Source organism: Streptomyces sp. NPDC050856, from assembly GCF_040653855.1.
Lineage (GTDB): Bacteria > Actinomycetota > Actinomycetes > Streptomycetales > Streptomycetaceae > Streptomyces.
This window is the reverse complement of the sequence record NZ_JBFAGV010000026.1, coordinates 1-56,297: the sequence shown is the minus strand read 5'-3', so window position 1 is coordinate 56,297 and position 56,297 is coordinate 1. Positions and strand designations below refer to the sequence as shown.

General features: G+C 72.2%; 53 protein-coding genes and 1 pseudogene (1 of these 54 running past the window's edge). 18 read left to right on the top strand and 36 right to left on the bottom strand.

What is annotated here, in order from left to right; genetic code table 11:
• The 7 genes from AB0H53_RS22005 to AB0H53_RS21975 all read right to left on the bottom strand — a co-directional run.
• Window positions 1-148, bottom strand: partial view of a GAF domain-containing SpoIIE family protein phosphatase gene (locus AB0H53_RS22005; RefSeq protein ID WP_362115830.1) — the 5' end (the start) only. It extends 1,139 nt beyond the left edge of the window; 148 of the gene's 1,287 nt are visible here — the first part of the coding sequence; its start codon is at window positions 146-148; the stop codon falls past the left edge of the window.
• A 294-nt stretch (window positions 149-442) separates the two neighbouring features.
• Window positions 443-1,066, bottom strand: coding sequence for a TetR/AcrR family transcriptional regulator (locus AB0H53_RS22000; protein ID WP_362115919.1), 624 nt, complete (start codon window positions 1,064-1,066; stop codon window positions 443-445).
• 153 nt (window positions 1,067-1,219) lie between these two features.
• Window positions 1,220-2,566 carry a dicarboxylate/amino acid:cation symporter gene (locus AB0H53_RS21995; RefSeq protein WP_362115827.1) on the bottom strand — a complete coding sequence of 449 codons (1,347 nt, stop codon included), beginning with the start codon at window positions 2,564-2,566 and terminating at the stop codon, window positions 1,220-1,222.
• A 477-nt stretch (window positions 2,567-3,043) separates the two neighbouring features.
• Window positions 3,044-3,298 (bottom strand): DUF4229 domain-containing protein, encoded by a 255-nt coding sequence (locus AB0H53_RS21990; protein WP_362115916.1) that lies wholly within the window; start codon window positions 3,296-3,298, stop codon window positions 3,044-3,046.
• A 317-nt stretch (window positions 3,299-3,615) separates the two neighbouring features.
• On the bottom strand, window positions 3,616-4,779 hold the full coding sequence (gene mqnE, locus AB0H53_RS21985; protein WP_362115824.1) for an aminofutalosine synthase MqnE: 1,164 nt from the start codon (window positions 4,777-4,779) through the stop codon (window positions 3,616-3,618).
• 89 nt (window positions 4,780-4,868) lie between these two features.
• The gene (locus tag AB0H53_RS21980; RefSeq protein WP_362115821.1) at window positions 4,869-5,324 is read right to left on the bottom strand and encodes an Lrp/AsnC family transcriptional regulator; all 456 of its coding nucleotides are present in this window, start codon (window positions 5,322-5,324) and stop codon (window positions 4,869-4,871) included.
• Window positions 5,325-5,504: 180 nt separating this feature from the next.
• Entirely contained in the window at window positions 5,505-6,194 is a 690-nt protein-coding gene (locus AB0H53_RS21975; RefSeq protein ID WP_362115818.1) for a UbiX family flavin prenyltransferase, read from the bottom strand.
• 97 nt (window positions 6,195-6,291) lie between these two features.
• Between AB0H53_RS21975 and AB0H53_RS21970 the strand changes: the two genes are divergently transcribed.
• Window positions 6,292-6,912 (top strand): rhomboid family intramembrane serine protease, encoded by a 621-nt coding sequence (locus AB0H53_RS21970; RefSeq protein WP_362115815.1) that lies wholly within the window; start codon window positions 6,292-6,294, stop codon window positions 6,910-6,912.
• Here the strand turns inward: AB0H53_RS21970 and mqnP are convergent.
• From mqnP to AB0H53_RS21955, 3 genes are read right to left on the bottom strand one after another with little or no spacing between them, the layout of a single operon-like run.
• Window positions 6,902-7,822, bottom strand: coding sequence for a menaquinone biosynthesis prenyltransferase MqnP (mqnP, locus tag AB0H53_RS21965; RefSeq protein WP_362115913.1), 921 nt, complete (start codon window positions 7,820-7,822; stop codon window positions 6,902-6,904). The genes AB0H53_RS21970 and mqnP overlap by 11 nt on opposite strands.
• A complete protein-coding gene (locus AB0H53_RS21960; protein ID WP_362115812.1) occupies window positions 7,822-8,310 on the bottom strand; it encodes a hypothetical protein in 489 nt (162 codons plus the stop codon). The genes mqnP and AB0H53_RS21960 overlap by 1 nt, the downstream gene beginning before the upstream one ends.
• Window positions 8,307-9,758, bottom strand: coding sequence for a menaquinone biosynthesis decarboxylase (locus AB0H53_RS21955; RefSeq protein WP_362115809.1), 1,452 nt, complete (start codon window positions 9,756-9,758; stop codon window positions 8,307-8,309). The genes AB0H53_RS21960 and AB0H53_RS21955 overlap by 4 nt, the downstream gene beginning before the upstream one ends.
• 89 nt (window positions 9,759-9,847) lie before the next feature.
• On the opposite strand from AB0H53_RS21955, the gene AB0H53_RS21950 reads away from it, so the two are divergent.
• Window positions 9,848-10,240: a PLD nuclease N-terminal domain-containing protein gene (locus AB0H53_RS21950; protein ID WP_362115806.1), complete on the top strand. Its 393-nt coding sequence runs from the start codon at window positions 9,848-9,850 to the stop codon at window positions 10,238-10,240.
• Between the two features lie 232 nt (window positions 10,241-10,472).
• On the opposite strand, the gene ccsB is transcribed toward AB0H53_RS21950, so the two are convergent.
• From ccsB to hemL, 7 genes are all read right to left on the bottom strand, one after another.
• A complete protein-coding gene (gene ccsB / locus AB0H53_RS21945; RefSeq protein ID WP_362115803.1) occupies window positions 10,473-11,561 on the bottom strand; it encodes a c-type cytochrome biogenesis protein CcsB in 1,089 nt (362 codons plus the stop codon).
• Window positions 11,558-13,291 carry a cytochrome c biogenesis protein ResB gene (locus AB0H53_RS21940; protein WP_362115800.1) on the bottom strand — a complete coding sequence of 578 codons (1,734 nt, stop codon included), beginning with the start codon at window positions 13,289-13,291 and terminating at the stop codon, window positions 11,558-11,560. The genes ccsB and AB0H53_RS21940 overlap by 4 nt, the downstream gene beginning before the upstream one ends.
• A gap of 5 nt (window positions 13,292-13,296) precedes the next feature.
• Window positions 13,297-14,034: a cytochrome c biogenesis protein CcdA gene (locus tag AB0H53_RS21935; RefSeq protein WP_362115797.1), complete on the bottom strand. Its 738-nt coding sequence runs from the start codon at window positions 14,032-14,034 to the stop codon at window positions 13,297-13,299.
• A complete protein-coding gene (locus AB0H53_RS21930) occupies window positions 14,035-14,697 on the bottom strand; it encodes a TlpA disulfide reductase family protein (protein WP_362115794.1) in 663 nt (220 codons plus the stop codon). It lies immediately after the preceding gene.
• Window positions 14,698-14,764: 67 nt separating this feature from the next.
• A complete protein-coding gene (locus AB0H53_RS21925; protein ID WP_362115792.1) occupies window positions 14,765-15,997 on the bottom strand; it encodes a hypothetical protein in 1,233 nt (410 codons plus the stop codon).
• Window positions 15,998-16,118: 121 nt separating this feature from the next.
• Window positions 16,119-16,847, bottom strand: a complete 729-nt coding sequence (locus AB0H53_RS21920) for a histidine phosphatase family protein (protein WP_362115790.1) — start codon at window positions 16,845-16,847, stop codon at window positions 16,119-16,121.
• Entirely contained in the window at window positions 16,844-18,160 is a 1,317-nt protein-coding gene (gene hemL / locus AB0H53_RS21915; RefSeq protein WP_362115787.1) for a glutamate-1-semialdehyde 2,1-aminomutase, read from the bottom strand. Before hemL ends, AB0H53_RS21920 begins: the two co-directional genes overlap by 4 nt.
• 321 nt (window positions 18,161-18,481) lie before the next feature.
• Between hemL and AB0H53_RS21910 the strand changes: the two genes are divergently transcribed.
• The 3 genes from AB0H53_RS21910 to AB0H53_RS21900 all read left to right on the top strand — a co-directional run bounded on the left by AB0H53_RS21910 (window position 18,482) and on the right by AB0H53_RS21900 (window position 20,655).
• On the top strand, window positions 18,482-19,048 hold the full coding sequence (locus AB0H53_RS21910) for a hypothetical protein (RefSeq protein ID WP_362115785.1): 567 nt from the start codon (window positions 18,482-18,484) through the stop codon (window positions 19,046-19,048).
• Between the two features lie 200 nt (window positions 19,049-19,248).
• Window positions 19,249-19,773, top strand: a complete 525-nt coding sequence (locus AB0H53_RS21905; protein ID WP_362115782.1) for a GNAT family N-acetyltransferase — start codon at window positions 19,249-19,251, stop codon at window positions 19,771-19,773.
• A gap of 144 nt (window positions 19,774-19,917) precedes the next feature.
• A complete protein-coding gene (locus AB0H53_RS21900; RefSeq protein WP_362115779.1) occupies window positions 19,918-20,655 on the top strand; it encodes a Mut7-C RNAse domain-containing protein in 738 nt (245 codons plus the stop codon).
• A 129-nt stretch (window positions 20,656-20,784) separates the two neighbouring features.
• Here AB0H53_RS21900 and AB0H53_RS21895 read toward each other — a convergent pair whose 3' ends face one another.
• A complete protein-coding gene (locus tag AB0H53_RS21895; RefSeq protein ID WP_362115910.1) occupies window positions 20,785-21,306 on the bottom strand; it encodes a TetR family transcriptional regulator in 522 nt (173 codons plus the stop codon).
• A gap of 218 nt (window positions 21,307-21,524) precedes the next feature.
• Between AB0H53_RS21895 and AB0H53_RS21890 the strand changes: the two genes are divergently transcribed.
• Window positions 21,525-22,976: an FAD-dependent oxidoreductase gene (locus tag AB0H53_RS21890; RefSeq protein WP_362115776.1), complete on the top strand. Its 1,452-nt coding sequence runs from the start codon at window positions 21,525-21,527 to the stop codon at window positions 22,974-22,976.
• Window positions 22,977-22,993: 17 nt separating this feature from the next.
• Here the strand turns inward: AB0H53_RS21890 and AB0H53_RS21885 are convergent.
• Window positions 22,994-23,698, bottom strand: a pseudogene (locus tag AB0H53_RS21885) (AAA family ATPase); the annotation flags it as partial.
• A 227-nt stretch (window positions 23,699-23,925) separates the two neighbouring features.
• Between AB0H53_RS21885 and AB0H53_RS21880 the strand changes: the two are divergent.
• Complete coding sequence (locus AB0H53_RS21880; protein WP_362115773.1) at window positions 23,926-24,276, top strand: YnfA family protein; 351 nt, start codon at window positions 23,926-23,928, stop codon at window positions 24,274-24,276.
• A gap of 105 nt (window positions 24,277-24,381) precedes the next feature.
• Window positions 24,382-25,182: an SDR family NAD(P)-dependent oxidoreductase gene (locus AB0H53_RS21875; protein WP_362115770.1), complete on the top strand. Its 801-nt coding sequence runs from the start codon at window positions 24,382-24,384 to the stop codon at window positions 25,180-25,182.
• A gap of 213 nt (window positions 25,183-25,395) precedes the next feature.
• Here the strand turns inward: AB0H53_RS21875 and AB0H53_RS21870 are convergent, their stop codons facing one another.
• Window positions 25,396-26,589 (bottom strand): RtcB family protein, encoded by a 1,194-nt coding sequence (locus tag AB0H53_RS21870; RefSeq protein ID WP_362115767.1) that lies wholly within the window; start codon window positions 26,587-26,589, stop codon window positions 25,396-25,398.
• Window positions 26,590-26,784: 195 nt separating this feature from the next.
• Here AB0H53_RS21870 and AB0H53_RS21865 point away from each other — a divergent pair, with 195 nt between their 5' ends.
• The 3 genes from AB0H53_RS21865 to AB0H53_RS21855 all read left to right on the top strand — a co-directional run bounded on the left by AB0H53_RS21865 (window position 26,785) and on the right by AB0H53_RS21855 (window position 30,083).
• A complete protein-coding gene (locus tag AB0H53_RS21865) occupies window positions 26,785-27,714 on the top strand; it encodes a DUF3558 domain-containing protein (protein ID WP_362115765.1) in 930 nt (309 codons plus the stop codon).
• Window positions 27,715-27,872: 158 nt separating this feature from the next.
• The gene (locus tag AB0H53_RS21860) at window positions 27,873-28,598 is read left to right on the top strand and encodes a DUF3558 family protein (protein ID WP_362115762.1); all 726 of its coding nucleotides are present in this window, start codon (window positions 27,873-27,875) and stop codon (window positions 28,596-28,598) included.
• Window positions 28,599-28,709: 111 nt separating this feature from the next.
• On the top strand, window positions 28,710-30,083 hold the full coding sequence (locus AB0H53_RS21855) for a DUF2637 domain-containing protein (protein WP_362115759.1): 1,374 nt from the start codon (window positions 28,710-28,712) through the stop codon (window positions 30,081-30,083).
• Window positions 30,084-30,447: 364 nt separating this feature from the next.
• Here AB0H53_RS21855 and lysS read toward each other — a convergent pair whose 3' ends face one another.
• The gene (gene lysS / locus AB0H53_RS21850; protein ID WP_362115756.1) at window positions 30,448-32,190 is read right to left on the bottom strand and encodes a lysine--tRNA ligase; all 1,743 of its coding nucleotides are present in this window, start codon (window positions 32,188-32,190) and stop codon (window positions 30,448-30,450) included.
• A gap of 171 nt (window positions 32,191-32,361) precedes the next feature.
• Between lysS and argS the strand changes: the two genes are divergently transcribed.
• Window positions 32,362-34,119, top strand: coding sequence for an arginine--tRNA ligase (gene argS, locus AB0H53_RS21845; protein ID WP_362115753.1), 1,758 nt, complete (start codon window positions 32,362-32,364; stop codon window positions 34,117-34,119).
• Between the two features lie 77 nt (window positions 34,120-34,196).
• Here the strand turns inward: argS and AB0H53_RS21840 are convergent, their stop codons facing one another.
• The gene (locus AB0H53_RS21840; protein WP_362115751.1) at window positions 34,197-35,699 is read right to left on the bottom strand and encodes a helix-turn-helix transcriptional regulator; all 1,503 of its coding nucleotides are present in this window, start codon (window positions 35,697-35,699) and stop codon (window positions 34,197-34,199) included.
• A 298-nt stretch (window positions 35,700-35,997) separates the two neighbouring features.
• Here AB0H53_RS21840 and AB0H53_RS21835 point away from each other — a divergent pair, with 298 nt between their 5' ends.
• The 3 genes from AB0H53_RS21835 to AB0H53_RS21825 all read left to right on the top strand — a co-directional run bounded on the left by AB0H53_RS21835 (window position 35,998) and on the right by AB0H53_RS21825 (window position 38,809).
• Window positions 35,998-36,786, top strand: coding sequence for a DUF4232 domain-containing protein (locus AB0H53_RS21835; protein ID WP_362115748.1), 789 nt, complete (start codon window positions 35,998-36,000; stop codon window positions 36,784-36,786).
• A gap of 279 nt (window positions 36,787-37,065) precedes the next feature.
• On the top strand, window positions 37,066-37,950 hold the full coding sequence (locus tag AB0H53_RS21830; protein WP_362115745.1) for an NAD(P)-binding domain-containing protein: 885 nt from the start codon (window positions 37,066-37,068) through the stop codon (window positions 37,948-37,950).
• 61 nt (window positions 37,951-38,011) lie between these two features.
• Window positions 38,012-38,809: a DUF4253 domain-containing protein gene (locus AB0H53_RS21825; protein WP_362115742.1), complete on the top strand. Its 798-nt coding sequence runs from the start codon at window positions 38,012-38,014 to the stop codon at window positions 38,807-38,809.
• 106 nt (window positions 38,810-38,915) lie between these two features.
• Here the strand turns inward: AB0H53_RS21825 and hemB are convergent, their stop codons facing one another.
• The 6 genes from hemB to AB0H53_RS21795 all read right to left on the bottom strand — a co-directional run bounded on the left by hemB (window position 38,916) and on the right by AB0H53_RS21795 (window position 45,385).
• The gene (hemB, locus tag AB0H53_RS21820) at window positions 38,916-39,911 is read right to left on the bottom strand and encodes a porphobilinogen synthase (RefSeq protein WP_362115739.1); all 996 of its coding nucleotides are present in this window, start codon (window positions 39,909-39,911) and stop codon (window positions 38,916-38,918) included.
• A 136-nt stretch (window positions 39,912-40,047) separates the two neighbouring features.
• Window positions 40,048-41,715, bottom strand: coding sequence for a bifunctional uroporphyrinogen-III C-methyltransferase/uroporphyrinogen-III synthase (locus AB0H53_RS21815; protein WP_362115736.1), 1,668 nt, complete (start codon window positions 41,713-41,715; stop codon window positions 40,048-40,050).
• Window positions 41,712-42,680 carry a hydroxymethylbilane synthase gene (hemC, locus tag AB0H53_RS21810; RefSeq protein WP_362115907.1) on the bottom strand — a complete coding sequence of 323 codons (969 nt, stop codon included), beginning with the start codon at window positions 42,678-42,680 and terminating at the stop codon, window positions 41,712-41,714. Before hemC ends, AB0H53_RS21815 begins: the two co-directional genes overlap by 4 nt.
• A 20-nt stretch (window positions 42,681-42,700) precedes the next feature.
• On the bottom strand, window positions 42,701-44,056 hold the full coding sequence (locus AB0H53_RS21805; RefSeq protein ID WP_362115733.1) for a glutamyl-tRNA reductase: 1,356 nt from the start codon (window positions 44,054-44,056) through the stop codon (window positions 42,701-42,703).
• Window positions 44,053-44,841: a redox-sensing transcriptional repressor Rex gene (locus AB0H53_RS21800; protein ID WP_362115730.1), complete on the bottom strand. Its 789-nt coding sequence runs from the start codon at window positions 44,839-44,841 to the stop codon at window positions 44,053-44,055. The genes AB0H53_RS21805 and AB0H53_RS21800 overlap by 4 nt, the downstream gene beginning before the upstream one ends.
• Window positions 44,842-45,115: 274 nt before the next feature.
• Window positions 45,116-45,385 (bottom strand): glutaredoxin family protein, encoded by a 270-nt coding sequence (locus AB0H53_RS21795; protein WP_362115727.1) that lies wholly within the window; start codon window positions 45,383-45,385, stop codon window positions 45,116-45,118.
• Between the two features lie 114 nt (window positions 45,386-45,499).
• Here AB0H53_RS21795 and AB0H53_RS21790 point away from each other — a divergent pair, with 114 nt between their 5' ends.
• The 3 genes from AB0H53_RS21790 to AB0H53_RS21780 all read left to right on the top strand — a co-directional run bounded on the left by AB0H53_RS21790 (window position 45,500) and on the right by AB0H53_RS21780 (window position 49,231).
• Complete coding sequence (locus AB0H53_RS21790; protein WP_362115724.1) at window positions 45,500-46,426, top strand: HAD-IB family hydrolase; 927 nt, start codon at window positions 45,500-45,502, stop codon at window positions 46,424-46,426.
• A gap of 592 nt (window positions 46,427-47,018) precedes the next feature.
• A complete protein-coding gene (locus AB0H53_RS21785) occupies window positions 47,019-47,798 on the top strand; it encodes an ECF subfamily RNA polymerase sigma factor, BldN family (RefSeq protein ID WP_362115721.1) in 780 nt (259 codons plus the stop codon).
• 227 nt (window positions 47,799-48,025) lie between these two features.
• Complete coding sequence (locus tag AB0H53_RS21780) at window positions 48,026-49,231, top strand: DUF5667 domain-containing protein (RefSeq protein WP_362115718.1); 1,206 nt, start codon at window positions 48,026-48,028, stop codon at window positions 49,229-49,231.
• A gap of 108 nt (window positions 49,232-49,339) precedes the next feature.
• Here AB0H53_RS21780 and AB0H53_RS21775 read toward each other — a convergent pair whose 3' ends face one another.
• From AB0H53_RS21775 to AB0H53_RS21740, 8 genes are all read right to left on the bottom strand, one after another.
• Window positions 49,340-50,413, bottom strand: a complete 1,074-nt coding sequence (locus AB0H53_RS21775) for a lysophospholipid acyltransferase family protein (protein WP_362115715.1) — start codon at window positions 50,411-50,413, stop codon at window positions 49,340-49,342.
• A gap of 15 nt (window positions 50,414-50,428) precedes the next feature.
• The gene (locus AB0H53_RS21770) at window positions 50,429-51,505 is read right to left on the bottom strand and encodes an NAD-dependent epimerase/dehydratase family protein (protein WP_362115712.1); all 1,077 of its coding nucleotides are present in this window, start codon (window positions 51,503-51,505) and stop codon (window positions 50,429-50,431) included.
• Window positions 51,506-51,662: 157 nt separating this feature from the next.
• Entirely contained in the window at window positions 51,663-51,761 is a 99-nt protein-coding gene (locus tag AB0H53_RS21765; RefSeq protein ID WP_003948845.1) for an AURKAIP1/COX24 domain-containing protein, read from the bottom strand.
• A 121-nt stretch (window positions 51,762-51,882) separates the two neighbouring features.
• Complete coding sequence (locus tag AB0H53_RS21760) at window positions 51,883-52,095, bottom strand: helix-turn-helix domain-containing protein (protein WP_362115709.1); 213 nt, start codon at window positions 52,093-52,095, stop codon at window positions 51,883-51,885.
• Between the two features lie 128 nt (window positions 52,096-52,223).
• Complete coding sequence (locus tag AB0H53_RS21755; RefSeq protein ID WP_362115706.1) at window positions 52,224-53,039, bottom strand: phosphatase; 816 nt, start codon at window positions 53,037-53,039, stop codon at window positions 52,224-52,226.
• Between the two features lie 101 nt (window positions 53,040-53,140).
• A complete protein-coding gene (locus AB0H53_RS21750) occupies window positions 53,141-54,319 on the bottom strand; it encodes an acetoin utilization protein AcuC (RefSeq protein WP_362115703.1) in 1,179 nt (392 codons plus the stop codon).
• Window positions 54,288-55,472, bottom strand: coding sequence for an MFS transporter (locus AB0H53_RS21745; protein WP_362115700.1), 1,185 nt, complete (start codon window positions 55,470-55,472; stop codon window positions 54,288-54,290). The genes AB0H53_RS21750 and AB0H53_RS21745 overlap by 32 nt, the downstream gene beginning before the upstream one ends.
• Before the next feature lie 55 nt (window positions 55,473-55,527).
• Window positions 55,528-56,172 carry an HAD family hydrolase gene (locus tag AB0H53_RS21740; protein ID WP_362115697.1) on the bottom strand — a complete coding sequence of 215 codons (645 nt, stop codon included), beginning with the start codon at window positions 56,170-56,172 and terminating at the stop codon, window positions 55,528-55,530.
• Window positions 56,173-56,297: the final 125 nt, after the last annotated feature.

Sequence of the window (56,297 nt, the reverse complement as noted above, 5' to 3'; positions counted from 1 at the left end):
CGCCCAGCCGGGGGACGGCGATCCGGCAGACCCGGCGCAGGCCCTTGATGAGGTCCAGCGTGCTGGTCAGCGCGGAGGTGGCCTCGGCCAGCAGGGTCAGGCGGTCCAGGGCCTGCTGGAGGACCTCGTCCACATCGAATTCTTCCACCCCGCCACTGTTGCCACCGGGGCCCGCGACCGCACGTCGGCGGCGGTCGGGTCGCCCGGGTGCACCGCACCCGGTGGCGCAGGTGGATGACGTCCTCGCCCCCGCCGGCGATCGGGACGGGGCCCGCCGGCTCGGCCGGGGCGGCCTTGCCGCGCTGTCGGAGTGTCGACCGGACCCGGACCCCGTGCTCATCGGCCGTGCGCCAGGATTCCTCTCGCGGGCCGGCGGCCGCCCGGCGGGTGGGACGGCGGCGGACGTCGTCGCCCACCGGGCCGTGGCCGCGGCGGGTGTTCCTCACCGGGCGGGTGACCAGCGGCGCCCGTCCATGAGGTTGCCGAGTCCGGCCCAGGCGAAGTTCATCAGCGTCGCCGCCGCCTCATTCGCGGACACACCGGGTGTCTCGTTCGCCCATCCGGCCAGCGACTCCGCCGCCCCCACCAGCGCGTGGGCGAGCCCGGCCACATCCCGGTCGGCGAAGGGGATCTCCCGGTGGGCCTCGCGTGCGGCCGCGGCGATCAGCTCGGTCACGAAGGCCACGATCTCCGACCGCATCGCCGTGACCTCGGCGGCGAACGGCTCCCCGTGCGTGCGGGCCTGCCGGTGCAGGATGGCCCAGCCGTCCGGGTGCTCGCCCGTGTGCGTGAAGAACGCCGTGAGCCCGGCCCACAGCTGCCGGTCGGCCGACCGCCCCGGCTCCCCCTCGACACCGTCGCGTACCGCCGCGACCAGCGCGACGGCCTCCCGGCGGATGCAGGCGACGAAGAGCTCCTCCTTGGAGCTCAGATACAGGTAGACCAACGGTTTGGAGACACCCGCCAGTTCGGCGATCTCGTCCATGGACGCCGCCCGGTAGCCCCGCTGCCCGAAGGTGCGTACGGCGGCGTCCAGCATCTGCCGCTCGCGCACCTCCCGCGGCATCCGCTTCGCCCTCGTCCCCGTGCTCTTCACGGCCACCGCCTCCTGCCTCCCGATAGCCGACAAGCGTAGGGCTCCGGTCAAACACGTGTGCCCCCGGCGGGAAGCCGGGGGCACGGAAACGGACAGGCGGAGCCCGGGAGGGGCGGCGACGGATCAGGCCGCGACGGGCACCGACACCTTCCGCTCGGCGTCACGCGCCTCGTACTCGTCCACCGGGGACGACGAGGCGGAGTTGTACGCCTCGTGGTCGAGGATCTTCTCGCGGGCGGCGACGACAACCGGGACCAGGGCCTGGCCGGCGACGTTCGTGGCGGTCCGCATCATGTCCAGGATCGGGTCGATCGCCATGAGCAGGCCCACGCCCTCCAGCGGCAGGCCGAGCGTGGAGAGGGTCAGGGTGAGCATGACCGTCGCGCCGGTCAGGCCGGCCGTGGCCGCCGAGCCGATCACCGACACGAACGCGATCAGCAGGTAGTCGCCGACGCCGAGCTGTACGTCGAAGATCTGGGCGATGAAGATGGCGGCGAGGGCCGGGTAGATCGCGGCGCACCCGTCCATCTTCGTGGTGGCGCCGAAGGGAACGGCGAAGGAGGCGTACTCCTTCGGCACTCCGAGCCGCTCGGTGACCTTCTGGGTGACCGGCATGGTGCCGACCGAGGAGCGGGAGACGAACGCGAGCTGGATGGCGGGCCAGGCGCCCTTGTAGAACTGGACCGGGCTGACCTTGGCGACGGTCGCCAGCAACAGCGGGTAGACCCCGAACAGCACCAGCGCGCAGCCGATGTAGACGTCGGCGGTGAAGGTCGCGTACTTGCCGATCAGGTCCCAGCCGTAGTCGGCGATGGCGTAGCCGATGAGTCCGACGGTGCCCAGCGGGGCGAGACGGATGACCCACCACAGAGCCTTCTGGAGCAGTTCCAGGACCGATTCGCTCAGGGTCAGGATCGGCTGGGCCTTGTCGCCCAGCTTCAGCGCGGCGACACCGGCGACGGCGGCCATGAAGACGATCTGGAGGACGTTCAGCTCGGTGAAGGGCGTGATGACGTCCTCCGGCACGATGCCGGTGAGGAAGTCCAGCCAGGAGCCCGCGTGTTCGGGCTTCTTGCCGTCCTTGGGGGTCAGGCCGGTGCCGGCGCCCGGGTTGGTGATCAGGCCGATCGCGAGGCCGATGGCGACCGCGATCAGCGAGGTGATCATGAACCACAGCAGGGTGCGGGAGGCCAGCCGGGCAGCGTTGTTGACCTTCCGCAGGTTGGTGATGGACACCAGGATCGCGAAGAAGACCAGCGGGGCGACGGCGAGCTTCAGGAGCTGGACGAAGATGTGCCCGATCTTGTCGAGCGTGGTGTAGAGCCACTGCACGTCATGACTGCGGGCGATCCAGCCGAGGACGACGCCGAGGACGAGACCGGCGACGATCTGGGCCCAGAAGGGGACCTTGGGTATGCGGTTGGCGCGCTTGGCCGGGGAAGGCTCGGACGCGGACGGCACGGACGACACGGACACACTCCAGTGAGGACGTATCAGCGGAATACGGGACAGGGGTGCGGCGCCTTCGTGCTGAGGCGGCGCCGCTGCATGGTGCCGAGGTCAGACTTCGCGGCAACAGACCGCGGACATACAGCGGCAGAGATCGACGTGCAGGCGCGCCACGAGCGGGCTGCTCATGGCGTGACTCAGATGCGCTGCTGTCGTCATGGCCGCCACGTTAACACTTGTACTTTGAGAACCTCAAAGGCGTTCTTTGGGTCGAATCAAAGGTGAAACACGCCAAAAACGCCAACACCCCAGCCCGGAGCGGGACTCCGGAGCTAGGGTGAAAGGTTGGTGTGAGCCACGACACTGGGCGGCCCGGCGCGGGCGCACCGGCGGGGCGAGGGTGCGGGCCGGCCTCCCCCGCGTGCCGCCGGGTGCCGGCGCGGCGCGTTCACCGCACGGCGGGTGTCACGGACAGCGGGTGTCACCGGACAGCGGGTGTCACCGGACGGCGCCGTCCTCCTGGGACCGGTTGGCCTCCAGGCGCGCCTTGGCGTGGTCGACCTTCTCGACGAGCTGCGCGGACATCGCGTCGCGCTGCCCGCGCAGCAGGACGAAGCTGAGCGGCGCCGAGATCACGATGGACAGCAGCAGGACCCACAGCAGGTTGGAGTCGCCGAGCCCGCGCGGGAGCACACCGGCGTACACCAGGCCCCAGATCACGAAGAAGCAGCCGGCGAAGACACCGAGGCGCATCAGGGTGTACCGGATCGTGGCGCTCGTCCTGGCAGCAGCGGACACGGCGGGCCCTCTTCCTTCTCGTCCGTACGACAAATCCTGCCCGACCAGTGAAGCACGTGACGAATGGATCAGTTCACGGGGTCGGCGCCGCCCGGTCCGGTGCCCGCGCGGTGACCCGCGGGCCCGCGCCCGCGCCCGCGCCCCGGCGCACCGGCTCCACGGTGCCGGGGGCTCGCCGCGGTCCTCGGAGGTGGCGCGCCGCACGCTCGCCCACGGCCACCGGGCGGCCCGTCCGGGCCGGGCCGGACCCGGACGGCAGCCGGGTCCCCGGGTCAGACCCGCATCGGCTGCGGCGACTCCCGGCGGTCGGCCTCCGGGCCCGGGTACTCGCGGATGATCTCGTACCGGGTGTTGCGCTCCACCGGCCGGAAGCCGGCGTCCCGGATCAGTTCCAGCAGGTCCTCACGGCTCAGCTTGTTCGGCGTGCCGTAGTTGTCCGCGTCGTGCGTGATCTTGTACTCCACGACCGAGCCGTCCATGTCGTCGGCACCGTGCTGGAGCGCCAGTTGGGCGGTCTGCACACCGTGCATCACCCAGAAGACCTTGACGTGCGGGACGTTGTCGAACAGCAGCCGGGAGACGGCGAAGGTCTTCAGCGCCTCGGCGCCGGTCGCCATGGTGGTGCGGGCCTGGAGGCGGTTGCGGATCTTGCCGTCCCGCATGTCCACGAAGTCGTGCTGGTAGCGCAGCGGGATGAAGACCTGGAAACCACCGGTCTCGTCCTGGAGCTCACGCAGCCGCAGCACGTGGTCCACCCGGTGGCGGGGCTCCTCGATGTGCCCGTACAGCATGGTGCACGGGGTCTTGAGACCCTTCTCGTGCGCGAGGCGGTGGATGCGCGACCAGTCCTCCCAGTGGGTGCGGTGGTCGACGATGTGCTGCCGGACCTCCCAGTCGAAGATCTCCGCGCCGCCGCCGGTCAGCGACTCCAGACCGGCCCCGATCAACTCGTCCAGGATGTCGGACGCGGACATGCCGGAGATCGTCTCGAAGTGGTGGATCTCGGTGGCCGTGAACGCCTTCAGCGAGACGTTCGGCAGCGCCTTCTTCAGCTCGCTCAGCGAACGCGGGTAGTAGCGCCACGGCAGGTTGGGGTGGAGCCCGTTGACGATGTGCAGCTCGGTGAGGTTGTCGTTCTCCATCGCCTTGGCGAGGCGGACGGCCTCCTCGATGCGCATGGTGTACGCGTCCTTCTCGCCCGGCTTGCGCTGGAAGGAGCAGTACGCGCACGACGCGGTGCACACGTTGGTCATGTTGAGGTGCCGGTTGACGTTGAAGTGGACGACGTCGCCGTTCTTGCGCGTCCGCACCTCGTGGGCCAGGCCGCCGAGCCACGCCAGGTCGTCCGACTCGTAGAGGGCGATGCCGTCCTCGCGGGTCAGCCGCTCACCGGCCCGGACCTTCTCCTCCAGCTCGCGCTTGAGCCCCGCGTCCATCCGGCCGCCTCCCATACGTGTGTCAATCGGGCTCCACCACCGTACTCCCCCCTGCTCGACGGCCGGGGGGAGCCCCACGGCGCTCCGGGTCAGGACTCCTCGGGCAGGTCGCCGACCCGGTTCTCCCACTTGGTGGAGAGCACGATCGTGGTCCGGGTACGGGAGACGCCCTTGGTGCCGGACAGCCGGCGGATCGTCTTCTCCAGGCCGTCCACGTCGTTGGCCCGCACCTTGAGCATGAAGGAGTCGTCTCCGGCGATGAACCAGCAGTCCTCGATCTCGGCGAGGTCCTTCAGCCGGCGCGCCACGTCCTCGTGGTCGGCGGCGTCGGAGAGGGAGATGCCGATCAGCGCTGTGACACCCAGGCCCAGTGAGGCGGCGTCGACGGTCGCCCGGTAGCCGGTGATGACGCCCGCCGCCTCCAGGCGGTTGATGCGGTCGGTGACGGAGGGCCCGGAGAGCCCGACGAGCCGGCCGAGCTCGGCGTACGAGGCCCTGCCGTTCTCCCGCAGAGCCTGGATGAGCTGCCTGTCCACGGCGTCCATATGCCTGAAGCCTTCCGTAATCCAGCAATACCGCGAGTTTTAGTATAGAAATTAAGGCAGGCAGGGCCAATACCCTGCGATTCTTGGTCATTCAGGGACGATCTTCCCGGAGACGGGGCTCAACCGCCCGCGCCACGCCAGGGAGGGCGCGCACCGGTCGCGTCGCGGGAGCCGCGCGCGTCAGTCGCCCTGCGAGGCGGCACCGCCACCCAGCTCCCCCTTCCACCGGCGGTACAGCCGGTGCGGCACTCCCGCCGCGTCCAGCACCCGGCCCGCGACGAAGTCCACCAGGTCCTGGATGTGCGTCGCCCCCGCGTAGAACGCCGGAGAGGCCGGCAACACCACCGCACCCGCTTCGTCCAGCGCCACCAGCTGCTTCAGCGTCTGGCCGCTCAGCGGGGTCTCCCGCACCGCGACCACCAGCGGGCGCCGTTCCTTGAGCGTGACGCTCGCCGCCCGCTGCAACAGGTCCTTCGACAGCCCCAGCGCCACCCCCGCCACGCAGGCCGTCGACGCGGGCACGATCAGCATCCCCTTGACCGGGTACGACCCCGAGGACGGTCCGGCGGCCAGGTCACCAGCCGCCCAGTGCCGTACCGCCGCCAGGCCGGCGTCGGTCACCTCGAACGCGCCGGGCCTGCCGTCCGCGCCCCGGGCCAGCCAGGCGCGCAGGTCGGCGCGCCAGTGCGCGTCCCGGAAGGCGATCCCGGTCTCGTCCAGCAGGGTCAGCCGCGACGCCCGGGACACCACCAGGTCGACGCTCTCACCGGCGGCGAGCAGCCCGCGCAGCACCGCGGCGGCGTACGGGGTTCCCGACGCCCCCGACACCCCGACGACCCACGGACGACGCTGCGCTTGTACCGGTTCCACGCCGCTGAGCCTATCCGGCCCGCCGGGTGCGGAACTGGGTAAGGTGCCCGGGACGTTTCCGGGGGGCGGAAGACGCACGAGGACAGCGGGGGCTGCGATGAGGGGAACGGCGGGTGGCGGCGCGGCCGGGCGGAGCGGCGCCCGGCGGGTCCGGGCCGCCGCGGGTCTGATGCTGGTGTGGGTGGCCCTGCTGTGGGCGCTGGAGGCCGTGGACCTGGCGAGCGGCCACGCCCTGGACGCGTACGGGATCACCCCGCGCGACCCGGTGGAGCTGCGCGACATCGTGCCGGCGGCCTTCCTGCACTTCGGCTTCGGGCACGTCGCGTCGAACAGCGTGCCGCTGCTGGTCTTCGGCTTCCTCGCCGCGCTGGGCGGAACACGCCGCTTCCTGGCCGTCGCCGCGCTGATCGTGGTCGCCGACGGACTGGGCGTCTGGCTGGTCTCCCCCGCGTACAGCAACACCGCGGGCGCCTCCGGCCTGGTCTTCGGCCTCTTCGGCTACCTGGTGGTCCGCGGCTGGGTGGACCTCAAGCCGCTGGACATCGCCGTCGGCCTGGCCATCGGCGCCGTCTGGGGCGGCACGGTCCTGCTGGGCATATCCCCGACGAGCACCGGGGTGAGCTGGCAGGGACACCTCTTCGGCCTGGTGGCGGGCGTGGCGGCGGCGTTCGTCTTCCGCCGCCGCCCCACCCGCGGGGCGGCGCCCCTCACACCGTGAGGCCGCGCGCCAGGAGGTCGGCCAGCGCGCACCCGAAGAGCGAGATGCCGATGAACCCGTTGGTGGTGAAGAACGCCCGGTTCAGCCGCGACAGGTCGTGCGGGCGCACGATGGTGTGCTCGTAGACGAACGCCACCGCGACGAGGGCGAGTCCGGCCCAGAAGAACGCCCCGGCCCCGGTGGCCAGCGCGTACCAGACCAGCAGCCCGGTGGTCACCACGTGGCAGCCCCGCGCGCCGTGCAGCGCGGCCGGCACCCCGAAGCGGGCCGGCACCGACAGCACCCCGTGGGCGCGGTCGGCTTGGACGTCCTGGCAGGCGAAGATCAGGTCGAAACCACCGATCCAGACCCCGACCGCCAGGCCCAGTATCACCGCGTCCCACGACCACGCGCCGGTCACCGCGATCCACGCCCCGACCGGGCCCATCGCCTGGGCCAGGCCGAGGATGGCGTGCGGGAAGTGGGTGAACCGCTTGCCGTACGGATAGACCACCATCGGTACGACGGCGATGGGCGCGAGCGCCAGGCACAGCGGGTTCAGCAGCGCCGCGGCGCCCAGGAAGGCGGCCAGGGCCACCAGCGCCCCGGTCCACGCCGAACGCACCGACACCGCGCCGGTGACCAGTTCGCGGCCGGCGGTGCGCGGGTTGCGGGCGTCGATCTCCCGGTCGATGATCCGGTTGCAGGCCATGGCGAACGTCCGCAGGCCGACCATCGCGACGGTGACCAGCAGCAGTTCGACCCAGTGGACGCTCCGGTCGGCCTGGAACATCGCGGTCAGGGACGCGATGTAGGCGAAGGGCAGCGCGAAGACCGAGTGCTCGATCATCACCAGCCGCAGGAAGGCCCGCACCCCACCGCGGCCCTTCGGCGCGGGCCCCGGCTCCACCACCCCGTCGGCGGTCGTCATCATGCGAGGCTCCCGAGGAACGCGTCGAGGTCGGCCAGCAGGTCGGCGGCGGACACCGGTCCCGTCTCCACGGTCAGCTCCGCCGGCTCGTCGCCGGGCGGGGTGAGGCGCGCCGCGAAGGTGTACGCGTCCCCGCCGGCCGGGCGGGCGTCGAGGCTCAGCACGCTGCCGCCGTCGACGCCGAACGGCTCCGGTGTGCCGCCGGGCGTCCGAGCCGCGGCCAGCTCGGCGCGCAGCCGCTCCGCGAAGCCGGCGGCCTCGGAGTCGCGCAGGCCGGGCAGCTCGAAGCCGTCGCCCCCGCCGTCGTCCTCGAAGAGGACCGCCCAGGTGTCCCCGGGCCCGGCGAACTCCTCGGGCGCGACGCCCGCCCGCTCCGCGGCCAGCCGGACGCCCGGGTCGGCCGGGTCGAGTTCGGGGCGCACCAGGGCCACGTAGGCGGTGCCGGTGCCGATGAAGAGGGCCGGGCCGCCCACGGCGACGGGGCTCACAGGCCGTACTCCTTCCAGCGCCGGTCCACCAGCGCCGCCGTCGCCGGGTCCGACTCGACCATGTCGGGCCAGCCGCCGTCCCGGGTGTAACCCTCCTCAAGCCACTTCCTGGTCGCGTCGATGCCCGCCTTGCCGCCCCAGAACTGCTGGTAGGAGGCATGGTCGAGGTGGTCGACGGGGCCCTCGACCACGGTGAGGTCGCGGGTGTAGTCGGTGTTGCCCAGGGCCCGCCAGGAGACCTCGTGCATGTTGCGGACGTCGCAGTCGGCGTCGACGATCACGATCAGCTTGGTCAGCGACATCATGTGCGCGCCCCAGATGGCGTGCATGACCTTCTGGGCGTGCTTCGGGTACTTCTTCTCGATGGAGACGATCGCGCAGTTGTGGAAGCCGCCGGACTCCGGCAGGTGGTAGTCCACGATGTCCGGGACGATGATCTTCAGCAGCGGCAGGAAGAAGCGTTCGGTCGCCCGCCCCAGCGGCCCGTCCTCGGTGGGCGGGCGGCCCACCACGATGGACTGGAGCACCGGGCGGCGGCGCATCGTCACACAGTCGATGGTCAGCGCCGGGAACGGCTCCTGCGGCGTGTAGAAGCCGGTGTGGTCGCCGAACGGCCCCTCCGGCAGCATCTCGCCGGGCTCCAGCCAGCCCTCCAGCACCACCTCCGCATGCGCCGGGACCTGGAGCGGCACCGTCTTGCAGTCGACCATCTCGATCCGCTTGCCCTGGAGGAAGCCCGCGAACAGGTACTCGTCGATGTCCTCCGGCAGCGGCGCCGTGGAGGCGTACGTGACGGCCGGCGGGGCGCCGAAGGCGATGGCGACCGGCAGCCGCTCACCCCGCCTGGCGGCCACCTGGTAGTGGTTGCGGCTGTCCTTGTGGATCTGCCAGTGCATACCGATGGTGCGCTTGTCGTGGCGCTGGAGGCGGTAGAGGCCGAGGTTGCGGATGCCGTTCTCGGGGTGCTTGGTGTGCGTCAGCCCGAGGTTGAAGAAGGAGCCGCCGTCCTTGGGCCAGGTGAACAGCGCCGGGAGCCGCTCCAGGTCCACCTCGTCCCCGCGCAGCACGACCTCCTGCACGGGCGCGTCCTTGACCTTCTTCGGCGGTACGTGGGTCATCGCGCCGAGCTTGCCGAACGCCTCCCGGACCCCGATGAAGCCGCTGGGCAGCTCCGGCCTGAGCAGTCCGCCGATCTTGTCGCTGATCTCGTCGTACGAGGTGAGGCCGAGCGCCTTGAGCAGCCGCCGGTCCGTCCCGAAGACGTTCATCGCCAGCGGCATCGCCGAGCCCTTGACGTTCTCGAAGAGGAGCGCGGGCCCGCCGGACTTCTGCACCCGGTCCACGATCTCCCCGACCTCCAGGTGGGGGTCGACTTCGGCCTTGATGCGCTTGAGGTCGCCTTCGCGGTCGAGGGCCCGGAGGAGCGAGCGGAGATCGTCGTAAGCCATGGGGCCAAGTATCCGCCACCGGCTACGCTGGACTCGTCACCGGGGCTGTCCGAACACGGCCCGCCAATGCTTCCAGGGGGCTGTCCCACATGCTCAGGGCACTGATGTACATCCTGCCGCTGGCGCTGACGATCTACGCGTTCATCGACTGCCTGAACACCCCCGAGGACGAGGCCAAGCACCTTCCCAAGGTGGCCTGGATCTTCATCATCCTGCTCTTCTGGATCGTCGGCCCGATCGTCTGGTTGGCCGCCGGGAAGACGCGCCGCGCCGCGGCCGGCGGCCGCACGCCGGGCGAGCGGAACCGCGACCGCCGGGCCGGCTGGGTGGCGCCGGACGACAACCCCGAGTTCCTGAAGTCCCTCAAGGACGAGACCGGGCGGGACGAGTCGCTGCTCAAGGACTGGGAGGCCGACCTGCGCCGCCGCGAGGAGGAGCTGAAGCGGCGCGAGCAGGACGGCGACAACCCCGACAAGGGCTGAGCGCACCCCCGCCGGTCCCGTCGCGGCACGAACCGCGCCGGCCGTACGGCGCACGCCCGCCGGTCCCCTCGCGGCACACGCGACGCCGCGCGCCCGGCCCGCCGCCCCGCACGGCCTCGCTTCGCCAAGTGCGCCGCCCGGCCACGGTCCGGGCCGTGGCGGGGCGGCGGCGCGGACGGCGGGGCGGGGCGGGCGAAGGGGCCTCACCGGCGCCCGGCCGCTCCGCCCCGGCTCACACGCCCGCGTACGAGTGCATGCTGCTGACGAAGATGTTCACGCCGTAGTAGTTCCAGAGGAAGCACGCGAAGGCCACCAGCGCGATGTAGGCGGCCCTGCGGCCCTTCCAGCCCGCCGTGGCCCGGGCGTGCAGGTACGCCGCGTAGGCGACCCAGGTGATGAACGACCACACCTCCTTGGCGTCCCAGCCCCAGTAGCGGCCCCAGGCGTCCCCGGCCCAGATGGCGCCCGCGATGATCGTGAACGTCCACAGCGGGAAGATCGCCGCGTTGACGCGGTACGCGAACTTGTCCAGGCTCGCGGCGGCCGGGAGCCGCTCCAGCACCGAGCGGGCGAAGGCGCTGGGCCTGCCGCCGCCCGCGAGCTTGTTCTCGTAGGAGTCCCGGAAGAGGTACAGCAGCGTGGCGACGGCGCCCAGGTAGAAGACCGCGCCGCAGAAGATGGCGGTGGAGACGTGGATCCACAGCCAGTACGAGTGCAGGGCGGGGACGAGCTGGTCGCTGTCGGTGTACAGCCAGGTGACCGCGATGCCCAGGTCCAGCAGGACCGTGGTGACCAGCGGCAGGCCCATCCACCGGACGTTCTTCCTGGCGACGAGGAAGCCCAGGTACGCGCCGACCGCCACGGTGGAGAAGGTGGTGGAGAACTCGTACATGTTGCCCCACGGGGCGCGCTGGACCGACAGCGCGCGGGCGACCACGCCGGCGGCCTCGACGAGGAAGGCCAGCGTGGTCAGCGAGATGGCGATCCGCCCGTACAGGTCGCCCTGTTCGTCGCCCGCCGCCGCGCCCGGGCCGTCCGGCACGTCGCGCGCGCCGGCCGCGGACCGGGTGATCACCTTGGGCCGGTCCAGGACGGTGGTGCCGGCGCCCCGCTGCTCGACCCGGACGCCGACGGAGGGCGAGGAGGCGGTCCCGCGGCCACCGGTCAGCGCGGCGGCCGTACGGCCGACCTTGCTGCGGCTGCCCAGCACCCACTCGGCGATGTGCGCGAGGAACGCCAGCGTGTAGACGGCCATCGCGGAGTAGATGAGCACATTGCTGCTCTGCGCCAGGCTCTCGTTGGATGCGGCGGCGAGATTCACTTCTCAGCCCCTTCGGCAGGAACTTCTTCAGGATCAGGCGCGGTCGGCGCCTGCGCGTGCAGGGTGACGGCCAGGTCGGCCAGCTCCTCGGGGAGCTTCGCCGACTCGCTGCGGCCCAGCCCCGCCATCTCCACCACGGTGACACCGTCCGCACCGCGCACGGCGCGAACCCACACCCGGCGGCGCTGGATGAACAGCGAGCCGACCAGGCCGGCGATGGCGATGACGGCCCCCGAGAGCGCGAGACCGTTGCCCGGCTGGTGGGAGATCTGGAAGCTGGCCCACTCCTTGATCTCCCTCTCGAAGGTGATCGAGCCCGCGCCGTCCGGCAGCGTCATGCTCTCGCCCGGCAGCAGCGTCTTCTTCAGCACGTTGCCCTGGGCGTCCTTGAACGGCGTCATCTTCCGGGTGTCCAGCTGGTACACGTTCTGCGGCACACCGGAGTCGACGCCGAGGCTGCCGTGGTAGGCGCCCACGTTCAGCACCGGGTGCACCAGGCCCGGGAACTGCGAGAACATCTGGCCGTTGCCCTTGCCCGCGTAGGTGGGGACGAAGAAGGCGGGGAAACCCAGCTGGTCCTTCTTGCCGTTCCTGTCGCGGTAGCCGTCCATCACCTTGATGACGCCGGTGGAGGTGACGTTGTTGTCGATCGGCAGCAGCGGCACGGGGCCCCGCTGGACGATGTCGCCCCTGCCGTCGCGGATGGTGACCACCGGGGCGTACCCGTGCGAGATCAGGTACACCTTGGAGCCGTCCACCTCCAGCGGCTCGTTGACCCGGATGACGCCCTTCTCCTCCCGGCCGCCGGCCGTGGAGTACTCGACGTGGGCCTCGAAGGTGCGGGGGGTGCCGCGCTGCGGGCCGCTGGTCTCGTAGGTACCGGTGAACTGGTCCAGGGTGAAGCTGAACGGCGCCAGGTCCTCCGTACGGAACAGGGAGCCGGACTTGAAGTCGTCGTACTGGGTGAGGGTGTTGGAGAAGCCGTCGCCCTCGACGACCAGCTTGCCGCCCTCGGACTTGAAGAGCTGGCCGGTGGCGAACGCCACCAGCATCACGATCAGCGCGACGTGGAAGAGCAGGTTGCCGACCTCGCGCAGGTAGCCCTTCTCGGCGGCGACGGCGTCACCGGCGGTGTGGGCGCGGAAGCGGCGCTTGCGCAGCATCGCGAGCGCCGCGTCACGGACCTGCTCCGGCGCGGCCTCGGTACGCCAGGTGGTGTAGGCGGGGAGGCGGGTGAGCCGCTTGGGCGCGGCGGGCGGCCGGCCGCGCAGCTGGCCGACGAACTGCCAGGTGCGCGGGACGATGCAGCCGATGAGCGAGACGAACAGCAGGATGTAGATCGCGGAGAACCACACCGAGCTGTAGACGTCGAACAGCTGGAGCCGGTCGTAGATCGGCGCCAGCGTCTCATGGGCCTCCTTGAAGGTGCGTACCTTCACCTCGTCCGCGCTGTTCTGCGGGATGAGCGAGCCGGGGATCGCGCCCAGGGAGAGCAGGAAGAGCAGGAGCAGGGCGATCCGCATGGAGGTCAGCTGGCGCCAGAACCAGCGGATCCAGCCGATCACCCCGAGGGTGGGGCCGGAGACCGGCCCCTCGCGGGAGCCGTCCCGGGCGTCCTCCCGGGGCTCCTCCTGGGGAGCGGTGGAGAGCTGGGCACCGGCCGCGCCGAGCTCCTGGCGCTCGGCGCGCTCGGCCGACTCGGCGGCGCGCGTGGTCTCGGTCTTGCTCATGTGACTCAGATCCCCACCTGGAAGCCGTTGGCCCAGCCCTGCATCTGCTGCACCAGGGCGTCCCACGCACCGGTGAGCAGCAGCACCCCGGTCACGATCATCATGCCGCCGCCGATCCGCATCACCCAGGCATAGTGCCGCTTGACCCAGCCGAACGCGCCCAGCGCCTTGCGGAAGGCGACCGCGGCGAGGATGAAGGGCAGGCCGAGCCCGAGGCAGTACGCCAGGGTCAGCAGCGCCCCGCGGCCCGCGCTGGCCTGGCTGAGGGCGAGGGCCTGGACCGAGGCGAGTGTCGGGCCGATGCACGGTGTCCACCCGATGCCGAAGAGGGCGCCGAGCAGCGGAGCCCCGACCAGGCCGGCGGTCGGGCGCCGGTGGAAGCGGAACTCGCGCTGGGTGAGCCAGGGCATGAGGCCCATGAAGAAGACGCCCATGAGCACCATCAGCACGCCCAGCACCGTGGTCAGCACCTCACGGTGCTGCTGGAGGGTCTGGCCGGAGTAGCCGAACAGCGCCCCGCCCGAGACGAACACGGCCGAGAAACCGAGCACGAACAGACCGGCGCCGGCCACCATGCGGCCGCGCCTGGCCTCGGCGAGGTCGGTACCGGTCACCCCGGTCACGTACGAGAGGTAGCCCGGGACCAGGGGCAGGACGCAGGGCGAGAAGAACGACACCAGTCCGCCGAGTACGGCGATCGGCAGCGCCAGCAGGAGCGCCCCGCTGAATACCGTCTCGTTCATCTACTTGTCGGCCTTGTCGGCGGTCCGCCCGGCGGGCTTCGCGTCGGCCCGGCCGGTGGGCGTCTCGGCGGCGAGGGGGGCGATCAGCGAACGGAGCCTCTCCTCGTTCAGCGCCGTCAGCGCCCGTGCGGCGATCTTTCCGTCGCGGTCGAGCACGATGGTGGAGGGAATGCCCTGGGGATTCAGGGTGCCCTTGGGGAAGCCATTGAGGATCAGCTTAGAGATCGGGTCGTACAGACTCGAATACTCAATGCCGAAATCCTTCTCGAAGTTCACCGCGGTCTGCTTGTTGGAGTCGCGGACGTTGATGCCCACGAACTCCACGCCCTTCGCCTTGTACTCCTTGGAGACCTTGGCGAAATGCTTGGCCTCGGCGCGGCACGGCGTGCACCAGGAGCCCCAGATGTTCATGACGACGACCTTGCCCCTGAGGTCGGCGACATCGAGCCGGCCGCCCGCGAGGGTCTCGCCCGCCAGCTTGCCGGGGGCCCGGCGCTCGCCCTTGGCCACCGTGGCGACACCGCCGGTGTCGGTGACGAAGTTGGTGTCTCCACCACCACCGGCGGTGCCGCTGGAGCCGCCGCCGCACGCCGTCAGCGTGAGCGCGGCCACAACGGCGCCGGGAACGAGCACGATGCTTCGAGGGGCACGGCTAAGGCTCATGTGAAAAGTTTCGCATGGGCGTTCCGGGGATCTTGCCCGCCCCCCTCGCTGCCTGTACGGCCCCTTGTCAGGAGGGCTTGAGGAAGCTGTTCCAGCCACCGGCCGGGGATTGGCCGACCTCCAGCGTCCGGAGCTTGTCGAGGATCCGGGGATCCTGCACGTCCAGCCAGTCGACGAACTGCCGGAAGGAGACCAGCCGCACGTCCTTCTTGCCCGCCATCCCCTTGAGTGCCTCCTCGACGGCGTCCATGTAGATACCGCCGTTCCACTTCTCGAAGTGGTTGCCGATGAAGAAGGGCGCGCGATTGGACTCGTAGGCCCGCTTGAACCCGGCGAGATATGCCTCGGTGGCCTGCTTCTTCCAGCCCGGATACCGGGACGGCATGCCCTTGGTCGAATTCTTCGACTGATTGGCCAGGATGTTGTAGTCCATCGAGAGCACCTCGAAGGAGTGGCCGGGGAAGGGCATGGCCTGGAGCGGCAGGTCCCAGACGCCCTTCCGCTTGACGGGCCACTTCTGGCGTCCGCCGGGCGAGCTGGAGTCGTAGCGCCAGCCGAGCTTCCCGGCGGTGGGCAGCAGATTGTCCTGGCCGAGCAGGCAGGGGGTGCGGCTGCCGACGAGTTCCTTGCGGTAGTCGAAGGGCAGCGGGTCGAGATCGGTCCAGCCGGTGTTGGTCTTCCACTCGGTGACGAACTTCACGGCCTGGTCGATCTCGCTGCGCCACTGGTCCGGGGTCCACTTCCCGACCGAGCCCGAGCCGACGCAGAAGTGCCCGTTGAAGTGGGTGCCGATCTCGTGTCCGTCGAGCCAGGCCCGGCGGACGTACTTCAGGGTCTGCTTGATGTGGTCGTCGGTGAGGTAGTCGATGTCGGAGGCACCGACCCGGTTGTTGGGCGGCCGGTAGAGGGTCTTCTTCGACTCCGGCAGCAGATAGAGCCCGGAGAGGAAGAAGGTCATGGCCGCCCCGTGGTCCTTGGCCAGGTCCAGGAAGCGGGGGAACAGGCCGTTGCCGACCTCGCCCGCCCCGTCCCAGGAGAAGACCACGAACTGCGGCGGGGTCTGGCCCGGCTCCAGGGGGACGGGCCTGTCGGGCTGGTGGGGCTGCTTTCCGGTGTCGGACGTGGAGCCGTCGCCTATCAGGCGCCCCTCCGGCCTGCCGGGCGTCGCGCCGCCCTTGCCCGGCTGCGGGCCGGCCTGGCCGGATCCGCTCCCACCACTGGGGCCGCAGCCGGCGACACCGATCGCGGCCGCGGCCCCAACACCCGCTCCGAGCAAGCTCCTTCGGCTGATCCCGCGCATATCGTCCCCATCCGCGCTCGCTGAATGCCGGACATTCGGTCAATTCCGGCAATCAGTGAGAGGTGCGGGCCGCGGTGAGGGTTCCAGCGATTACCACATAATCCCTGGAGTGACGATATGACTACGCGCCGAATGCCTTTCCGCCATTCCCGTTCCCGCCGCCCCGCCCCGGGGCCCTTCCCCGCACGGGCCTGGCGCCGGCCAGGAGGTGGGGCGGTACGAGGTCACGGGCCGGCTCGCTGTAACCGACCGAGACGATGCGGTCACCGTGGTAGGTGAACGTGGTCAGCGACGCGAGCGTGCACTGCCGCCGGCGGGGGTCGTGCCACAGGCGGCGCCGCTCCACGAAGCTGCGCACGATCCAGATCGGGAGCTGGTGGCTCACGCAGACCGCCTCGTGCCCGCGCGCCGCGTCCCGGGCCGCGTTCAGCGCGGCCATCATCCGTACCACCTGGTCGATGTACGGCTCGCCCCACGAGGGCCGGAACGGATTGGTCAGGTGCTTCCAGTTGGACGGCCTGCGCAGCGCGCCGTCGCCCACGCCGAAGGTCTTGCCCTCGAAGACGTTGCCCGCCTCGATCAGCCGCTCGTCGGTGGCCAGATCCAGGCTGTGCGCCTTGGCGATCGGCTGGGCGGTCTCCTGGGCGCGCTCCAGCGGCGAGGCCACGACATGGGTGACATCGCGCCCGGAGAGGTGCTCCGCGACCCGGTCGGCCATCTGCCGACCGAGCTCGGAGAGGTGGAAGCCGGCCCGGCGCCCGTAGAGCACACCGTCCGGGTTGTGCACCTCGCCGTGCCGCATCAGGTGGACGACGGTGGTCTCGGTGCCGTCGTTGCCGGTGGCGCTCATACGGCGGCCTCCGTGGCCTCCGCCGCGGCCCGGGCGGCGGCCGGCAGGGCGGCGGCGATCCGCTCGACGGCCCGCTCGTCGTGGGCGGTGGAGACGAACCACGACTCGAAGGCGGACGGCGGCAGGTAGACGCCCTGCGCCAGCATGGAGTGGAAGAACGCGGTGAAGCGGAAGGCCTCCTGCTTCTTCGCGTCGTCGTAGTTCACCACCTCGGCGTCGGTGAAGAAGACGGAGAACATGTTGCTCGCCGTCTGGAGGCGGTGCGCCACCCCCTGCCGTGTCAGCGCCTCACCCACCAGCCCCCGGATCTCCGCCGAGACCGCGTCGACCCTGGCGTACGCGGCGTCGTCCAGCAGCCGAAGCTGCGCCAGGCCGGCGGCGGTGGCGATGGGATTGCCCGACAGCGTGCCCGCCTGGTAGACCGGGCCGGCCGGCGCGAGGTGCGCCATGACGTCGGCGCGGCCCCCGAAGGCGGCGGCCGGGAAGCCACCGCCCATGACCTTGCCGAAGGTCATCAGGTCGGGCGTCACGCCGTCGACGCCGTACCAGCCGGCCTTCGACGTGCGGAAGCCGGTCATCACCTCGTCGGAGATGTACAGCGCGCCGTTGCCCGAGCACAGCTCCTTCAGCCCGGCGTTGAACCCGTCCCGGGGCGGCACCACGCCCATGTTGCCCGGCGACGCCTCGGTGATCACACAGGCGATCTCACCGGGGTGCGAGGCGAACGCCTCACGCACGGCGTCCAGGTCGTTGTACGGCAGCACGATGGTGTCCCCGGCCTGCGCGCCGGTGACACCCGGCGTGTCCGGCAGGCCGAAGGTCGCCACCCCGGACCCGGCGGCGGCCAGCAGCGCGTCCACATGGCCGTGGTAACAACCGGCGAACTTCACCACCTTGGCGCGGCCGGTGAAGCCACGGGCGAGCCGGATCGCGGACATCGTCGCCTCGGTGCCGGACGACACCAGCCGCACCTGCTCGACCGGCGCGACCCGGGCGACGATCTCCTCGGCGAGCGCCACCTCGCCCTCACCCGGCGTACCGAAGGAGGTGCCGCGGGCGACCGCTTCCTGCACGGCGGCGATCACCTCGGGGTGGGAGTGACCGAGAATCATCGGCCCCCACGAGCAGACGAGGTCGACATACTCGCGCCCGTCCGCGTCCGTGAGGTACGGACCGGTACCGGACACCATGAACCGGGGCGTACCGCCCACAGCCCGGAAGGCACGGACGGGAGAGTTCACGCCACCGGGCGTCACGAGGGACGCGCGGTCGAAAAGCGTCTGTGAGACTGGGGCTTCGTATGAATACGGCACTTTGGTCCTGACCTGCGGAAACGAGTTGACGGGCGGCAATGCGCGACGACGGCTGCCGGACGGCGGCAGAGCGAACGACCGAGTGATCGGCACGGTGATCGGCGGAGTGGGTTTTACGGCAGGGCGCAACCCTCCCGCGTCTGCGAAACTGGGGCGTCATAGGGAAAGCTCACGGAATCCATGGTGTCAGAGGCCCGGACGTTCTTGCGGACAGGTGTTTCACCGCACGCGCTCGGGGGAGGTCACTGACACGATGATCGGGTTGCGCGGCCGGGGCTGTGTTACCCAGCCGTGTTACCTAAGAAGCAGTCGGGTGGAGATATGCATCGCGGTGGCGGACTGGGCGAGGGGACCGACGACCTGGGTCCCGAGCCCGCCCGGCGGGGGAAGCACCGACGCCAGCGGAACGAGCCCGTGGGACGCGCACCCATGGGGAGCGGGAGTGGCCGAGTGGGGGTGACCTACAAGTACTTCGGCGCGCCCAACGGAGCCACCGCCGCGCGCGTACCGATCTCCATGCGCCCCGAGGAGCTGGGCGGTGACGAGCTCGGCATGGGAGGCATGTTCACCAAGATCAAGCCGGAGACCATAGCCGCGATGGTGCTGACCGGTATCCAGGGCATGCCCCTGCACAAGGTGCCCCCGCTGGAGCTGGTGGTCCTGCACCCCGACTACGCGGTGGTCAAGCTGCCCACGACCGTGGTCGACCCGCTGCGCGGTGTCGGCGAGGAGTCCGTGGGCGCGGCGGCCTTCATCTGGTCCACGGTCCCCGACCGCGGCGGGCCCCGGGACGCGTTCAACGTCTACCAGCTGCTCCACGAGTGGCAGGACTTCTCCGTCCGGCTGCACGAGGCGGGGCACCAGCCGTACTGCCTGGTGTGGCCCTGACCGGGAGGGGCGCCTCCGGTACCGGCCCGCTCGCCGCGCGGGGACCCCGGTGAGCGCGCCCGAGCGTGCGGACGGGGCCGGCCCCACGGCTGAACACGCGTGACGGCGGGCGGGACCGGCCGCCGGCGGAGGCGAACGGGACCGGCCGCCGGGCTGTCGGGCTGTCGGGCTGTCGGGCTGTCGGGCCTACAGTGCCGGGCATGGAGAGCGCCGCGTCACCCGTACGCATCGAGCCCTGGTCCGACGCCGACTTCGGCCTGCTCCGGGCCGCCAACGCCCCGGAGATGATGGAGCACCTCGGCGGGCCGGAGACGGCCGGGCAACTCCTGGAGCGCCATCAGCGGTATGTGAGGCTCAGCGCGGACACCACGGGGGCGGGGCGGATGTTCCGGATCGTGCTGCTGTCCGAGGAGGCGCCCGTCGGCACGATCGGTTTCTGGGAGCAGACCTGGGACGGGGAGCCGGTCTACGAGACGGGCTGGACCGTACTGTCCGGTTTCCAGGGGCGCGGCGTGGCGACCGCGGCGACGCGGCTGGTCGTCGAGCGGCTGCGCGCGGTGGGCGGGCGCCGCCACCTGCACGCCTTCCCGGCCGTGGCCAATGGCCCCTCGAACGCGGTGTGCCGCAAGGCGGGCTTCGAACTGCGCGGGCCGCGCGATGTCGAGTACCCGGCGGGCCGGCTGATGCGGAGCAACGACTGGCGCCTGGACCTGCTCGCGCCCTGACGGGCGGCGCGACCCGGGCCGCCGGAGGGGGACCGGAGAGGCGGAACCCGGTGGGGCGGGACGCCGGAGAGGCGGAACCCGGTGGGGTGGCGCGCGGACGGAATGCCCTGGCTGGGGCGGTGCGCGGGGTGGCATTCTGACGGCGTGAACGGACCGGAGATCCACATCAGCTTCGCGCCCGCCCTGGGGCTCTTCGTCGCGGCGCCGCGCCGTGCCGGCCGGACCACCGTGCTCACCGACGGCGCCGCCACGCTCGGGCACGTCGTGGAGTCGCTCGGCGTCCCGCTGACCGAGGCGGGCCGGCTGCTGGTCGACGGGCGGCCGGTCACCGCCTCGCACGTCCCGGCCGCCGGTGAGCAGGTCGACGTACTGGCGGTCGAGCGCCCGCAGCCGGTGCCCGGTGCGCCGCTGCGGTTCCTGCTGGACGTCCATCTGGGCACGCTGGCGCGCCGGTTGCGGCTGCTCGGCGTCGACGCGGCGTACGAGAGCGAGGACATCGGGGACGCGGCGCTGGCCGCCCTCTCGGCCGGGGAGCGGCGCGTGCTGCTCTCCCGCGACCGGGGCCTGCTGCGGCGCCGCGAACTGTGGGCGGGCGCCTACGTCTACAGCGACCGGCCGGACGACCAGCTGCGCGACGTCCTGGAGCGCTTCTCGCCGCCACTCGCCCCGTGGACCCGCTGCACCGCCTGCAACGGCCCACTGGCCGAGGCCGACAAGGACACGGTGGACGCGCGGCTGGAGCAGGGCACGCGGCGTACGTACGACGTCTTCGCCCAGTGCACGGAGTGTCAGCGGGTGTACTGGCGCGGTGCGCACCACGCCCGCCTCCAGGCGATCGTCGAGGACGCGCTGCGCGACTTCGGCGGCGGCGTGGCCGCCTGACGGGCGGCGGGGCGGGGCGAGCGGCGCGGGCATCCACGGGCGGCGGTCACGGCTCGGCCGGCGGGGTGCTACGCGCGGCGGGGCGGCCGGCGCTCCGGCACGGCACGCGGAGCCGCCGGCCGGTCCCCCTCAGGGGCGCTCGGCCGTCAGGTACCGCTGAATCGTCGGTGCCAGCCAGGCCACGACCTCCTCGCGGGACATGTCGGCGGCGGGCGGGAGCCGCAGTACGTAGCGGGCCAGCGCCATGCCCAGGATCTGTGAGGCGGCGAGCGCGGCCCGGCGCGGGGCGTCCAGCGGGTCGGGGCAGACCCCGGCGGCCACGGGCCCGAGCTGGCCCTTGAACACCTCGCGCATGCGCTCGGCCCCCGCGGCGTTGGTGACGCCGACCCGGAGCACCGCCGTCAGCACCTCGCTCTCCTCCCAGCGGTCGAGGAAGTGCTCGACGAGGACGGCTCCGATGTGCTTGGCGGGCAGCGCGCCCAGAGGGGCCAGACGGAGGTCGATGTCGGTGGCCGCGGCGAAGAGCCCGGCCTTGTTGCCGTAGTAGCGCATCACCATCGACGGATCGATGCCCGCGTCCCGGGCTATGGCCCGGATCGTGGCGCGGTCGTAGCCGTCGGCGGCGAACCGTTCGCGCGCCGCCTCCAGGATGGCCGAGCGGGTCGCGTCCGAACGGCGGCCCGGGCCGGGGGTGCCGGTGGCTGCGGTGCTCGCGGGGGCGTCCGGCGCTGCGGTGGCTTGGGCTTCCGTCACGCCAACAACTGTAGGCCAACAACCGTTGACAGGCCAGGGCGGACGGAGCTAGGTTTGCCAACAAGCGTTGACCAACAGTCGTTGACCAACAGGTGTCGGTACCGAGGGAGGCCGCCATGGAGGGCATGCCCGGCAGGACCAGGGGCGTGGACACCGGCACGGACGCGGACGCCGATGTGGTCGTCGTGGGCGCGGGCCCCACCGGACTGCTCGCCGCCGGGGACCTCGCCGCCGCGGGTCTGAGGGTCGTGGTGCTGGAGCGCCGACCGCGCGGCGCCGGCAACCTCACGCGCGCCTTCGGCGTCCACGCCCGCACGCTGGAGCTGCTGGACGCCCGCGCGCTGGCGGACGAGCTGGTGGGCAAAGGCACGCCCGTCACCCGGCTGCGGCTCTACCGCCGGCTGTCGCTCGACCTGTCCCGGCTGCGCTCCCGCTTCCCCTTCCTCCTGGTCACCCCGCAGTACGAGGTGGAGCGGCTGCTGGAGCGGCGTGCCGTGTCGGCCGGTGCGGACTTCCGGTACGGCACGGAGCTGCTCGGTCTGCGGCAGGACGCCGGCACGGTCACCGCCGAGGTCTCCGGGCCGGAGGGATCCCGCTCCGCGCTGCGGGCCCGCTGGCTGGTGGGGGCCGACGGGGTGCGCAGCACCGTCCGGGAGAGTCTCGGCCTCCCCTTCCCCGGCGGCTCGGTCATCCGCTCGATGGTCCTCGCCGACGTCCGGCTCGGCGACGACGCTCCGCGCTCACTGATGGCCAACGGCACGGGGGACGCCTTCGCCCTCGTCGTCCCCTTCGGGGACGGCTGGTACCGGGTGATGGGATGGAGCCGCCATCACCAGGTCCCCGACAGCGAGCCGGTGGCCCTCGACGAGGTCCGCCGCTTCACCCGGCGCGCTCTCGGCAGCGACTTCGGCATGCGCGACCCGCGCTGGATCTCCCGCTTCCACAGCGACGAGCGCCAGGTCCCCGCCTACCGCACCGGCCGGGTCTTCCTCGCCGGGGACGCCGCGCATGTCCACTCCCCGGCCGGCGGCCAGGGAATGAACACCGGCCTCCAGGACGCCGCCAACCTCTCCTGGAAGCTCGCCGCCGTGCTGCGCGGGGAGGCACCCGACCCCGAGGCCCTGCTGGACAGTTACCACTCCGAGCGGCACCCCGTGGGCAGGACGGTGCTGCGCAGCAGCGGGGCGATCGTCCGGCTCGCCATGGCCCGCACCCCCGCGCTCCTGGCGGTCCGGGAGCTCGGCGGCCTCTTCCTGAACGCCGTGCGCCCGGCGGCCGCCAGGGCGCTGGGCCAGGTCAGCGGCATCGGCATCGCCTACCGAGCCGAGCGCGGCGCCCACCGGCTGGCAGGCAGGCGCGCCCCTGACCTGGCGCTCGTCGAAGGCCGCCTGTACGAGCTGCTGCGCCAGGGGCGGTTCGTGCTCGTCACCCCCCGGGGTGCCGCCGCGGCCGCCGAGGACGCCCCGGCCGTGCCCGGCCGGCCGATACGCGCGAGCTGGGCCGACCTCGCCCGCCGCGACACCCTGCTGGTCCGTCCCGACGGCCACATCGCCTGGGCCAGGGACTGAACCCCGCCCTGAGGAGCGTCCAGCACGTGTCGCAAGTAGGCCCGCGGATCGGCGAGGTACCTGCGCCAGTGGTCCACCAGGGCCAGTTCGCCCCAGGCCGCCCGGCGCATGCCGTGCTCGCCCACCTCGACGATGTCCGCGCCGGGCAGCGCGGTCAGCAGCGGCGAATGGGTGGCACAGATGACCTGGCCGCCGCTCCTGACCAACTGGTCGATGTGCCCCAGCAGCTCCGGACAGGAGCCGAACGACAGCGCCGCCTCCGGCTCGTCCAGCACATACAACCCGGGCCGGAGGAACTTCCCCCGGAACGCCGCGAGAAAGCCCTCACCATGACTGACGGAGTCCGGCGCGAGCCCTTCCCGGCCCAGCGCGTCCAGTGCCGTCTCGGCACGCAGGAAGAACCCCTTGCGGGCGGCCCGGTCGCCCAGCATGCGCCGGCCCCGGGGCCCCGCTTCGAAGCGGATCCGCTCGCCCAGCACCGACTTGCCGCGCCGGGTGGCATACCTCCAGTCGTGCGAACCTCCCCAGGAGTCCAGGCCGAACCCCTCCGCCAGCGCCTCGACCAGCGTCGACTTGCCCGAGCCGTTCTCACCGACCAGAAAGGTCACCGGCGCGGTGAAGCGCAGCCCCTCGGACAGCAGCCGGTGCACGCAGGGCACGGACCAGGGCCACTCGCGTTCGTCGTACGAGGAGACATGGGCGTACGCACGTTCGACGATCATGCCCAGAGTCTCACCGGCCCGCGCACCGGCGGCAAACAGCCGGCCGCCGAACCGGGGCCGGGCGCCGGCTGGGAGGCGCGCCCACCGGGAGCGGGCGGGGCCGCGGGCGAGCCGCTCGCCGGACACCGCTCAGAAGATGCCGAGCAACAGCCGTTCCTCCTGCCCGCTGGTCCACCCCGGCGCGCCTCATCGCGTCCGCGTTCCCGCCCCCGTGCCACGCTGGTCCCATGCTCATCGCCCGGTCCGCCGCCCTCTTCGTCCTGGCCGCCCTTCTGGAGATCGGCGGTGCCTGGCTCGTCTGGCAGGGCGTGCGCGGCGGAGGGCAGGCCCAGGGACGCGGCTGGCTCTGGATCGGCGCGGGGGTGATCGCCCTGGGCGCGTACGGCTTCGTCGCCACGTTCCAGCCGGCCGGTGACTTCGGCCGCGTCCTGGCCGCGTACGGCGGGGTCTTCGTGGCGGGCTCGATCGTCTGGGGAATGGTCGCCGACGGATACCGCCCCGACCGCTGGGACGTGACGGGGGCGCTGATCTGCCTGGCCGGCATGGCCGTGATCATGTATGCCCCGCGCGGCAGTTGAGCCGGTCGCACACCTATCCTGGCCGCGTACCACCGGTGCGATCACCGCACCCCTACGGACCAGCGCACCACCGCACCGCTTCGACCACGCGCGAGGAGCACCGCCATGACTGCCGCCACCGACCCCGCCGGGCCCGCCGGCGCCGCCACGCCCGCCACCCCGGTCGCCGTCGTCACCGGAGCGAGCAGCGGTATCGGCGCCGCCACGGCGCGGCAGCTGGCCATGGCCGGACACCACGTCGTCCTCACCGCCCGCCGCAAGGACCGTATCGAGGCGCTGGCCGCCGAGCTCACGGCCGCGGGCCACCGGGCCACGGCGTACGCCCTGGATGTCACCGACCGTCCGGCCGTCGACGCCTTCGCGGCCTCGCTCGACCGCTGCGACGTCCTGGTCAACAACGCGGGCGGTGCCCTCGGCGCCGACCCCGTCGCCACCGGCGACCCCGCCGACTGGCGCCGGATGTTCGAGGTCAATGTCATCGGCACCCTCAACGCCACCCAGGCCCTGTTGCCGGCGCTGACCGCGAGCGGCGCCGGGACCGTGGTCGTCCTCACCTCCACGGCCGGCCACGCCACCTATGAGGGCGGCGCGGGTTACGTCGCCGCCAAGAACGGCGCCCGCGTCCTCGCCGAGACCCTCCGCCTGGAGATCGTCGGCACTCCGGTCCGGGTCATCGAGGTCGCCCCCGGCATGGTGAAGACGGAGGAGTTCGCCGCCACCCGCTTCCGGGGCGACACCGAGAAGGCGGCCAAGGTCTACGAGGGCGTGGCCGAACCGCTCACCGCCGACGACGTCGCCGACACGATCACCTGGGCGGTCGGCCGCCCCGCCCACGTCAACATCGACCTCCTGGTGGTTCGCCCCCGCGCACAGGCCTCCAACACCAAGGTCCACCGGGAGCGGTGAGGCGCCCGCCCCGGGAGCGGGCCGGCCGGCCCGGTCCCGCCCGTGCGGGTCCCACCCGCGCCGGTCGGCCCCGCGCGGGGCGAACCCGCCCCCCCGGGCCCGCACCATCCGAGCCCGCACCACCCGGGCCCGCCCAGCCCGGTCCGGTACCGCGCCGTCCCGCACAGCGAGGGCGGGGGTCCCGGCGCCAACCCGCCGGTCCCCCAGAGCGCGTCAGCCCTTCACACAGACGACCTGCTTGAGCTTCGCCACCACCTCGACCAGGTCCCGCTGCTGGTCGATCACCCGCTCGATCGGCTTGTACGCGCCAGGGATCTCGTCCACGACCCCCGCGTCCTTGCGGCACTCGACGCCCCGGGTCTGCTCCTCCAGGTCGCGCGTCGAGAAGCGGCGCTTCGCGGCGTTCCGGCTCATCTTCCGGCCCGCCCCGTGCGAGGCCGAGTTGAAGGACGCCTCGTTCCCGAGGCCCTTCACGATGTACGAGCCGGTGCCCATCGAGCCGGGGATGATCCCGAAGTCACCGGAGCCGGCGCGGATCGCGCCCTTCCGTGTGACCAGCAGGTCCATACCGTCGTACCGCTCCTCCGCCACGTAGTTGTGGTGGCAGGAGATGACCGGCTCGAAGGTGACCTTGGCCTTCTTGAACTCCTTGCGGACCACGTCCTGATAGAGCGCCATCATGATCGCGCGGTTGTACTTGGCGTACTCCTGCGCCCAGAACAGGTCGTTGCGGTACGCCGCCATCTGTGGGGTGTCCGCGATGAAGACGGCCAGGTCGCGGTCGATCAGCCCCTGGTTGTGCGGAAGCTTCCGGGCCTCACCGATGTGGTACTCGGCGAGCTCCTTGCCGATGTTCCGCGAGCCGGAGTGCAGCATCAGCCAGACCGCCCCCGCCTCGTCCAGGCAGAACTCGATGAAGTGGTTTCCGCCGCCGAGCGAACCCATTTGCTTCACGGCCCGCTCGCGACGGAATCGCACCGATTCCGCCACCCCGTCGAACCGGGCCCAGAAACCGTCCCAGCCGGAGGTCGGAAAGCCGTGCAGCCGGCCCGGGTCGACCATGTCGTCGTGCATGGCGCGGCCCACGGGAATGGCCTGCTCGATCTTCGATCGCAGCCGCGACAGATCGCCGGGCAGGTCATTGGCGGTCAGCGAGGTCCGCACCGCCGACATACCGCAGCCGATGTCCACGCCGACCGCCGCCGGGCAGACCGCGCCGTGCATCGCGATCACCGAGCCGACCGTCGCGCCCTTGCCGTAATGCACGTCCGGCATCACGGCCAAGCCCTTGATCCACGGCAGTGTGGCGACGTTCTGCAGCTGCTGCATCGCCCCGCCCTCCACCGTCGAGGGGTCGGTCCACATCCGGATCGGGACCTTCGCTCCGGGCACCTCTACGTACGACATACTTCCTCAATTCCCCCGAAAAGCCTGAGAACGCAAAACCGCCACCGAAGTCCGCGTAAGCGACAGCGGACCGGCACCGACGGCAGCGCGTGCGATAGACATTGTGTCCACCCGCCGGCGCCACGCGGCAACCCGTTTACGGGCCGGCCGGCGGGGACGGCAGGTATGGCAGCAGAGCGAAAGGAGCCCCGGACCGTGCAGCGAAGGGCGTACGCACCCGGCCGGACCGCGCTCGTCGCGGCGCTCACCGCCGGCCTCGCCGCCGTCACCGGTTGCAGCGCCGGCTCGGGCCCCGACGGCGGGACCACCGACTCCAAGCCGGGCAGCCCCACCGAGGCCGCCGCGCCCCCCGGCAAGTACCGCACGCTCCTCGAACCCTGCGGCTCGGTCCGGCGCGCCGTGCTCAGGGACCTGCTGCCCGGCATCGACCTCCTGCCGGAGGAGCAGCGCGAGCAGGTGTACCAGGGCACCGCCGCCGTCACCTACGACACCGACCGCCGGGCCGGGTGCAGCTGGAAGGCCGACGCCCCGGACGCCTCCCACCAGCTCAGCCTGGACTTCGAGCGGGTCGTCTCCTACGATCCCGCCGTCAGCGACGACGACCGTGCCCAGCAGGTGTACGTGGACAAGGAGGCCGCGGCCGGTCTCCCCCCCTCGGGCACCGCCGTCGCCCCGCCCGCCGCTCCGGCCACCCCCGGCACCGCTTCCCGTACCGCTTCCGGCGCCCCCGGCACCGCCACCCGGGCCACCACCGGCCCCACCGGCCCCGCGGCCCGTCCCGGTGCCGAGCCCACCCCCGGCGCCACGGCGGCCACCGCACCGGCCGCCGGGGCCACCGGCCCGTCCAGCACCTCGCCCGGAGCCTCGCCCGCCACCCCCCAGGGCCTGGAGCCCCGCGTGCTGTCCGGCCTGGGGGACGCGGCGTTCCTCGACGACGTGCTGACCCGCGCCGGTTCCACCGCCCAGCGCCGCACCGTGAGCGTGGTGTTCCGCACATCGAACGTGATCGTCACCATCCGGTACGGCGAGCAGGCCGCCCGTGTCACCGAGGTGCCCGACAGCACGGAACTGCAGGAAAAGGCCCAGGGCCTGGCCCGCACACTGGCCGAGCGCCTCGACGAGTAGCGCGCCGGTGGCAGACCGCGGCGAGACCGACGCCACCCGGCCGGCGCCCCGCGCGGCCCCCGGTCACCGACCGAGTCGGGCTACCGTGGCCGGGCCGGACGTACGACGCCCCCCGGGGCGACGCCCGACCGAACGACAAGCGACCGACTGAAGGAACCATGCACCGATCAGCCCCGCGACTCACCCGCATACTCGCCTGCGCAGCCGTCCCGGTGATGCTCGTCGTCGCCGGCTGTTCGTCGGACTCCGGCAGCGACAGCGCCCCGAAGCAGGACTCGCCCTCCGCCGCCTCCTCGCCCTCCGCGGCCCCGCAGCCGACGAAGACCGTCGAGCCGGCCAAGTACACCAAGCTGCCCGACGCCTGCAAGGCCATCACGGCCGAGACGGTCGAGGAGCTGGTGCCCGAGGTGAAGACCAAGGCGGGGACGCCCGGCAAGTCCAGCGACATCGCCAGCCGCGGCAGTTGCTCCTGGAACGGCCTGGAGGACAACGGCGTCAAGGGCTCGCAGTACCGCTGGCTCGACATCGCCGTCCTGCGGTACGACTCCGACACGTCACTGGGCAGCGGCGAGCAGCGCGCCCGGGACAACTACGCCAAGGAGGTCGCCAAGGTGAAGGCGACCGAGGGCGCCACCCGTGTCCTCACCTCCGGCGCGCCCGGGGTCGGCGACGAGGCGACGGCCATCAGCTACGGCCTGAAGAAGACCGGTGAGGACTTCAAGTACGCGGCGATCGTGACCCGTACGGAGAACGCGGTCATCACCGTCTCCTACAACGGCGCCGGTTACGCCGGTGCCGAGGCGCCCACTCCGTCCGACCTGATGAAGGACGCGGTGACGGCCACCAAGGAAGCGGTCGGCGCGGTCGCGAAGGCCAACAAGTAGGCACCGCCGACAGGCGCGTTACGGAGCCCGGACCTCCCCCGAGGTCCGGGCTCCTCGTACGCGTGTGCCAGGCTGGGCCCGCCAGAGGTCCACAACGGGAGGGGAACGCGGGTGGCCGCGATGCAGCTGACACGTATGCACCGGGTACTCATCGGTGTCGTCGTCGCCGGAGCGGTGGTCATCGCCGGAATCGGTTTCGCGGGGTCGTACGCGGCTGTCCGGGAACTCGCCGTGCAGAAGGGCTTCGGCGACTTCTCGTACTTCTTCCCCATCGGCATCGACGCGGGCATCTGTGTGCTGCTGGCGCTGGACCTGCTGCTGACCTGGATCCGGATACCCTTCCCGCTGCTGCGCCAGACGGCGTGGCTGCTGACGGCGGCGACGATCGCCTTCAACGGCGCCGCCGCCTGGCCCGATCCGCTCGGCGTCGGCATGCACGCCGTGATCCCGGTCCTGTTCGTGGTCGCGGTCGAGGCGGCACGGCACGCGGTCGGCCGGATCGCGGACATCACGGCCGACAAGCACATGGAGGGGGTACGCCTCACCCGCTGGCTGCTGTCCCCCATCCCCACCTTCCGGCTCTGGCGCCGGATGAAACTGTGGGAGCTGCGCTCCTACGAGCAGGTCATCAAGCTGGAACAGGAGCGGATGATCTACCAGGCGCGCCTGCAGGCCCGGTTCGGCCGGAACTGGCGCCGCAAGGCACCGGTCGAGGCGCTGATGCCGCTGCGCCTGGCGCGGTACGGGGTGCCGCTCTCCGAGACGGCGCCGGCGGGCCTGGCGGCTGCGGGCGTCGACCCGGTGCTGCTGCCTCCGAGCCCGGCCGGGGCCGACGGCACGGCGCACGACGTGGCGCACGCCCGGCCGGCCGCCGAGCTGCCCCAGGCGCCCACGCCCGAGCCGCCCACGGCCCAGCCGCAGCCCCGGCCCGCGCCCGCCCAGCCCCAGCAGGCCCAGCAGCCCCAGCAGCCCCACGAGTCACAGCAGCCCCAGGGGACCCAGTGGTCACAGCCCGGCGCGCCGACCCAGGCCCAGGCCCAGACCGAGGACGAGGCCGAGGCTCAGGGCCAGGAACACGAGCGGGCGGGTGACCGGTCCCAGGAGCAGCCGCCCCCGGTGCCCGGCAACCACCACAGCCCGTGGTTCGCCGCCCCTCAGCTCCCCAAGGACGCGTACGAGGGGGCCTACGACCCCACGTACGTGGAGGGCCTGGAGCCGACCCCGGTCAGGGTGCCGACCGGTCCGGAGGAATTCGCCGGCCCGGGGGCCGATCCGGCGGCGGACGAGTTCGCCCGGCTCGCCTACCCGGCCTTCCGGGAGTACTGCGACCGCAACGACGCCTGGCCGGACCTCGACGAGCTCGACCTGTACCTGGCCGAGGCGCACGGCATCCGGCACCCGCGCAGCCTCGCGCTGCTGCGCCGGCTGATGCCCGAGTTCCAGGGCCGCTACCAGGCCGACCGGCAGGCCGAGCACATCGCGTGAACCGGGACGGCGCCGCTCACGGTGCCGTTCCCGCCCGTGCCGCCCGCTGCCCGGCCCTGGCCCGCTCCCCGTACGCGCCGAGGGCCAGGCCCGCCACCGCGAGCGCCGCGTACCCGGCGGTCGGGATCTCCCATCATCTGCCGATCAGGCCCCACGGACCGTCCCCGAACACCCTGCCGGCGACCCCCAGGGCGCCCTGGACGCCGACGATCCAGCCGATGACTGCCACGATCTCCCTCATGCCTCCACGGTCCCCCGGCCGACGCCCCGGCACGTCCTGCCCGGGGCCGAACCCGGCGTCATCCGAAGGATGCAGAAAAGAGCGGAGGGCCCTCACCGACCGGTGAGGGCCCTCCGGACGCGGTCAGGCGCCGAGCAGCTTGCGCACCCGGTCCGCGCCCACCGCCAGCAGCAGCGTGGGCAGCCGCGGCCCGGTGTCCCGGCTCACCAGCAGCCGGTACAGCAGCGCGAAGAACGTGCGCTGGGCGGCCTTCAGCTCGGGCGTCGGCTTGGCCTCCGGTTCCAGTCCCGCCATCACCTTCGGCACGCCGTAGACCAGCGTGGTGAGCCCGTCCAGCGACCAGTGGCTGTCCAGGCCCTCCAGCAGCAGCCGCAGCGACTCGCGTCCCTGCTCGTCCAGCGAGCCGAGCAGCTCGGCGTCGGGCTCGGAACGGACGATGGTGCGCTGCTCGGCCGGGACCTGGGTGGAGATCCAGTTCTCCGCCCGGTCCAGCCGCGGCCGCACCTCGTCCAGCGAGGTCAGCGGGTTGGCGGGGTCGAGCTCGCTGAGGATGCGCAGGGTCTGCTCGTCGTGCCCCGCGGTGATGTCGGCCACCGAGGCGAGCGTCCGGTACGGCAGCGGGCGCGGCGTGCGCGGCAGCTCACCGGCCGCGGTGCGCACCGCGCGGGAGTGGGCGGCGGCGTCGGCGGGCAGGGCGCTGCCGTCGGCGACCTTGGTCTCCAACTTGTCCCACTCGTCGTACAGCCGCTGGATCTCCTGGTCGAAAGCGATCTTGAAGGCCTGGTTGGGCTTGCGGCGGGCGTACAGCCAGCGCAGCAGCGGCGCCTCCATGATCTTCAGGGCGTCGGCCGGGGTCGGCACACCGCCCTTGGAGGAGGACATCTTCGCCATGCCGGAGATGCCGACGAAGGCGTACATCGGGCCGATCGGCTGGACGCCGTCGAAGACCTCGCGGACGATCTGGCCGCCCACCACGAAGGACGACCCGGGCGACGAGTGGTCCACCCCGCTCGGCTCGAAGATCACACCCTCGTACGCCCAGCGCATCGGCCAGTCGACCTTCCAGACCAGCTTGCCGCGGTTGAACTCGCTGAGCGCGACCGTCTCGGAGAAGCCGCAGGCACAGCTGTACGCCATCCGCGTCGACTCGTCGTCGTAGGAGGTGACCGTGGTCAGGTCCTTGCCGCACTGCCCGCAGTAGGGCTTGTACGGGAAGTACCCACCGGCGCCGCCGGAGCCGTCGTCCTCGCTCGCCGCGCCGGATCCCTCGGCGGCCTCCAGCTCGGCCTCGTCGACCGGCTTCTGCTGCTGCTTCCTGGGCTTTCCGGTGGCCTTGTCCTTGGTGCGGTACCGGTCGAGGATCGCGTCGATCGTGCCGCGGTGCCTCATCGCGTGCAGGATCTGCTCGCGGTACACCCCGGAGGTGTACTGCTCGGTCTGGCTGATGCCGTCGAACTCGACGCCCAGCTCGCCCAGCGACTCGACCATCGCGGCCTTGAAGTGCTCCGCCCAGTTCGGGTGTTCCGAGCCGGCCGGCGCCGGGACCGAGGTGAGCGGCTTGCCGATGTGCTCGGCCCAGGAGTCGTCCACCCCCGGGACCCCGGCCGGGACCTTGCGGTACCGGTCGTAGTCGTCCCAGGAGATCACGTGCCGTACCTCGTGACCACGGCGCCGGATCTCGTCCGCCACCAGGTGCGGGGTCATGACCTCGCGCAGGTTGCCGAGGTGGATGGGGCCGGACGGCGACAGGCCGGAGGCGACCACGACCGGTTTCCCAGGCGCACGTCGCTCCGACTCGGCGATGACCTCGTCCGCGAAACGGGAGACCCAGTCGGTCTCGGTGCTGCTCTGAGCCACGATCGGCACGTCCTTGGTTCCTTGGGGTTCTCGAAGGCTGGCGTACGCCATTCTCCCAGACGGAACAACGTCCCCCGAGGTTGTCCACAGGCCGGGAAAGCCACGACAAAGAGCTTGCGGACCCATGGGACACTTGACAACCGGAACAACCATCCACCACCTCGACAGGAACGGAAGCTCATGGCCTCGGTCCCTTCCCTCGCTTCGACCGTGCAGCAGCGCCTCGCGGACGCCCTCTCGGCAGCCCTGCCGGAGGCCGGCTCCGCCGACCCGCTGCTGCGACGGAGCGACCGGGCCGACTTCCAGGCCAACGGCATCCTGGCCCTGGCCAAGAAGCTCAAGGGCAATCCGCGCGAGCTGGCCACCAAGGTCGTCGCGTCGATCCCGGCCAATGACGTCCTGGAGGACATCGAGGTCTCCGGCCCCGGCTTCCTCAACATCACCGTCTCCGACGAGGCGATCATCGGCACCCTCGCCGCCCGCGCCGCCGACGACCGCCTGGGCGTTCCGTACGCGGAGCGGCCCGGCACGACGGTGATCGACTACGCCCAGCCGAACGTGGCCAAGGAGATGCACGTCGGCCACCTGCGGTCGGCCGTCATCGGCGACGCGATGGTGCAGATCCTGGAGTTCGCGGGCGAGAAGGTGATCCGCCGGCACCACATCGGCGACTGGGGCACCCAGTTCGGCATGCTCATCCAGTTCCTCATCGAGCACCCGCACGAGCTGGACCACAAGGGCGAGGACGTCTCCGGCGAGGAGGCGATGTCCAACCTGAACCGCCTCTACAAGGCGTCACGCGCCCTGTTCGACTCCGACGAGGAGTTCAAGGCCCGCTCGCGGGACCGGGTGGTGGCCCTCCAGTCCGGCGACGCGGAGACCCGCGCCCTGTGGCAGCGGTTCGTGGACGAGTCGAAGATCTACTTCTACTCCGTCTTCAACAAGCTGGACATGCGGATCGACGACCCGGACGTGGTCGGCGAGTCCGGTTACAACGACATGCTCGACGAGACGTGCCGCCTGCTGGAGGAGTCCGGCGTCGCGGTCCGCTCCGAGGGCGCCCTGTGCGTGTTCTTCGACGACGTCAAGGGCCCGGACGGCAATCCGGTGCCGCTGATCGTGAAGAAGTCCAACGGCGGTTACGGCTACGCGGCCACCGACCTGTCCGCCATCCGCGACCGCGTCCGGAACCTGGGCGCCGACACCCTGGTGTACGTGGTGGACGCCCGCCAGTCGCTGCACTTCAAGATGGTCTTCGAGACCGCTCGCCGGGCCGGCTGGCTGAACGACCGGGTGCACGCCGTCCAGCTCGCCTTCGGCACGGTGCTGGGCAAGGACGGCAAGCCGTTCAAGACCCGTGAGGGCGAGACGGTCCGGCTGGTCGACCTGCTGGACGAGGCGATCGAGCGGGCGGCCGCCGTGGTCCGCGAGAAGTCCGTGGACCTCACCGAGGACGAGATCGCCGAGCGCGCCGCCCAGGTGGGCATCGGCGCGATCAAGTACGCCGACCTGTCCACGTCGGCGTCCCGGGACTACAAGTTCGACCTGGACCAGATGGTGTCGCTGAACGGCGACACGTCCGTCTACCTCCAGTACGCGTACGCCCGTATCAAGTCGATCATCCGCAAGCGGGGCACCGCCCAGCCGGCCCCGCACCCGGAGCTCGCCCTGGCCCCGGCCGAGCGCGCGCTGGGCCTGCACCTGGACCAGTTCGCCGAGACCCTCGCCGAGGTCGCGTCGACGTACGAGCCGCACAAGCTGGCCGCGTACCTGTACCAGCTCGCGTCGCACTACACGACGTTCTACGCGGAGTGCCCGGTCCTCAAGGCGGACACCCCGGAGCAGGTGGAGAACCGGCTGTTCCTGTGCGAGCTGACGGCCCGTACGCTCCACCAGGGCATGGCCCTGCTCGGCATCCGCACGCCCGAGCGCCTCTGATCCGGGCCGAGCGCCGCTGATCCGGTCCCGGTCGCCGCGCCCCTCGGCGCGGCGACCGGGACGGCCCGGCCCGGCCCTCAGTCCTCGCCCGTCTCCTGCGGGCTCCACCCGCTGCCGCCGAGGGGGTAGCCGTAGGTCGGCCGCCCGGTGACGGCGCTCGTGGCGAACGGCCGGCCGTGGTCGTCGACCCGCAGCGTCCCCCGCCGGTCCCCGCTGCTCCACTCCAGCTCCAGGTACCAGCGCACGGCGTGCCCGGCCGTGTGCGCGGTGACCCGCAACATCTGTGGATCACCGGCGGAGACCTTGTACGGGAAGTCCCCCGCCGGGATCTCCCGGTCGCCCTGCCGTCCGGCGACGGGCACGGTGTGCGGACGTGCCACGTCCAGGTTGACGTCCAGGCTCTGCGGCGTCATGTCGCCGCCGCATCCCACGCCCATCGTGTACGCGTTCCAGGGGAGCGGCGCGTCCTTCTCCACCACCCGTACGTGCAGCGCGTGGAGCACCACCGTCTCCGATCCGGTGCCCTGCACGGCGAGCTCGATCAGCATGTCGCCGCCGGGCGCCCCGCCCAGGGCGGTCACCCAGCCCCGCGCGTCCTGTTCCGACGGCGGCGGCGGGACCCGCGCGGGGGGCCGGTCCACCACGTAGACCTGACTGCACGGGTCGCGCCAGACGTACGGGCGTACGTCGACGGCCAGCGGTGGGCCGCTCTCGCGCCGGCCGGGCCCGGCTGCCCCCGGGGGCACGGTGCCGGCCGGCGCGGCGGCGGAGGCGGTCACGCCGGCGGCGGGGACGGAGGCACCGGCCGGGGCGGAGGGTGACGGTGCCGAAGACGTGGACATGGGCATGGACATGGACGTGCTGGGGCGCGGCGTGCCGGAGGGGGCGGCGGGCCCGGTCGCCGGGACACGCTCGGCGGAGTTGGCCGTTCCGGCTCCGGTGCCCCTCGGAGCACCGGAGTCCATGGTCACGGCGAGCGCGGTGGAGGCGGCCACCACCGCGGCGGCCGCCACGACGGCCGCGAGCCGGACCCGCCGCCGGGAGCGGTCGCCGCCGGTCGCCCGCGGCGGCGCGGGGCCGAGCAGGGCCACGGGCCCGGCGCCCGGATCCGTCCCGGCCGGCCCGGACGACGGCTCCTTGTCGTCGTGCCCGGCCGCCGAACCGTCGCGTCCCGCCGCCGCACCGTCGTGCCCGGCCGCCGGCTCGTCGGCCCCCGTCCCCCGGCCGGCCGCCGCCGCTTCCGCCGGAACGGCATCCGCCTCGTCCGGGCGGTCCACCGGCCGCGGTCCGTCCGGGTGCCGCCCGGCCGCCTCCGGCGCCGCGGCCCGGCCGCGCCGCCGGGCGTCGTCCGCGACGATCCAGCGCCGGTGCAGCGCCACCATCTCGTCCCGGGACGCCCCGCACAGCCGTGCGAGCCGATCCACGGGGGCGAACTCCGTCGGCACGGCGTCCCCGTTGCAGTACCGGTGCAGCGTCGACGTGCTCATGTGCGCCCGTTTGGCGAGCGCGCCGTAACTCAGCCCGGAGCGCTCCTTGAGCCCGCGCAGTGCCTCCGCGAACCCTTCCGTCTCGGTCCCCACCCGGCCGCCCCCTCCACCGCGCCATCCCGGAACAGCGTTCCAGGCATACAACAAAACCGCAGGCCAGAGCCGTTCCGGCGTTCCAGCGTTCCTCATTGTCCCGTGCCGATTGCCCGTGAATCACGCTGCCCGGCACGGTGTGTCCAGCACCACCGAAGAGAGGGAGCACCGATGCGGCCCCACCGCCGCCTCCATCTCGTCGACGCCTGCGCCGTCTGCGTACTGATCGCCTGCACCGCGGTCGTCGTCGCACTGATCAACCGTCACTGACCGCACACCCACGGGGAGCACCACCGTCATGCGCACCTTCCGGACCCGCACCACCACAATCGCCGCGACCGCCCTGCTGGCCGCCCTCTCGCTCACCGCCTGCCAGAACGGCGACGGCCCCGGCGCGGCGGGCGGTGCCGCGTCGCCCTCCGCCGGTGCGCCGAAGCCCCCGTCGTCCACCGCACCGGCGAGCCCGGCCGCCGGCGGGACGACCGGCGGGGCGACCGCCAAGCCGGCCGGGACCGGCTCGGGTTCCGCAGCGGGCACCGGCGGCGGCACCCCCGGCAACGGCTCCGGCTCCGGCTCGCTCTCGGGCTCCGGCTCGGGTGCCGGAAAGGGCACCGGTGGGCCGGCGGGTACGGCCGGGGCGGGCTCGTCCGACAGCGCCCCCGTCACCGAGCCCTGCGGAGCCGACGTCAAGGTCACGTACACGGCCGTGCACCGCCCCCTCAACCACGGACTGCTCACCCTGACCAACACCGGCTCCAAGGCGTGCGACGCCTACTACGCGCCCCTCCTCCGCTTCGACGACGCGCAGTCCGCGACCACCGTCAACGACAGCAGCAAGCCGCAGGCCGTCGTGACCCTCGGCCCCGGCGAGTCGGCCTACGCCTCGATCACGCTGGCGGCGGCCGACGGAAGCGGCGGCGACGGCCGGACGGCCCGGAAGCTCGCGGTGGGTTTCGCCCCGCGCGACGGCCGGGGTTCGACGGACGCCGCCCCGGTGGTGATCACACTGCCCGCCGGCACCTACACCGACACCTCCGCGAACGTCACCTACTGGCAGAGCTCCATGGACGACGCGCTCATGCACTGAGTCGCGGTGATCCACCCACCACCGCGAGAACACGGGACCAGGCGAACACGGTGCGGACACGGACACGGTGAACACGCGAACACGGTGAAGACCGACGGCATCCGGTCCGCCGGGTGGTGACGTTCACCGGGCCCCGACCGGACACCGGTCGGGGCCCTCCCGTGCTCCCGTTACGCACCATCCGGTAAGTACCTGACCAATTAGTGGGTACTTGTGGGCAGTTCGACCCCGGGTGAGGATCAGGGAAACCACCCAGAGATCCCTCCCAGGAGCCCCCTCATGTCCACAGCCACCCCTCCCTCTCCCGCCGCCGTCTCCGTCCTCGGCCTGGGCATGATGGGCTCCGCCCTGGCCTCAGCCCTCCTGGAGGCCGGTCACGAGGTCACCGTCTGGAACCGCTCGCCCGCCAAGGCCCGTCCCCACACCGCCCGGGGCGCGTCGCCCGCGGGGACGCCGGCCGAGGCCGTCGCGGCGAGTCCGCTCGTCGTCCTGTGTCTCCTCACCAACGACAACGTCCAGGAGATCCTGGACGGCCTCGGTGCCGCCGTGTCCGGCAAGACCCTGGTCAACCTGACCAACGGCACCCCCGCCCAGGCCCGCGAGCTGGCCGCCCGGGCCGCCGAGCTGGGCGCGCGGTACGTCGACGGCGGCATCATGGGCGTACCGCAGATGATCGGCGGTCCCCACGCGTACGTCCTCTACAGCGGCGACGAGTCGGCCTTCCAGAACCACCGGCCCGTCCTCGCCGCCTTCGGCGGCACCACGTGGACGGGCGCCGACCCGGGCCTGGCCGCCTTGTACGACCTGGGCCTGCTCACCGGCATGTACGGCATGATCGCGGGTGCCATGCAGGCCTTCGCCCTGGTCCGTTCGGAGAAGGTGTCCGCCGCGGAGTTCTCCGGGCTGCTGGTCCCCTGGGTCGGCGCGATGCTCCAGTTGCTCCCCGAGTTCGGCGAGGCCCTGGACACCGACCGGCACGGGACGGACGTCGCCAGCCTCGCCGTCAACCGCACCGCCTTCGCCAACATCTCCGACGCCCTCCGGGACCAGGGCGTCGACGGCGAGCTGTTCGCGCCGTTCCAGGCCCTCCTGGACCGCTCGGTCACCGAGGGGTACGGGGCCGACGGGCTCTCCCGCCTCGCGGACCTGCTCAAGCGGGGCTGACGGGCCGTCACCTGCCTGGCGGGCCGGGCCGGTTGTCAGTGCCGGCCCCTATGGTCGGCTCATGGTGATCAACCCGAACTCGCTCGGTCTCGGCCTGCCGCCCGGCACCGTCCGCGTCCAGCCCTCCTTCTGGTCCGCGGACGAGCCCACCGCCCGCCTGTCGTGGACCGGCCTCCTGGCCGCGCGGGAGGCGGCCGGGATGCAGCCGGTGCTGCTGGTGGACGACAGACACCGCTCACTCGCCTGGGACGAGGAGAACCTCGACCCGGGCGAGGTGTCCGACCCGGACGACCACGACCCCGAGCGGACGCTGGCCGCCCTGTGGGAGGACGTCCAGGCGGACGACTACGAGGGAACCCCTGGGACCCTTGAGCCCCCTGAGACCGCCGAGGACGACGCCGCCACGATCGCCCCCTTCACACCCCGGTGGCCCGGGCTCGCCCCGGCCGGCGGGAGCGGCGCGGACCCGGACACCGTGGCCGCCCGCGTGGCCGCCCGCCTGCTGGAGACCCCGTCCCTGCGGGGCGCCCGGGCCGGCCTGGTCCCGGCCCGCCGCAGCGCGGACGTTCCCGCCGCGCTGGGCTGGCTGGGCGCCTGCAACCACACCGACGCCGGGCTGCTGTCCACGGTCCTGCGCTCCTGGGAGGACCGCTTCGGCACACGTCTGGTGGCACTGCACTACGACCGCATGGACCTCTCGGTCGCCGCCCCACCCCGCACGATGCCGGAGGCCCTGGCCGTGGCCGCCGAGCACCACGCGTTCTGCCCGGACAACGTCTGGCAGGGCTACGACACCATCCGCGCGTACGCCGCCGAGGCGGTGCTCGGCAGCCCGCACTGGTCCTTCTGGTGGGACTGAACCGGGCCCGTGAAGGACCGGCCCGGGCCCGCGAAGGACCGGTCCGGAGCCGCGACGTCCCGTCCGCCCGCCGCGCGGGCGGACGGTGCCGCCGCCCGGGGTCCCCTCACGCCCTCAGCCGCTGGGCGGCCTCGGTCGCCCAGTAGGTGAGGATCATGCGCGCGCCCGCCCGTCGGATGCCGGTCAGCGTCTCCAGGATCGCCTGGTCCCGGTCGATCCAGCCCTTCTCCGCGGCGGCCTCGACCATCGCGTACTCACCGCTGATCTGGTACGCGGCGACCGGCACGTCCACGGCCTCGGCGACCTTCGCCAGCACATCGAGGTACGGACCGGCGGGCTTGACCATGACCATGTCGGCGCCCTCCTCCAGGTCCAGCGCCAGTTCCCGCATCGACTCCCGCAGATTGGCGGGGTCCTGCTGGTACGTCCTGCGGTCGCCGCGCAGCGAGGAGCCGACGGCCTCCCGGAACGGCCCGTAGAAGGCGGACGAGTACTTCGCCGTGTAGGCGAGCACCGCCACGTCCTCCTTGCCGATGGTGTCCAGCGCGTCCCGGATGACGCCCACCTGGCCGTCCATCATTCCGCTGGGCCCCACCACATGGGCGCCGGCGTCCGCCTGGACCTGCGCCATCTCCGCGTACCGCTCCAGCGTCGCGTCGTTGTCGACCCGGCCCCGCGCGTCGAGCACCCCGCAGTGACCGTGGTCGGTGTACTCGTCCAGACAGAGGTCCGACATGACGACCAGGTCGTCGCCGACCTCGGCGCGCACGTCCCGGATGGCGACCTGGAGGATTCCGTCCGGGTCGGTGCCCACCGTCCCCGCCGCGTCCTTCTTCGACTCCTCCGGCACGCCGAACAGCATGATCCCCGAGACTCCCGCCTCCACCGCCTCCACCGCGGCCTTCCGCAGCGTGTCACGGGTGTGCTGGACGACGCCGGGCATCGCGCTGATCGGCACGGGCTCCGTGACTCCCTCGCGCACGAACGCGGGCAGGATCAGGTCGGCCGGGTCCAGCCGCGTCTCCGCGACCATCCGCCGCATCACTGGAGTCGTCCGCAGCCGACGCGGCCGCGCACCGGGAAAGGATCCATACACAGTCATACCGGCCACGCTACGCCGCCTCGGACCCCGCTAATGCCGACACCCCGTCGGCGCCCGCCCGGCGACGACGACGGCCGGGCACGCCCGAAGGCGCACCCGGCCGGCCGGGAGGAGGGCCCGGAACGCCCCCCTGCGGCTACGTCGTCGTCCGGCGCCTCCGCGCTCCCGGGCGCCGCTCGCTCGGCCGCGTCACCGGGTCGCCCGCGTCCAGGGCGGCCTGGCGGCGGCGCATCCCGAACTCGGCCAGCGCCTCGGCCAGCTTGTGCACGGACGGCTCGGGCGCGAGCACGTCCACCCGCAGGCCGTGCTCCTCCGCCGTCTTCGCGGTGGCCGGCCCGATGCAGGCGATGACGGTCACGTTGTGCGGCTTCCCGGCGATGCCCACCAGGTTGCGCACCGTGCTCGACGACGTGAACAGCACGGCGTCGAACCCGCCGCCCTTGATCGCCTCGCGGGTCTCGGCCGGCGGCGGCGAGGCGCGCACGGTCCGGTAGGCGGTCACGTCGTCGACCTCCCACCCGAGCTCGATCAGCCCGGCGACCAGCGTCTCGGTCGCGATGTCGGCGCGCGGCAGGAAGACGCGGTCGATCGGGTCGAAGACCGGGTCGTAGGGCGGCCAGTCCTCCAGCAGCCCCGCCGCCGACTGCTCACCGCTCGGCACGAGGTCGGGCTTGACCCCGAACTCGACCAGGGCGCGCGCCGTCTGCTCGCCGACCGCCGCGACCTTGATCCCGGCGAAGGCGCGGGCGTCGAGCCCGTACTCCTCGAACTTCTCGCGGACCGCCTTGACCGCGTTGACCGAGGTGAAGGCGATCCACTCGTACCGGCCGGTCACCAGGCCCTTGACCGCGCGTTCCATCTGCTGCGGCGTGCGCGGCGGCTCGACCGCGATGGTCGGGACCTCGCTGGGCACGGCACCGTACGACCGGAGCTGGTCGGAGAGCGACGCCGCCTGCTCCTTGGTACGCGGCACGAGCACCTTCCAGCCGAACAGCGGCTTGGACTCGAACCACGCGAGCTGGTCGCGCTGGGCGGCGGAACTGCGCTCACCGACCACGGCTATCGCCGACTGGTGGCCGTCCGGCGACGGCAGTACCTTCGCCTGCTTGAGCACCTGGGCGATGGTGCCGAGCGTGGCGGTCCAGGTGCGCTGCCGGGTGGTCGTACCGGCGACGGTCACCGTCAGCGGGGTGTCGGGCTTGCGGCCCGCCGCCACCAGCTCACCGGCGGCCGAGGCGACCGCGTCGAGGGACGTGGTCACGACGACCGTGCCGTCGGACGCGCCCACCTCCGTCCAGCACCGCTCGCTCGCGGTACGGGCGTCCACGAAGCGCACGTCCGCGCCCTCCGCGTCGCGCAGCGGCACACCGGCGTACGCGGGCACACCCACGGCCGCGGCGACACCGGGCACGACCTCGAAGGGAATGCCCTCCGCGGCGCAGGCGAGCATCTCGGCGCCCGCGTTGCCGTCGAGCCCCGGATCGCCGCTCACCGCGCGGACGACCCGCTTGCCGCCGCGCGCGGCCTCCATGACAAGATTGGCCGCGTCCCTCAACACGGGGACCCCGGCGGGCATTGACGCATCGTCAACAACCGCCAGCTCCGGCGTGCTCACGCCCGCCCGGGCATGGCCGCGTACGACGTCGAGCACATCCGGCTCGGCGATCAGTACGTCCGCGCCCGCCAGCGCCTCCACGGCGCGCAGTGTCAGCAGCCCCGGATCACCGGGTCCGGCGCCCAGGAAGGTGACGTGCCCGCACGCGGAGAACGCCGAGGCAGCCTTGGTTGCAGTGGTGGGGCTCAAAGTGCTCGCTCCCCCATAAGACCGGCCGCACCCTTGGCGAGCATCTCGGACGCGAGTTCGCGCCCGAGCGCGACGGCGTCGTCGTGCGACGTGGGTACGGGACCGGTGGTGGACAACTGCACGAGCGTGGAGCCGTCGGTCGTGCCGACGACGCCCCGCAGGCGCATCTCATGAACAGCCTGCCCATCGGCCAGCAGGTCGGCCAGCGCACCCACGGGTGCGGAACAGCCGGCCTCCAGGGCGGCGAGCAGGGATCGCTCGGCGGTCACGGCGGCCCGGGTGTGCGGGTCGTCGAGCTCGGCGAGCACGGCGGCGAGGCCGGCGTTGTCCGCCGCGCACTCGATCGCCAGGGCTCCCTGGCCGGGAGCGGGCAGAACGGTGTCGACCGACAGGAAGTCGGTCACCTCGTCGATGCGCCCGATACGCCGCAGCCCGGCCGCGGCGAGTACCACCGCGTCCAGCTCCCCGCCGCGTACGTAGCCGATCCGCGTGTCGACGTTCCCCCGGATGGCCACGGTCCGTATCTCCCGGCCGTGGCTGCGCGCGTACGCGTTGAGCTGCGCCGCCCGCCGCGGCGAACCGGTGCCGACGCGGGCCCCGGACGGCAGGTCCTCGAACGTCAGCCCGTCCCGGGCGACCAGCACGTCGCGCGGGTCCTCGCGGCGCGGGATCGCGGCCAGCACCAGCTCGTCGGGCTGCGTGGTCGGCAGGTCCTTGAGCGAGTGCACGGCGAAGTCGACCTCGCCGGCGAGCAGCGCGTCGCGCAGCGCGGTCACGAAGACGCCGGTGCCGCCGATCTGCGCCAGGTGCTCACGGGAGGTGTCCCCGTACGTGGTGATCTCCACCAGCTCCACGGGGCGCCCGGTCAGCTTCCGGACCGCCTCCGCGACCTGCCCGGACTGGGCCATGGCGAGCTTGCTGCGCCTGGTCCCGAGCCTCAACGCCCTCTCGGCCTTCTCGGCCATCCCGGCCTCGGCCCTCTCGGTCATACTCGCCCTCGGTTCTTGACATCGGCGTCATTCATGTCGGCCCGGCTGACGGAGGCGACCGCCTCCGGGTCGAGGTCGAAGAGTGTGCGCAGCGCGTCCGCGTACCCGGCGCCGCCGGGCTCGCTGGCGAGCTGCTTGACCCGCACGGTGGGCGCGTGCAGGAGCTTGTCGACGACGCGGCGCACGGTCTGGGTGATCTCGGCGCGCTGCTTCTCGTCCAGTCCGGGCAGCCGTCCCTCCAGCCGGGCGATCTCGCCGGCCACCACATCGGCGGCCATGGTGCGCAGGGCGACGACCGTCGGAGTGATGTGGGCGGCGCGCTGGGCGGCGCCGAAGGCGGCTACCTCGTCGGAGACTATGGAGCGGACCTGGTCCACGTCGGCGGCCATCGGCGCGTCGGCGGAGGCGTCGGCCAGCGACTCTATGTCCACCAGCCGGACGTTCACCATGCCGTGCACGGCGGCGTCGACGTCCCGGGGCATGGCCAGGTCGAGCAGCGCCAGCGGCGCGGTGCGGGCCGCCATGGCGGTCTCGACGGCCACGCGGGTCAGCACCAGCCCGGTGGCGCCGGTGCAGGAGACCACGACGTCGGCGCGGGTCAGCTCGTCGGCGAGCCTGTCCATCGCCACGGCGCGGGCGGTCACGCCCGTGCCGCCGGGCTCGGTGAGGATCTGCACCAGCCGCTCGGCCCGGGCGGCGGTGCGGTTGGCGATGACGATCTCGTCGACGCCGGAGCGCGCCAGGGTCGCGGCGGCGAGCGAGGACATCGACCCGGCGCCGATGACCAGTGCCCGCCGGCCCTTGGCCCAGGACTCGACGGTCTGCCCGGTGGCCAGCTGCTCCAGCCCGAAGGTGACCAGCGACTGACCGGCCCGGTCGATGCCGGTCTCGCTGTGCGCCCGCTTGCCGACCCGCAGCGCCTGCTGGAACAGGTCGTTCAGCAGCCGCCCCGCGGTGTGCAGCTCCTGCCCGCGCGCGAGGGCGTCCTTTATCTGGCCGAGGATCTGCCCCTCGCCGACGACCATGGAGTCCAGCCCGCACGCCACCGAGAAGAGGTGGTGGACGGCCCGGTCCTCGTAGTGCACGTAGAGGTACGGAGTGAGCTCCTCCAGCCCGACCCCGCTGTGCTGGGCGAGCAGGGTGGACAGCTCGGCGACGCCCGCGTGGAACTTGTCCACGTCGGCGTAGAGCTCGATGCGGTTGCAGGTGGCCAGGACGGCGGCCTCGACGGCCGGCTCGGCGGCGAGGGTGTCCTGGAGCAGCTTGCTCTGCGTGCCGGAGTCGAGCGAGGCCCGCTCCAGCACGCTGACCGGGGCGCTGCGGTGGCTGAGGCCGACGACCAGGAGGCTCATGCCGGCATCACGGCGGGCACGTCCCCGTCCGGTCCCTTCCGTCCGCCGTCGAGCGGGGTACCACCGCGCACGACGGGGGGCACGACGGCGCTGTCCACGGCCGCCTCCGGGCCGGCGGGCTCCTCACCGGCCTTGCGCTGCTCGTGGAAGGCGAGGATCTGCAGCTCGATGGAGAGGTCGACCTTCCGCACGTCCACGCCGTCGGGCACGGTCAGCACGGTCGGCGCGAAGTTGAGGATCGAGGTCACCCCGGCCGCCACCAGCCGGTCGCAGACCTGCTGCGCGGCACCGGCGGGGGTGGCGATGACGCCGATCGAGACACCGTTCTCGTCGACGATCCGCTCCAGGTCGTCGATGTGCTGGACCGGGACGCCCGCGACCGGCCTGCCGACCATCGCGGGGTCCGCGTCGATCAGCGCGGCGACCCGGAAGCCACGGGAGGCGAACCCGCCGTAGTTGGCGAGGGCGGCGCCGAGGTTGCCGATGCCGACCATGACGATCGGCCAGTCCTGGGTCAGACCGAGCTCGCGGGAGATCTGGTAGACGAGGTACTCGACGTCGTAGCCCACGCCGCGCGTCCCGTACGAGCCGAGGTAGCTGAAGTCCTTGCGCAGCTTGGCGGAATTGACTCCCGCGGCGGCCGCGAGCTCCTCGGAGGAGACCGTGGGTACCGAGCGCTCGGAGAGTGCGGTGAGCGCCCGCAGGTACAGCGGAAGCCTGGCGACGGTGGCCTCGGGGATTCCTCGGCTACGGGTCGCCGGTCGGTGTGTTCGGCCAGTTGCCACGGTGCTCCTGCGGGATGAGCGGGGCTGCAGGCGGCCACATGTCCCAGGACCGCCCCGTCGACAGCAGGCTATGTCTTTGTGAACGCGTGCACAAAGATGGTGTCCGATTTGTCCGCGCAAAGTGACCGGGGTCACGCGGTCGGAACGCGCCGCCCCGGAACCGTGGACGGCGTCAGCCCGTTGGAAGACCGAAGGGGGCAAAACCGTTCACACTCCTTACGACTCCGCCCCCGAAACCGAACAAAACGCACACAATGGTACCCGCTTCAATCAGTCAACCGCGCAGCTCACGCCTGAGGCGGTCCGCGTCCACCCGCCAGAAGGTGTGCTGCTCGCCGTCGACCAGGACGACCGGGATCTGCTCCCAGTAGGCCCGGTGCAGCTCCGCGTCCCGGGTGATGTCCTTCTCCTCCCAGACCGCGCCCGTCTCCGCGCAGACCTCCCGGACGACCGCCCGCGCGTCGTCGCACAGATGGCAGCCTGGCTTCCCGATGAGCGTGACCGTCCGCGGACCGGCGCTCTGCTTCTTGGTACGTCCGAACATGCAGCCATTGTCCGCCCCGCGCGGACGGTCCGTTCGACGGAACGTCTCCCCGGAGTTCACGCCATGGCCTCCCACAGGTCGGGAACCGACGAACGCAGTGGCTATGCTCACGACATGGCCGCACTGGGATGGCTCACCTCGCGCAAACGCGCCGCCACCGCGCGCAGCGTGCTCGCGGGCGAAGCGTCGGCCGAGGCAGCACGGAAGACCTCGCAGGCGCTCGCCGTGGCGGCGCCGCCCGCCCCGGCGCCGCAGTTCCCCGTCCACGGGGACGAACACGCCGCAGCCTTCTTCGACCTCGACAACACCGTGATGCAGGGCGCCGCCCTCTTCCACTTCGGCCGGGGCCTGTACAAGCGGAAGTTCTTCCAGCGCCGGGAGCTGGCCCGGTTCGCCTGGCAGCAGACCTGGTTCCGGCTGGCCGGCATCGAGGACCCCGAGCACATGCAGGACGCCCGCGAGAGCGCCCTGTCCATCGTGCGGGGCCACCGGGTCTCCGAGCTGATGAGCATCGGCGAGGAGATCTACGACGAGTACATGGCCGACCGCATCTGGCCCGGCACCCGCGCCCTGGCCCAGGCCCACCTCGACGCCGGCCAAAAGGTGTGGCTGGTCACCGCCGCCCCGGTGGAGACGGCCACGATCATCGCCCGCCGCCTGGGCCTGACCGGCGCGCTCGGCACGGTGGCCGAATCGGTGGACGGCGTCTACACCGGCAGGCTGGTCGGTGAGCCGCTGCACGGCCCGGCCAAGGCGGAGGCGGTACGCGCGCTGGCCGCCGCCGAGGGCCTGGACCTGTCGCGCTGCGCGGCGTACAGCGACTCCCACAACGACATCCCGATGCTGTCGCTGGTGGGCCACCCCTACGCGATCAACCCGGACGCCAAGCTGCGCAAGTACGCCCGGGAGCGGGAGTGGCGGCTGCGGGACTACCGGACCGGCCGCAAGGCCGCCAAGGTCGGCATCCCGGCCGCCGCCGGCGTCGGCGCCCTCGCGGGCGGCACGGCCGCCGCGGTCGCCCTCCACCGCCGCCGCCGCTGACCCCCGGCGCGGCCCGCGCCTCCCGCCCGTCCGCCCCCGGATCCGCCCCCGGATCCGGCTCCGGCTCCGGCTCCGGGCGACTCCACCCCGCACGGCACCCACGCCCTCCGGGCGGCCCGGGCCACCGGGCGGGCCCCGCGCGCCGCCCGGTGTCGCGCCGCGACCCGGGTCCGCCGCTCGCCCCCGACCCCGGCGGCGCCCGGTCCGGCGGTGGCCCGGGCCGCCCGGCACCTCGGCCGGCCGGCACCCGGTCCGGCGCCCCGCCGGCCCTTCGTGCTCGCCGCGCGCGGCCAATCACGGGGTCTTACCCGCACCCCGCCCCCGCCAGTCCGGCGACTCCGACTCGGCCACAACACATCGCCCAGCCAAACAAATGACGACGTGACTCGATCAATAAACGGTCGCCAAGTGCGACTCAATCAGCCGCGTAGACGTAACAGAAGCGACCGAACCGATGATTTGAGCAACTCGGTGTAGCACTCCCTGCACGAAGCGTTATTCTCCTCAGACGCATACGGAACCCCCACACGTCGCCATGACGAGTGAAAGGTCCCGCACTGCACGTGATGGAAGCTCTGCCTCTGGGAGTCCCGTGTACCCACACGTCGGGGTTGACGCCTCGGGCCTGGCTACGCTGCGCGCGACGGTCCTCGACCACTTGCGCGGCTTCGTCCCCACCGCGTACGCCGTCCCCGCCTTCGCCGCACCGGCACCCGCCGGTCCCTGCTATGCCCTCGCCGACGGCGGTGCCGCCGTCGGCAGACGGGGCGGCCGGGGCGGCTCCGCCACCTCGACCACCGCCCGCCGGCCGGCCGCCGACAGCGACAGCGCCCGGATGATGGACCTGGTCGAGCGCGCCCAGGCCGGTGAGGCCGACGCGTTCGGCCGGCTGTACGACCAGTACAGCGACACCGTCTACCGCTACATCTACTACCGCGTCGGCGGGAAGGCGACGGCCGAGGACCTCACCAGCGAGACGTTCCTGCGCGCCCTGCGCCGGATCTCGACGTTCACCTGGCAGGGGCGCGACTTCGGCGCCTGGCTGGTCACGATCGCCCGCAACCTGGTCGCCGACCACTTCAAGTCCAGTCGATTCCGACTGGAAGTGACCACCGGCGAAATGCTCGACGCCAATGAGGTCGAGCGCAGCCCGGAGGACTCCGTCCTGGAGTCCCTCTCCAACGCCGCCCTGCTGGAGGCGGTCCGCAAGCTCAACCCGCAGCAGCAGGAGTGCGTCACCCTGCGCTTCCTGCAGGGGCTCTCCGTCGCGGAGACCGCCCGGGTGATGGGCAAGAACGAAGGAGCCATCAAGACTCTCCAGTACCGGGCGGTGCGCACCCTGGCCCGCCTGCTCCCCGAAGACGCACGCTGACCGCCCCCCACTTCCCAACTCACCGTCTGTGACGCCTCGATGACGCGCTGGTCCGATCATCCTTCGTCCGTAACCCAAGTGCCACGACGCTCGTTGTGCGGGATGCAGGCTCCCTGTGGTCGCACCGTGTCCGTAGCCACTCACTCATTCGAGTGGTCGCGTTCAAGGTGTGCAACCTTCCGGAACCCCCGGGGAGTCGACCGTCATGACGAGAGGAGGTGCCGCCAGTGATCGCGAACGTATCGGCGCACCGGCGGGCGAACGCCTTCGCCCAGGCCCTGGAGGATCAGGCAGCCGAGCAGCCCGAGGCATCGGTCGAACCGACCGAGCACGGTCGGCTGTTGGCCCTGGCGAGCGGTCTCGGCGAGTTGCCGAAGCCGGAGTTGGACCCCGAGGTGAAGGTGGTGCAGCGAGCGCAGCTCGTCGCCGCCATGGAAGCGATGCTCCAGGAGGGCACAGCGGCGGAGGGCGCGTCCACGGGCCCTACGGTGCCGGAGCAGCGGACGTCGACCGGGCGGGGTGCGCACCGGGCCACCGCTCTCCGGAAATTGCGCCCGCGTTCCCGCTGGTCCAAGGGTCTCGCCGCAGGCGGGCTCACGGTCGGTGTGGCGGCCGGGGCGTTCAGCGGCGTGGCCGCTGCCAGTTCCGACGCCCTCCCCGGTGACTCGCTGTACGGCCTGAAGCGCGGCATGGAAGACCTCAAGCTCGGTATGGCGGACGACGACGCCGACCGCGGTAAGATCCACCTGAACCATGCCTCCACCCGGCTCAGCGAGGCCCGCCGCCTGATGGAGCGCGACAGATCCGGCACTCTGGACCACGAGGTCCTGAACGAGATCAGACGCGCGCTCACCGGTATGAGGAACGACGCTTCCGAGGGCCACCGGCTGCTGCGACTGGCGTACCAGCGGGACGGCGCCATCGCCCCGATGGCCACGCTGAACTCGTTCGCACGCAACCACCGCGACGCCTGGAACGGCCTGCGCGACCGGCTGCCCGCCCAGCTCACCGACGTGCGGGACGAGGTGAGCTCCGTCTTCGCCGCCATGGACCAGGAGGTCGGGCCACTGCGGTCCAGGCTCCCCCAGGTGCCGGAGCGCAACGGCCGGGGCCCCGGCCCCTCGGCCGGCAGCGGCCCCCGGGAGTCCGCGGACACCGGCCGCCCGTCCCAGCAGGCACCGTCCGCCCCCGAGTCCCGCCCCTCATCGGGCGGGACGAGCAGCAGGCCCGGACCCTCCGGATCCAGCACCGCACCGGACGAAGGCCTGATCGGCGGCGGCGCCGGCGACCTCCTGGAACCGAACCCGGCGACTCCCCCGCCCGCCTCCGGCGGCAAGGACAGCCCCGCGCCGGCCCCGGACGTCACCCTGCCCCCGCTGCTCCCGGGGGGCATCCTCCCCAGTCTTGGCATCGACGGGGAGGACGCGCAGTAGCGCACGGCGGTACGGCGGTAGGCGATGGTGGGTCCCGGAGAGGGCGCCCGCCATCGCCGTACTGTCACCACGCCGCCCCCTCAACGACCGGACTCGCCGGACCGGGGCTCAGAAGAAGACCGAGCGCCGCTGCACCAGCAGCTTGTACAGCGTGTGCTGGATCTGTTCCCTGACCTGGTCCGTCAGGTTGAACATCAGCATCGGGTCCTCCGCCGCCTCCGGCGGGTAGCCGTCCGTCGGGATCGGCTCACCGAACTGGATCGTCCACTTGGTCGGCAGGGGCACCGCGCCCAGCGGGCCGAGCCAGGGGAACGTCGGCGTGAGCGGGAAGTAGGGGAACCCGAGCAGTCGCGCGAGGGTCCTGGCATTGCCGATCATGGGATAGATCTCCTCCGCGCCCACGATGGAGCACGGCACGATCGGCACCCCTGCCCGGAGCGCCGTCGAGACGAACCCGCCCCGGCCGAACCGCTGGAGCTTGTAGCGCTCACTGAACGGCTTCCCGATGCCCTTGAACCCCTCCGGCATCACCCCGACGATCTCACCGCGCCGCAGCAGCTGCTCCGCGTCCTCCGCGCACGCCAGCGTGTGGCCGGCCTTGCGGGCCAACTCGTTCACGACCGGGAGCATGAAGACCAGGTCGGCGGCGAGCAGCCGCAGATGGCGTCCGGCCGGGTGGTTGTCGTGCACGGCGACCTGCATCATCAGCCCGTCCAGCGGCAGCGTCCCCGAGTGGTTCGCCACCAGCAGGGCCCCGCCCTCGGACGGGATGTTCTCGACGCCCTTCACCTCGACGCGGAAGTACTTCTCGTACAGCGGCCGGAGCAGTGACATGAGGACCTGCTCGGTGAGCTCAGCGTCGTAGCCGAACTCGTCCACCTGGTACTCGCCGGTGATCCGGCGCCGCAGGAACGCCAGCCCGCCCGCGATCCTGCGCTCCCACTGGCCCGCGGTGCCGTCAGAAGCCCTTTCGTGGTCCTCCACCGCGTCCTGGGCGTCCCCGTCCCGCTCGGGGGCGCGACGCGCCGGCAGCGGGCTCACCTCGGCGTCCGGGCCGTCTCCCGCGCCGTGCGGGGTGCCCTGGCCGGCGGGAGCCGGTCGTCGCCGGCCGTTGCGCCCCGGGCGCTGGGCGCCCGGCCGCGCCCGGTCGTCGTCGAACGGAATGACCTTGGCGTCCGCCATCGTTGCCTGCGCTCCTTATCCGGCGCCGTGAGCCCGGGACTGATCCTGCGTCGGCCCGCCGCCGGCCAGCGGCGGCCAGGCGGCGATCCGGTCGACCGCTCCCGCCAGGGCCTCCGGCGGCAGCAGACCGGGCCCGCGCCCGCGTGCGAAGTCGGCGAAGGTCTCGGCGGTGGTGTACTTCGGCTCGTAACCGAGTGTCTCGCGCATCTGCGCCGTGCACACCACTCTGCCGTGCGTCAGCAGCCGGATCTGCTCGGGCGAGAAGTCGGTCACGCCGACCGTGCGCAGGGCCGTGCCGACCCACCTGACGGCCGGCAGCGGCACCGACACCGTCGGCCGGCCCAGCCGCCGCGAGCACTGCGACAGCGTCAGCACCCCGTCGCCGGCCACATTGAACGTGCCGCTGTTGAGCGTCCCGCGTCGCGGTTCACGCGAGGCGATCCGCAGCACCTCGATGACGTCGTCCTCGTGGACGAACTGCAATCGGGGGTCGTAGCCGAAGACGGTCGGCAGGACCGGCAGCGAGAAGTACTCGGCGAGCGGCGAGTCCGCGGCCGGTCCCAGGATGTTGGCGAACCGCAGCACGCACACCGCCACGTCGGGGCGCCGCCGGGCGAAACCGCGCACATATCCCTCGACCTCCGCGGCGTCCTTGGCGAAGCCACCGCTCGGCAGGGACTTCGGGGGCGTCGTCTCGGTGAACACGGCCGGGTCGCGGGGGGCCGAGCCGTACACACCCGTGCTGGACTTCACCACCAGCCGTCTGATGGTGGGTGACTTCTGGCACGCGCCGAGCAACTGCATCGTGCCGATGACGTTGGTCTCCTTGACCGCCGTCCGGCCACCCGAGCCCAGCGGCGTCCCGGTGACGTCCATATGGACGACGGTGTCCACCCCGAACTCCGCGAGCACCCGCCCGATGGCGGGCTGGCGGATGTCCGCGCGGACGAATTCGGCCCCGCCCAGGTGGTGCCCGGGAGCAACGGCGTCCACGCCGATCACCCGCTCCACCTCGGGGTCGCGCTGGACGCGCCGCACGAAACGGCCGCCGAGCTGCCGGGCCACACCGGTGACGAGCACGACCTTGCCCAAGATCAAGCGCCTCCGTTCGGTCCTCGCCTACGGAGCACCGTAGCGGTTCGGTGCTGCGCTGTGACGACCGCGGCGCCCGGAGAACGCGCGGAAAACACCGCGGCCCTCCCACCGGAACCGGTGGGAGGGCCGCGAATGCCGCGCGTACCGCTGTCGCCTACTTCTTGTTGCGACGCTGAACGCGAGTGCGCTTGAGCAGCTTGCGGTGCTTCTTCTTGGCCATCCGCTTGCGCCGCTTCTTGATAACAGAGCCCACGACTACCCTCGCTCACTTCTCTTCACTCGGTGCGGGGCGTCTGGGCCCACACGACCTACGTCGGCCTAGCCTACCGGCCTCAGCGCTGAGCTTGTAACCCGAGGGGTACGAGGGACTCCTTCTACACCGTCTCCACCCCCACAAAAGAGTCACGGAGGTACTCGTGAACCGCTCGCTCCGGAACCCGGAAGGACCTCCCCACCCGGATCGCCGGCAGATGACCGCTGTGCACCAAGCGGTACACGGTCATCTTCGACACTCGCATCACCGAGGCGACTTCCGCCACGGTAAGGAACCTGACCTCGTTGAGAGGCATCTCGCCAGCAGCAGCCATGACCCACCTGTACCTTCCGCACACGACGCCCACCGGCTTCCCCTCCGGTGACTCTTCGTCGCGGTGCGCTCACTCACCAGACTAGGGGCGGGTGATACGAGTGGGGAAGAGGAGCAGCCGCCGGCCGCCTACTGGGGCAGACACGCTCGATTGATTACATACCGAGTAAGCGGTCCGTAGTAAGCGGACCGCACAGCGTCATCGAGCGGCACGGCCACGGACACGCGCCCCTCCGCCTCGCCGACGAACAGCGCCGGGTCGTCCGTGTCCGCCAGGCCGATGGCCTCAATGCCCAGCTGACCTGCGCCGCAGACCCATCCGTGGTCGCCCACGACCAGCCCCGGCAGCGGCCCCCCGGCGTCCGCGAGTGCCTCCAGAGCGACCCTGACCGGCAGCGGCGAGTGGCTGTGCGCGCCGGTCTCACAACCGGCTCCCTCCGTGTCCGGTTCCCGCACCAGGGCGACGCCCCGTACGTAGTCGATCGTGTACGTGCGTAGGCCGAACCGGGTCGTTATGTCGACACATCTCCCCTGCGCGGGTGTGAGAACGGGGCAGCCAACCGCTGACAAAGCGTCTGCCAGGCCCGCGTAGAACCCCAGCAATCGGTGCGGATGTCCGGTCCCGAACAGCACGGGCGCACCCCGCCGGGCCGCCTCCAGGAGCCGCCCGGCGAACGCGTCGAGCGCGCCGAGGGTCCGGTCCGGGTCGATGACGTCCGGCCCCGAACGGTGCTCGGGGTCCCCCGAGACCCCGCACTTGTCGGCCATCAGCCGCAGCAGGTCCCGCTCGCCCCAACTCCGCTCGGGCACCAGCCCGAGCGTCACCCGGGGATCGCGGGCCGCGAACAGCCGGTAGCTGCGCAGACTCGTCTCCCTGGAGGTGGCCACGGGGCCGGCCAGCCCGGCCGCCAGCAGATGCGCACGCAGCGCCCCGGTACTCAACACCCTGCCGATGCTCCCGCACGCCCCGGCGGGGGTCGCCGGAACGTCGAAGACACCCCACAGTTGGCCTAACCGGCTATCCTGCGCCCTTCGCCCCGTCCGCCCTACGGCAGCAGCCCCCGCAGCGGGAACACCGCCCGGCGGGCCGCCAGCACCGCCTGGTCCAGCCGGTCCGCCGGGTCGTACCCCTCGTCCCAGCCGCGCCACGACACCGGCCAGCGGCCGTCCGTCATGCGCCCGGGCGCCAACTGCCGCGTCCGGGCGTACACCTCGTCCCGCCACGAGGACGGGACGACCGACGTCGGCTCCACCGGAGTGCCCGCCGCGATGCCCACCAGGTGCGTCCACGACCTGGGCACGACGTCCACGACCGCGTATCCGCCGCCGCCCAGGGCGACCCACCTGTCCCCGTCCACGTACTCGTGCGCGAGGTCGTGACAGGCGGCCTGCACCGCGCGCTGGGCGTCCAGCGAGACCGCCAGGTGCGCCAGCGGGTCCTCGAAGTGCGTGTCCGCGCCGTGCTGGGTGACCAGCACCTGCGGGCGGAAGTCCGCGACCAGTTCCGGCACCACCGCGTGGAACGCCCGCAGCCAGCCGGCGTCCCCCGTTCCGGCCGGGAGCGCCACGTTCACCGCGCCTCCCTCGGCCTCGCCGGCCGCGCCGGTCTCCTCGGGCCACCCCGTCCCCGGGAACAGCGTCCGCGGATGCTCGTGCAGCGACACCGTCAGCACCCTGGGGTCCTCCCAGAACGCCGCCTGCACCCCGTCCCCGTGGTGCACGTCCACGTCCACGTACATGACCCGTTCGGCGCCCAGTTCCAGCAGCCGGGCGATGGCCAGCGCGGCATCGTTGTAGACGCAGAAACCGGCCGCGGACGCCGGCATCGCATGGTGCAGTCCGCCCGCGAAGTTCACCGCGTGCGCGGCCTCGCCGCGCCACACCGCCTCCGCCGCGCCGACCGACTGTCCGGCGATGAGCGCCGCCGCCTGGTGCATCCCGGCGAACGCCGGGTCGTCCATGGTTCCCAGCCCGTACGCCTGGTCCGCCGCCCTCGGGTCGGCCGACGCCGCCCGGACGGCCGCCACGTAGTCCTCGCGGTGCACCAGCCGCAGGGTGGAGTCCCCGGCCGGCTTGGCCGCCACCACGTCCACCGCGCGGTCCAGGCCGTAGGCCCGCACCAGGCCCATGGTCAGCGCGAGGCGCACCGGATCCATCGGGTGGCCGGGACCGAAGTCGTACCCGGTTACTGCGTCATCCCACATCAACAGTGTGCGGCCGCTCATGCCCGCCACCGTATCGGTCCCGTTCAACGGCGAACGACCGGGCGTACCGCAGGGTCAGCAGTAGCAGCACCAGCGGCACGAGCATCGCCCCGCGCGGGCTCCACGCCTCCCCGACCGCTCCCACCAGCGGCGACCCGATCAGGAACCCGGCGTAGTTGCAGACGTTGACCCGCGCCACCGCCACGTCACCGGCCGGGTGCCGCCCGGCCGCCGCGAACGTCTGCGGCACCACCACGCTCAGTCCCAGGCCCAGCACCGCGAAACCGGCCAGCCCGGCCCAGGGCCCCGGCGCCCCGGCCACCCCCGCGAACCCGGCCGCCGCCACTGCCGTCCCACCGCGCACGGCCGCCGCCGCCCCGAACCGCCGGACCGCCCGGTCGCCCACCGCCCGCCCCAGCAGTGTCGTGACCACATAGGCGCCGTACGGTACGGTCGCCAGCTCCTGTGAACCCCCCAGCACGTCCCGGAGGTACTTCGCGCTCCAATGCGACACCGTCGCGTCCGCGATGTACGCGAAGGTCATCACCAGGCACAGCGGCAGCAGCGCCCGCCCTCCGGCGACCCGCCACGCGGAACCGTGCGTCCGCCGCGCCTCCCCGTCCACGTACCACCGGCTCGCCACCAGCGCGGCCGGCAGCAGCACCACGACCGCCGGGAGGCAGGTCGCGAGCAGGGGCAGCTCCCGGTACGCCCCGGCCCACGCCAGCGACGCCCCCACGATCCCGCCCAGGCTGTACCAGGCGTGGAAGCCCAGCATGAGGCTGCGCCCGTAGGCCCGCTGGAGGCCGACTCCGAGCATGTTCATGGACGCGTCCAGCACACCGACGGCCAGGCCGAACACCCCGAAGGCCACGGCCGCTTCCCACAGCGCGTCCCCGGCACCGACCCGGAGCAGGGAGAGCAGCACCACCGGCTGGGCCCAGCGCAGCAGCCGGCTGGGCGCGACCTTTCGAACGAGCGCCCCGGTGGCCGCACTGCCGGCCCCCGCCAGGACCGGTACGGCGGCGAGGAAGGCGGGCAGCAGCGTGTCGGGGATCCCGTACTGGTCCTGGACGGCCGGGATGCGCGTGACCAGCAGTGCGAAGGCGACCCCTTGCGCCAGGAAGCAGAGCGCCAGCGAGCCTCTGCCGCGCCGCAACCGCGCATCCGTCATGGCCGGACAGCGTAGGGCGCTCGGGTCCGCGGGGACAGACCGGCCGCACGGGTCGTCAGATGAGGAGCGCGGGAAGCCGGCACATGTCGTCGAAGTACCCGTGTGCGCCCACCAGTTTCTCGGCGGGTGTCATCGCCGTGAACCCGTACACGTCCATCCCGGCGGCCAGCGCCGCCCGCACCCCGAGGGGACTGTCCTCGACCACCGCGCACCGCTCCGGTGCCACTCCCATCCGCTCGGCGGCGTGGAGGAAGAGGTCCGGCGCCGGCTTGCCCCGGCCCACGTCCTGGGCGCTGAACACGCTGCCCTCCCGGAACCAGAGGTCCAGGCCGGTCTTGCGGTGCCCGACCCGGATCCGCTCGTGGCTTCCCGAGGAGGCGACGCAGTAGGGGACGCCCGCCGCGACCAGCTTCCCGAGTACTTCGGTCACACCGGGTACGGCCGCCAATTCGCGCTCGAAGGCGGCGAACACGCGGGAGTGGAACGTCTCGTCGAAGTCCTCGGGCAACCGCTGCCCGCTGCGTTCCATGACGAGGTCGTGCACGCGGTGCACGGCGGCGCCCATGTAGTCGCGCAGCGAATCCTCGTACGAGGTGGGGTGCCCGAGCTCGGTCAGGTAGCCGGCCAGGATTGTATTGGATAGGGGTTCACTGTCGACGAGAACGCCGTCGTTGTCGAAGATGACCAGTTCATAGCGCATGGCCACACACTAAGCCGGGGCACAACGCAGAAATGCCTCGGTCCCCGGACATTACTGTCCGGGGACCGAGGCTCAAAAATTGTTCGGCGGCGTCCTACTCTCCCACAGGGTCCCCCCTGCAGTAC

Excerpts from the sequence above, each read along its gene's own strand:
- AB0H53_RS21825 (WP_362115742.1), top strand. The coding sequence starts at position 38,012 with ATGGTGATCAACCCGAACTCGCTCGGTCTCGGCCTGCCGCCCGGCACC.
- AB0H53_RS21740 (WP_362115697.1), bottom strand. The coding sequence starts at position 56,172 with ATGCGCTATGAACTGGTCATCTTCGACAACGACGGCGTTCTCGTCGAC.
- mqnP (WP_362115913.1), bottom strand. The coding sequence starts at position 7,822 with ATGACGACCGCCGACGGGGTGGTGGAGCCGGGGCCCGCGCCGAAGGGC.
- AB0H53_RS21950 (WP_362115806.1), top strand. The coding sequence starts at position 9,848 with ATGCTCAGGGCACTGATGTACATCCTGCCGCTGGCGCTGACGATCTAC.
- AB0H53_RS21910 (WP_362115785.1), top strand. The coding sequence starts at position 18,482 with ATGCATCGCGGTGGCGGACTGGGCGAGGGGACCGACGACCTGGGTCCC.
- AB0H53_RS21875 (WP_362115770.1), top strand. The coding sequence starts at position 24,382 with ATGACTGCCGCCACCGACCCCGCCGGGCCCGCCGGCGCCGCCACGCCC.
- AB0H53_RS21990 (WP_362115916.1), bottom strand. The coding sequence starts at position 3,298 with ATGCGCCTCGGTGTCTTCGCCGGCTGCTTCTTCGTGATCTGGGGCCTG.
- AB0H53_RS21745 (WP_362115700.1), bottom strand. The coding sequence starts at position 55,472 with ATGACGGATGCGCGGTTGCGGCGCGGCAGAGGCTCGCTGGCGCTCTGC.
- AB0H53_RS21905 (WP_362115782.1), top strand. The coding sequence starts at position 19,249 with ATGGAGAGCGCCGCGTCACCCGTACGCATCGAGCCCTGGTCCGACGCC.
- AB0H53_RS21835 (WP_362115748.1), top strand. The coding sequence starts at position 35,998 with ATGCGCACCTTCCGGACCCGCACCACCACAATCGCCGCGACCGCCCTG.
- AB0H53_RS21980 (WP_362115821.1), bottom strand. The coding sequence starts at position 5,324 with ATGGACGCCGTGGACAGGCAGCTCATCCAGGCTCTGCGGGAGAACGGC.
- AB0H53_RS22000 (WP_362115919.1), bottom strand. The coding sequence starts at position 1,066 with ATGCCGCGGGAGGTGCGCGAGCGGCAGATGCTGGACGCCGCCGTACGC.
- AB0H53_RS21880 (WP_362115773.1), top strand. The coding sequence starts at position 23,926 with ATGCTCATCGCCCGGTCCGCCGCCCTCTTCGTCCTGGCCGCCCTTCTG.
- AB0H53_RS21790 (WP_362115724.1), top strand. The coding sequence starts at position 45,500 with ATGGCCGCACTGGGATGGCTCACCTCGCGCAAACGCGCCGCCACCGCG.
- AB0H53_RS21930 (WP_362115794.1), bottom strand. The coding sequence starts at position 14,697 with ATGAGCCTTAGCCGTGCCCCTCGAAGCATCGTGCTCGTTCCCGGCGCC.
- AB0H53_RS21750 (WP_362115703.1), bottom strand. The coding sequence starts at position 54,319 with ATGAGCGGCCGCACACTGTTGATGTGGGATGACGCAGTAACCGGGTAC.
- mqnE (WP_362115824.1), bottom strand. The coding sequence starts at position 4,779 with ATGGACGCGGGGCTCAAGCGCGAGCTGGAGGAGAAGGTCCGGGCCGGT.
- AB0H53_RS21760 (WP_362115709.1), bottom strand. The coding sequence starts at position 52,095 with ATGGCTGCTGCTGGCGAGATGCCTCTCAACGAGGTCAGGTTCCTTACC.
- AB0H53_RS21970 (WP_362115815.1), top strand. The coding sequence starts at position 6,292 with ATGAGGGGAACGGCGGGTGGCGGCGCGGCCGGGCGGAGCGGCGCCCGG.
- AB0H53_RS21795 (WP_362115727.1), bottom strand. The coding sequence starts at position 45,385 with ATGTTCGGACGTACCAAGAAGCAGAGCGCCGGTCCGCGGACGGTCACG.
- AB0H53_RS21830 (WP_362115745.1), top strand. The coding sequence starts at position 37,066 with ATGTCCACAGCCACCCCTCCCTCTCCCGCCGCCGTCTCCGTCCTCGGC.
- AB0H53_RS21775 (WP_362115715.1), bottom strand. The coding sequence starts at position 50,413 with ATGGCGGACGCCAAGGTCATTCCGTTCGACGACGACCGGGCGCGGCCG.
- AB0H53_RS21860 (WP_362115762.1), top strand. The coding sequence starts at position 27,873 with ATGCACCGATCAGCCCCGCGACTCACCCGCATACTCGCCTGCGCAGCC.
- AB0H53_RS21955 (WP_362115809.1), bottom strand. The coding sequence starts at position 9,758 with ATGGCTTACGACGATCTCCGCTCGCTCCTCCGGGCCCTCGACCGCGAA.
- AB0H53_RS21890 (WP_362115776.1), top strand. The coding sequence starts at position 21,525 with ATGGAGGGCATGCCCGGCAGGACCAGGGGCGTGGACACCGGCACGGAC.
- hemC (WP_362115907.1), bottom strand. The coding sequence starts at position 42,680 with ATGGCCGAGAAGGCCGAGAGGGCGTTGAGGCTCGGGACCAGGCGCAGC.
- AB0H53_RS21870 (WP_362115767.1), bottom strand. The coding sequence starts at position 26,589 with ATGTCGTACGTAGAGGTGCCCGGAGCGAAGGTCCCGATCCGGATGTGG.
- hemB (WP_362115739.1), bottom strand. The coding sequence starts at position 39,911 with ATGACTGTGTATGGATCCTTTCCCGGTGCGCGGCCGCGTCGGCTGCGG.
- AB0H53_RS21935 (WP_362115797.1), bottom strand. The coding sequence starts at position 14,034 with ATGAACGAGACGGTATTCAGCGGGGCGCTCCTGCTGGCGCTGCCGATC.
- AB0H53_RS21805 (WP_362115733.1), bottom strand. The coding sequence starts at position 44,056 with ATGAGCCTCCTGGTCGTCGGCCTCAGCCACCGCAGCGCCCCGGTCAGC.
- AB0H53_RS21920 (WP_362115790.1), bottom strand. The coding sequence starts at position 16,847 with ATGAGCGCCACCGGCAACGACGGCACCGAGACCACCGTCGTCCACCTG.
- argS (WP_362115753.1), top strand. The coding sequence starts at position 32,362 with ATGGCCTCGGTCCCTTCCCTCGCTTCGACCGTGCAGCAGCGCCTCGCG.
- AB0H53_RS21925 (WP_362115792.1), bottom strand. The coding sequence starts at position 15,997 with ATGCGCGGGATCAGCCGAAGGAGCTTGCTCGGAGCGGGTGTTGGGGCC.
- AB0H53_RS21940 (WP_362115800.1), bottom strand. The coding sequence starts at position 13,291 with ATGAGCAAGACCGAGACCACGCGCGCCGCCGAGTCGGCCGAGCGCGCC.